Source organism: Micromonospora sp. CPCC 206060 (assembly GCF_036906895.1).
In the GTDB taxonomy this organism is placed as follows: Bacteria; Actinomycetota; Actinomycetes; order Mycobacteriales; family Micromonosporaceae; genus Micromonospora.
Window position 1 is genome coordinate 56,872 of record NZ_JBAKHU010000010.1, and the last position, 56,896, is coordinate 113,767.

Below are 56,896 nucleotides of genomic sequence, written 5' to 3' on the forward strand. Positions count from 1 at the left end.
ACCACCTGGCGGTGCACACCGAGGACCACCCGCTGGAGTACCTGGACTTCACCGGTGAGATCCCGGCCGGCGAGTACGGCGGCGGCCGGATGACCATCCACGACCGGGGCACCTACACCTGCGAGAAATGGCGTGACGACGAGGTGGTCGTGACCCTGGCCGGGGAGCGGACCAGTGGCCGGTACGTGCTGTTCGCCACCGGGGAACGGGACTGGATGGTCCGCCGGCTGGACCCGGCCCCGCCCGGCTGGAGCAGCATGCCCGAGTTGGTCCGGCCGATGCACCCGGTGCCGGCGGCGGAACTGCCGGCCGACGACGACCGGTGGGGGTACGAGCTGCGCTGGGACGGGGTCCGCGCGGTCGCCTACCTCTCCGGCGGACGGTTGCGGCTGCTCGCCGACGACGATGAGGAGATCACCTCGGCGTACCCGCAGCTACGGGACCTGGCCGAGGAGCTGGCTCCGGCCGAGATGGTGCTGGACGGGGTGCTGGTCGACGTCGACGCCGCCGGCCGGGTGCACCCGGTGCGACCACCCGACGGCGGGCGGCGCCGGGGTACCCGCTCCGCCCGGCGGGGGCCGGACGACCCCGGCGTCCAGTACCTGATCTTCGACCTGCTCTGGCTGGAGGGGATCACCAGCCTGGACCTGACCTACGCGCAGCGCCGGGAACTGCTCGACGGGCTGGCGCTGGCGGGCCCGCACTGGCAGACCCCGCCGCACTTCACCGGCGGGGGTGGGTACGCCCTGGCGACCAGTCGGGAGCAGGGGCTGCCCGGCATCGTGGCGAAGCGGCTGGACAGCCGGTACTCACCGGGCGAACGCAGTCGACAGTGGCTGCGCATCGACGTGCACTGAACCGGCGGACGGCGGGGCCGCGGACGGCGCCGGCCCCGGGACCTGATGGTCCCGGGGCCGGCAGTCACCACGGAGCGTTACACGGTGGACGGATCGGTCAGGCGCCAGGCCGCGTTGATCAGTCCGATGTGGGACAACGCCTGGGGCATGTTGCCGAGTTGGGCACCGCTGTCCAGGTCGACCTGCTCGGCGAACAGGCCCACGTCGTTGGCCCGGGTGACCACCTTCTCGAACAACGCCCGACCACGCTCGTACTCGCCGGCCATCACCAGGCACTCGACCAGCCAGAACGAGCAGAGCACGAAGCCGGCCGGATCGGTGGACCAGCGCCGGACCAGTCCGTCGGTGGTGCCCAGTTCCCGTTCGATGACGCCGATGGTGGCACGCATCCGGGGGTCGTCCGCCGGCAGGAAGTGCACCACCGGGAGAAACAGCACCGACGCGTCCAGTTCGGGCGAGCCGAACGATCCGGTGTACGCGCCGACCCGCTCGTTCCAGCCCTGCTCCAGCACCGCGGCCCGGATCTCGTCCCGGACCCGCGCCCACCGGGCCGGGTCGGCCCGGTCGCCGAGCCGGGGCGCCAGCCGGACCGCCCGGTCCAGGGCCACCCAGCAGAGCACCTTGGACGACACGTAGTGCCGGTCGGCGTCCCGGGTCTCCCACATCCCCCGGTCCGGCAGGTGCCAGGTCGCCGCGACCTGCCCGGCCAGGTCGATCACCATCTCCCGCAGTTCGACGTCCAGCTCCGCACCGAGCAGGTGGTGCAGCTGCCAGACCGCCGAGATCACCTCTCCGGGTACGTCAAGCTGGCGCTGTCGCCAGGCGTCGTTGCCGACCCGGACCGGCCGGCTGCCCGCGTACCCGGCGAGGTGGTCGAGTTCGCGCTCGGAAAGGTCCCGCTCCCCCGCCAGGCCGAACAGCACCGGCACCGGGGCGTACCCGATCCGACCGATCGAGCGGGCCACCCAGGCGAAGAGCCGGGACGCCTCGTCCGGGCAGGCCGCCACCCAGAACGCGCGTAGGGTCATCGCGAAGTCCCGTAGCCACGAGTAGCGGTAGTCGTAGTTGCGGTCCCCGCCGATCAGTTCGGGTAACGAGGTGGTCGGCGCGGCCACCACGGCGCCGCTGGGGGCGTAGGTCAGCCCCTGCAGGACGGTCGCACTGTGCCGGACCAGTGGGGCGTACCGCCCGTCGTAGCGGTGCGTCTGCCGGAACGCCTGCCACGCCCGGACCGTCTCGGCCAGGGCGTCGACCGGCTCCAGCACGGCCGGCGGCTCCCCGTAGGCCGGGGCGTAGGACAGGTCGAAACCGATCACCTGACCGGCGGAGACCTGGAACGGGGTGACCACCCGGCTGTCCCCGGGGCACAACGGCACCCCGGCCGCCCGCAGGGTGAGGGTGACCGGTCCGGCGGCGGCCAGCACCGTGCCGCCCGGCCGCCCGTGCAGGTACGGGGTGAGCAGACCGTACTCGGGCCGGGGCACGAACTCGCTGCACATCGGTACCGTCCCGCGCAGCCCCTCGACGACCCGCAGCAGCACCGCCGGGGAGTTCATGCCCAGCTCGTGGCCCCGGGCACCGGGTTGCGCGGCGAGCGCGTCGGTCACCGCGACACTGCCCTGCGGAGTGTCGTGCACGGTCCGTAGCACCAGGGTGTCCGGGTGGTACTCCCGGCGGACCCGGTACCCGGGCCGGCCCACTCCGGCCGGAGCCAGCGACCAGTATCCGGCGGCGGGGTCGAGGATCCGCCCGAAGACCGAGGGGCTGTCGAACCGGGACGGGCACCACCAGTCGACGGAGCCGTCCGGGCCGACCAGTGCACCCGAACGGCAGTCCGACAGGAAGCCGTAGTCGGCGATCTGCGGACGCTGCGGCACGCCGTGGCGTACCCGTCCCGGCGTACCGCAAACCGACGCCTCAGGCGGTGGGCGGCTCGTCCTTGCCGGCCGCCTCCAGTTCGTCCGCCTCCTCCTTGCTCCGGTGCACCGCCTGGTCGGCGTGCTCCGGCGGCCCGTAGACGGTGTAGAGCACCAGCGGGTTCGGGCCGGTGTTCACGAAGTTGTGCCTGGTGCCGGCCGGTACGACCACCAGGTCGCCCTGGGCCACCGGCTTCTTCTCGCCGGCGACCCGCGCCTCGCCCACCCCGCTGACGAAGGTGAGGATCTGGTCGGTGCCCTCGTGGACCTCCTCGCCGATCTCACCGCCCGGTGGGATGGTCATGACGACGAGCTGGGTCTGCTTCCCGGTCCAGAGCACCCGCCGGAAGTCCGGGCTCTTCTCGGCGACGGTGGCGATAGTGAAATGCTCCATGGGGCCGTCTTACCCGGCGGAGCATCCGGTCACGCACCGACGGAACCTGCCTCACCACCAGGTTTGTCCCCGGTGTCAGCGGGAAGAGAGTTCGGGACCGGCAGGACGGTACCGGTCGAGCCAGGTCCCCGCCGGCGTACCGCCGCAAGGGCTGCGGTGGTGGGAGACGGCCAGAGCGCGGCGACGCGACGACTACGGTCGGGCGCCGCCGCGCGCTCGTGTCCGGACCCGGCCGACCGTCCGTTCCCCGTCCGCCGGCCGGAGGTGGGAAAGGGCCGGTCCCCGCCACGGCCCGACCAGGGGGACCGGCCACGACGGGGACCAGCGGGGCGGACCGTCAACGGGTGGCTGTCACGAGGCGGCCACCATGTGGAAGGCGCGGTCGGCCAGGTTGCCGGCCCCGTCCCGGGTCTGCACGAAGGCGGCGTTCGGCACCCCGAACCGGCCGACCACGACCACCCGGCCGTCCGGCGGTGACCCGACGCTGCCGGTGAGCCCGGTGGTGGCGACGAAGGCCGAGCGGGTCATGTCGTGGCTGAAGGTGACCACGTAGGTGCCGACGGCGATGCGCGCGGCGGCGACGGCACCGAACCCGCGGACCAGGAGCCCGGTGGACTCGACCACCGCGAAGAAGACCTGTGCGGTGGGCGGCATGCCGGAGACGGTGGCGGGGACGAGTGCGGCGCCGGCCTCGCCGAGCTCGGCCTCGGTCGGTGGCGGCTGGTCGTGGATCTGATCGGTGGACTGCTGGGACTTGTCGGACATGGGGTGCTCCTTGCGTGGACGGGGTGGCGGGATCCGCGAGAGAAGGGTCCGCCCGGTACTGATCTGCCCAGGTTCTCCCTTTGAGCACGATCAATACTTATTTATGTCCATAGGTTATTCCGCCGGAGCACCGACCGGCCAGCGGCAAATTTGTACAATCTTGGACAGTAGGCCAGAAAAGCGAGCAAAGCTCAGCTATCATCCAGCAAGCTGCCTCAGTCGTCCGCGCCGATCACCGGTACGCCCCCGGAACAGACGATCCTGACCTCGGAGCGTCCACCCGGGCCGTCGAAGGTGACCTCCACGTCGTCGTCCGGGCCACGGTCCGCCTCCTCGACCCGGTAACCCTGCGCCGGCGCCCAGGACACCAGCCGGACCTCCCGCCCGGCACACTCGGCCACCACGCTGCCGCCCCGCGTCGCAAACGACCGCCGGGCACCCGAGTCCACCCCCGGGCCGGTCGGCCCGGCGGACGGGGATCCGGCATCCAGGGTCGGCTCCGGCGACCCGGCCAGCGCCCGTTCGACCTCGGCGGCATCGCGCACCCCGCCGGGCGTACCGGTGATGCTCTCCCCCACCAGCCGGATCGCGCCCAGCCCGATCCCGGTGGCGAGCACGGCGGCGGCCAACCAGCCCACGACGGCGAGGAGCGTACGGCGACCCATCCCCCGACTATGCCCGACCCTCAACTAAGACCCGGCCCGGTCACCCCTAACGGACGGTTAACGTCGTCGGCCGCCCCACCCGGACCGGCTAACCTGCGGAGGGTGGCCCGCCTGCTGCTGATCGAGGACGACCCGACCATCCGGATCCCCCTGCTCCGGGCACTCCGCGACCGTGGACACGCCGTCGCCGCCGCGACCGGCGCGATGGACGGCCTCCGCGACGCCCTCGACGACCGGCCCGACCTGGTCGTCCTCGACCTCGGTCTGCCCGACCTCGACGGCCGCGAACTGCTGCGGATGCTGCGCGCGGTGAGCCGGGTACCGGTCATCGTGGCCACCGCCCGTGACGACGAGACCGAGATCGTCCGGGTACTCGACGCGGGCGCCGACGACTACCTGGTCAAACCCTTCACCGCCGCGCAACTCGACGCCCGGATCCGGGCGGTGCTGCGCCGCTCCGCCCCCGCCGGGGGCACCGCAGAGCGCAACGTCGTCGTCGGCGGGCTGGTCATCGACCCCGGTGCCCGGGAGGTACGCCTCGACGGCGTCCCGGTCGGACTCACCCCCCGTGAGTTCGACCTGCTGCACCACCTCGCCACCCGGGCCGGTCAGGTGGTGACCAAACGGGAACTGCTCACCGAGGTGTGGCAGATCCCGTACGGCGGAGCGGACAAGACCGTCGACGTCCACCTGTCCTGGCTGCGCCGCAAGCTCGGGGAAACCGCACAGCAGCCGCGCTACCTGCACACCGTGCGCGGGGTCGGGGTACGCCTGGACGCACCGGAGCCGGGCCGGTGAGGCGGCGGCTGGCGCTGCTCGTCGCGGCCACCACCTGCCTGACCGTGATCGCCTTCCTGGTCCCGTTGGCGCTGCTGGTGCGTACCGTCGCCGAGGACCGGGCCACCGTCCGGGCGACCGCCGACGTGCAGGGCCTCGTCCCGGTGGTGGGTACCGCCGACCCGGAGACCGTCCGGCTCACCGTCGAGCAGCTCATCGCCGAGTCGGGGCGCCCGGTCAGCATCTTCCTGCCCGACGGGTCGGTGCTGGGCGCCCCGGCCGGCCGTACCCCGGCGGTGGCCCTCGCCGCGCGGGGACAGAGCCTGACCGCCCGGACCGACGACGGACGCGAGGTGGTCATCGCGGTACAGGGCCGGCCCGGCGGCACCACCGTGATCCGCACCGTGGTCGACGAGACCGAACTGACCAGCGGCGTCGCCCGGTCCTGGCTGGTACTGGCGGCGCTCGGCGTACTGCTGCTCCTGCTCGGCCTGCTGGTCGCCGACCGGCTGGCCCGCAGCCTGGTCCGGCCGATCGTGGCCCTCTCCGGGGTCTCCCACCGGCTCGCCAACGCCGAGCTGACCGCCCGGGCGACCCCGGCCGGCCCGACGGAGCTGCGGGAGGTGGCCGGCGCGCTGAACCACCTCGCCGACCGCATCCAGGTGCTGCTCCGCGAGGAACGCGAGCAGGTGGCCGACCTGTCCCACCGGCTGCGGACCCCGCTGACCGCGCTCCGGCTGGAGGCCGAGTCGTTGCGCGATCCCGACGACGTGGCCCGGATCACCGCCGGGGTCGACGCACTGGAGCGTACGGTCACCGGCCTGATCCGGCAGGCCCGTTGGCGGGCCGCACCGCCGACCACAGCCACCTGCGACGCCGCGACCGTGGTCGGCGAGCGGGTGGCGTTCTGGTCGGTACTCGCCGAGGACACCGGTCGCACGGTGACCCTGGACCTGGCCGGCGGCCCGCTGCCGGTGGGGGTGGCCGCCGACGACCTGGCCGCCGGAGTGGACGCGCTGCTCGCCAACGTCTTCGCACACACCCCGGACGGGACCGGTTTCCAGGTCCGGCTCGCCCCACAGGACGGTCGGGTGGTGCTGACCGTGGCCGACGAGGGACCGGGAATACCACCGGGACTGGTCCGGCGGGGGGTCAGCGGGAACGACTCCACCGGGCTCGGCCTGGACATCGCCCGACGGGCGGCGCAGACCAGCGGCGGCCGGCTGGAGCTGGGTACCGGGACCACCGGCGGTGCCGTCGTACGGCTGCACCTCGGACCGCCCCGCTGACCGGGTACGGGAACCTTAACCGGGCGTTAGGGTCCACACAGCGCACCGCTATCCGCCGACCGGGAATGCTCCAGAGGTAGTCACGGAGACCATCGGAGGTAACGATGAAGCGCACGTCCCTGATCGTGGCGGCCACCGGCGCCGCCGCCGTCCTCGCGGTGACCGGTACCGCCCTCGGCGTCACCACGGCCGGACGTGAGGGTGGACGGCCCGCGCTCGCCGCCGCGACGGTCGCCCCCACGCCGGACGGCCAGCCGTCGGTCGCCCCGTCGGCGACCGGTCCCACGCCCGGCGGCCCTGCCTCCACCGCTCCCGTGCCGACCGGCACCGCCCCGGCCACCGGTGACCCGGCGGCCGGTGACCAGGTCAGTCCGCAGCGGGCCGGTGAGATCGCCCTGGCCCGGGCCGGTGGCGGGCAGATCACCGAGATCGAGGCGGAGCGGGAGCACGACCGCGACGTGTGGAGTGTGGAGATCCTCAACGGCACGACCGAACACGAGATCGAGGTGGACCGGCACGACGGCTCGATCGTCAAGGCGGAGCAGGAGCCGGCCGACGACGACCGGGACGACACCGACGATGACGATGACGACCGGGACGACGACTGAGGGCGGACGTCCGACCGGCGCGGGGGCGCTCCCGATACCATCGGGGGCGCCCCGCCTCGTCAGCGCACCGAGCAGGTCAGCCCGCCGGGGGCGGTCAGCGGCCCCGGTGCAGCCAGTCCAGCAGGTCCGCCGGCACCGACCCGGCCACCCGGGCCCGGTACCGGGCCAGCTCGTCGGCGCTGAGCAGCTCCCGCCCGGCGCCGGAGCCGCCCCGGCGGAAGAAGGCGTCGCGGTCCTTGAACACGCCGAACGGGTCCGGCACGACCTGGTCGGCCCGGCGGCGCATCCGGTCGAAGGTCGCCGCCTCGACGAGCTGCGGCCAGACCGGTGCCGGAACCTCGATGCCGAGCCGGTCCGCCAGGTGGCGCATCTGGCCGGCCAGGTCCGCCGACAGGTCGTCGTAGTGCATCAGCACCACGTTCGGCTCGGCACGCCGGGCCCAGGCGTCCCGGTAGTGCAGGAGCACCCCGGGCAGGGAGTCCAGTTCCTCGCGCGGATCCACGTCCCGGTCGATCCAGGAGAGCAGCCACTCATGGGGATCCCGGCGACGCGGCGGTGGCCCGGCCGTCGCGGCCTGACCGGTCAGTTCGGCCAGGCGGGCCCGGTCGATGTTGGCACCCTGGTGGTAGAGGGAGACGGCCATGTCGAGCGGGTGCCGGGCGACCACCAGGTAGGTCACCCGGGGATCCTGCGGTAGCCCGTCCAACGGGGTGTGGGTCTTGATGAACCGGCGGTGCCGCTGGGCGGCGAGCCGGGCGTACACCTCGTCGCGCGGCTCCACCAGCCAGTCCAGCCACGGCGACAGCGTGGTCAGCGACGCCGGCAGCTCCGAGGTCTGCAGGACCAGCAGCGCGCAGATCATCTGTGCCCAGGTGGTACCACTCTTCGACCGGGTACTGATGACGATGTCCCCGTCCCGGAAGGGGAACCCGCTCCACCGGGCGCTGTCCTCGTCAGGGGATCGGTATCGGAAGGGTGCCTCGGGCATCGGTCGATGCTACGACCTGCCAGCAGGTCGGTCGCGCGAATTCCGGCCCGTCCCGCAACGCATCCACTCTGTGACATTCGCCGATGGATGGCTAGATTTAGGTATGGGGCCCGGCCACACCGACCGGACGGAACCGCTCTACCGTCCGATACTCCAGGGTGGACGCGGCGAGCTGGACGCGTTGGGCCACCTGGACGGCAGCAGCGTACCGCTGCTCACCCCGCTACTGGAGATCCCCGCCGGCCGGACCGCGCCGGACATCGCCGCCGACCTGCGCGCCCGGCTCCCCGGTGGACTCGTCGTCGGGGTCGATCCCGGCGGGGTACCGGATCCCGACCTGGCCCGCTGGGGCGTACCCCTGTTGCCGGTGATCGGGCTCGCGGAGAGCGACCAGCGGCTGGCCCGGCACGGCGAGGCGAGTCGGGCCTGGTTCCGTCGGGCCGTGGTGCGGTTACGGGCCCGGTCCGACCGGGGCGGGCCGGACGCCGCCACCGGATCGGTGGAACGCATCTGGCGGCTTACCGGCCTGGTACCCGAGCAGTGCGACCTGGTCATCGACCTGGCCGACGTCTGCTGCGCGGCGGATGTGCGGACCGCCGAGCCCCGGGCCCGCCGGCTGGTCGGCTGGGCCCACCGGCACGCGTGGCGCTCGGTGACCGTGACCGCTGGGGCGATGCCGCCCACCCTCGGCATGCTGCCGACCGACGAGGCGGCCCGGTTGCCCCGCTGGGACTGGCTGCTCTGGCAGCGCCTGGCCGATCTCCGGGTGGACTTCGGCGACTACGGCGTACGGTCCGCGCTGCCGACGTTCGACGTACCCGCCGACCGGCTGCCCACCATGGCCTACACCGCCGAGGAGACCTGGTGGATCTACCGGTGGTCGCGCCGCGGTGGCCGGGGTGACCACCGGTTCACCGATCTGTGCCGGACCCTGGTGTCCGCGCCGTACTGGCCGCCGGCCGGCGCCGGGTTCTCCTGGGGCGACCACGAGATCCTGCGCCGGGCCCGGCATGCGGCGGGCCCGGGGTCGACGAGCAACTGGACCGCGTGGAGCACCTCGCACCACCTGGCCCAGGTGCTGACCGACCTACGGCGGCCGGCGACACCGGGTCGGCAGCCGGGGCCCGGCTCCGAGTCGCCCGGCGTACGGCGGTCCGGCGACGGACGTCCGGGCCGGCAGGCAACCCGCGGCGGCCGGTTTAGCTGGCCACCCCGGGGCGGGGAGGACCGGCGGGCCGGTTGACGCCACCGGTCCTCCCGGCCGCGCCGGCCGGGTCGTCCCGATCCTGCTGGCTGATGTCGTCCCGATCCTGCTGGCTGATACGGCTCAGGCCTTCTCGGTGAAACCGAACTGGATGACGCCCTCGTCGTCGACCTCGGCGTCCATCGAGGTGCCGTTGAGCAGCTCCGCCGCGCCGGAGTCGAGGAACACCCGGGCCCCGTTGCTGTCGACCACCTGGTCGCCCTGGGCCGGCTGCGGTACCAGCTCGATGGAGAGCGACCCGGCGCCGGGATCGGAGGCGATCCGGAGCCCACCCACCTCGGGTACCGACTGCTGGGCGGTCAGGTCACGGATCACGAGCACGGCGTTGTCGGTCATGGTGAGCATCTCGGACTCCTCGTGGTATCTCGGTTTCGCGGTCGTCGGTGCAGGCTTGGCTCAGCCCGCTCACGAGCACACGGCGGGAGACGACGGTCGCCGCAGGTCGTACGCGGTCGACGGGACGGGCAGCGAACGGGCCCTCGACCCCCACGTTGCCCGCTGCCGGCCGATCCGTCAAACGGAACGGGCTCTTCTCACCCGGCCTGCCCGGGGGCGGCCCGGCCATCCACCGGAGTTCCCGCACCACCTGCAAATCACACCTATCATGGCGTAATGGACGATTCACGCCGTTATGCCGCCGAATTCCTCGGCGCGCTGCTGCTGGTCTTCTTCGGCGTGGGCAGTGCGGTGGCGGCTCGGCAGGAGGGCGGCGTGGTGGTGGTCGCCCTGGCGTTCGGCTTCATCATGTTGGCGCTGGTCTATACGATCGGCCCGCTCTCCGGCAGCCACGTCAACCCGGCGGTGACCCTGGGCGTACTGCTGTCCGGCAAGATCTCGCCGGTCGGGGCGGTGGCCTACTGGATCGCCCAGTTTCTCGGCGCGGCCGCCGCCGGGTTCATCCTGTGGGGCCTGACCCGCTGGGGCGCCGTGGTCGACCAGACCGGTGTGCTCGGCACCAACGGCTACGGCAAGCACATCAACCTCGGTGGGACGATGGTGCTGGAGGGCGTCCTGACCTTCCTCTTCGTCCTGGTCGTGCTGGTGGTGAACAGCCGGGTCGAGCACGCCGGTTTCGCCGGACTGGCCATCGGCCTCGCCCTGGCCGTCGTCCACCTGGTCGGGATCACCCTCGACGGCACCTCTGTCAATCCGGCCCGGTCGCTCGGACCGGCACTCTTCGAGGGCGGTACGGCACTGCGCCAACTCTGGGTGTTCGTCGTCTTCCCACTCCTCGGCGGTGCGCTCGCCGCAGCCGTCGCCCCCGTGATCCTGAGCGTGGGGCGGGGTTACCGGGGCGAGCCGGAGGAGCCACCGCAGCAGCCCCGCTCCGCCTGATCCCGGCCACCACCGTCTTGGAAAAAACCTTCGCGTCATGTTATGCGTTGGCAGATACCTTCATGGCAGCATCTGCCCATGCATCGTCGCCTCTTCGTCCGTACCCTCGCCCTGGTTGCGCTGGTCGGATCCGCCGCGACCGCCGGCGCACCGACGGCCACCGCCGAGGCCCCACCCCCGGCCCTGGTCCAGCTCACCTCGACTCTGGACAACCTGCTGGCGGACGCCCGGCTGACCGGCGCCCAGGCGGGGGTGGTGGTGGCCGACGCCGCCACCGGCCGCACCCTCTACAGCCGCAACGGTGACCGCCGCCTGGTCCCGGCATCCAACACCAAACTGCTCACCGCAGCCGCCGCCCTGGAACTGCTCGGCCCGGACCACCGCTTCACCACCGACGTGCACCTGGCCGGAGCCCACCGGGCCGGCCTGGTCAACGGTGACCTCTACCTACGGGGCGGCGGCGACCCGACAATGCTCGCCGCGGACTACGACCGGCTGGCCGCCGACGTGGCCGGCTCCGGCGTCCGCGTGGTCACCGGCAACCTCGTCGCCGACGACACCCGCTACGACCCCACCCGGCTCGGTCCGGACTGGACCTGGGACGACGAGTCGTACTACTACGCCGCGCAGGTCTCCGCGCTGACCGTGGCCCCGGACACCGACTACGACGCCGGCACCGTCATCGTCAACGCCGCCCCGGCCGGTACCGCCGGCGCGCCCCCGGTGGTGACGCTGACCCCGGCCACCGGGTACGTCCGGATCGACAACCGGGCGACCACCGTGCCGACCGGACCGACGACCGTGTCGTTCGAGCGGACCCACGGCACCAACACCATCGTGGTCACCGGGCAGATCGCGCTCGGCGCGGCACCGGAGAGCGACTGGATGACCGTCTGGGAGCCGACCGGGTACGCCGCCGACGTGTTCCGCTCGGCACTGCGCCGGCACGGCGTACAGGTACTCGGGCGGACCGTGCTCGGCCGGGCCACGCCGGAGAACGCCCGGCCGGTGGCCCGGCACGACTCGATGCCGCTGGCCGAGCTGATGGTGCCGTTCATGAAGCTCTCCAACAACGGCCACGCCGAGGTACTGACCAAGGAGATCGGTCGGGTCGTCTCCGGCTCGGGCACCTGGCCAGCCGGGATCGCCGCGATCAGCGGGTACGTCGCCCGCGCCGGGATGGACACCGCGACGCTGCGCCAACGGGACGGTTCCGGGCTCTCCCGACGCAACCTGGTCCCGCCCGCCGAATTCGTCGACCTGCTGGTCGCCGTCCGCGCCGAACCCTGGTTCGACACCTGGTACCGCGCCCTGCCGGTCGCCGGCAACCCGGAACGCTTCGTCGGCGGTACGCTGCGCAGCCGGATGCGGGGCACCGCCGCGGCGGACAACGTGCACGCCAAGACCGGCAGCCTGACCGGGGTATCCGGGCTGTCCGGCTATGTGACCGACGCCGACGGCCGGCTGCTGGCCTTCTCCATCGTGCTGAACAACTACCTCGCCTCGTCGGTGAAGAGCATCGAGGACCAGATCGCGGTGACGCTCGCCGGGTACACCGAACGCTCCGGCGCAGCGGCCCCGGGCGGTACCGGCGCCCGCCGCGTACCGGACCGCGCGCCCGACAACGCCACGCCCCCGTCCGCCGACATCGAATGCTCCTGGGTGAAACCCTCCGCCTGCTGAGATGTAAGGAAGGGCCCCTTCTTATCGCTTTCGGTATAGGAAGGGGCCCTTGTTAACCGTCCTCATTGCCCCGGCAGACGCCAGCGTGCTCGTGGCGCAGTCCGCAGCGCCGTAGGTCATCCAGCGGCCGGTCGCAGAAAACCTGATGACGGACCATCAACCGGTCCTTGTCGGAGAGCGTGGCCGCACCGAAGTCGATCACATCCACATGCCCCAGGCAGTCCCGAATCCGCTCGACCAGGGACATCGCCGCGTCCAGACTGGTCACCGTGGTGGGCAGGTGGACCACCCAGCGACGTACGTTGCCCCGGGGGGCGGAACCGGCTTCCTCCGGACGGGCTGCTCCGGACGGCGCGTCCGGCAACCGGGGTACCTCGGTCACCGCGTCCGCCGGCTGGCCCGGGCCGGGCACGGCCACCACGGGCCGGCGTGGTCCGGGGGTACGCGGATGAGCCTCGGCCGTCATGCGACCGGCCGTCCGGCCGGACCCACCACGGCGGCCGGGTCGCCGTGTTCGATCAGCGCTTCGATCTCGGCGGGACGCAGCCCGCGCAGCGCGAGGACCCGCCGCCCCCAACGGTTCAGCCGGCACGGGTACGGAGCAGCGTCGTTGCGGCAGACCGTACCGCCGGACCAGCGACGGGGGGCATGCACGACCACCGCCCGGACGGCGAACTGGGCGTCCTCGCCGGTCACGTACGGCGGGAGGGGGATCTCGCCGAGCACCTCCCCCGGCTGTTCGCTGGTGTCGCCCTGGCCGGCGTACCGGACGGTGCGGGTGGAGCTGCTGATCATCTGGGGACCCTCCATCGGGGACTACGGATCGGTCAGCAGAAAGTTACGACAGCATCCACGCAGCGCGACGGACAAACTGTCCCAGCCGCGCCCACAGACCGGACGGGGCGCGTCACCAGACCGGACGCAGTGGCGGCGGCCGGTCGCCCGACCGGTCGCGGATCAGCCGGGCGAGCACCTCCCGGAGCCGGGCGAGGTCGGCGGCGCCGAGCCGGTCGGCCAGTTCACTCTCCAGTCCGTGCAGCACCTGACCGGCGACGGCCAGGTGCCGGACCGCCGCGTCGGTGAGGAGGACGAGCCGGCGGCGCCCACCGTCCGGGTGCGGCTCGCGACGGACGTACCCACGTCGCTCCAGGTCGTCGACGATCTGCCCGGCGGCCTGCTTGGTCACCCCGAGCCGCTCGGCCAGCTCGCTGCTGGTCGCCCCGCAGCCCTTGAGCACCTGGAACACCATGCCGTGCACCGGCCGCAGATCGGCGTACCCTGCGGCGGCCACCCGCTCGACGAACTCGCCGAGCACGAGCTGGAAGCCCATCCCCAGCAGGAAGGTGAGTTCGGCGTCGGCAAGCGGGTCGGCGTCGGGCATGGGGACATCTTGACACACGCGAGTCAAGCCGCTTTACTCAGCCGGGCCAGCGAGTAAAGACGCTTGACTCAGGAGTGACGATGAACATTGTCGACGAGACCGAGGCCCGGACGACCACCTCCCCGGGCGGGACGATCAGCGGGCTCGCGGCCCCGAGCCAGGGCAGCCACGAACTGAGTACCTGGCGGGTACGGATGCCAACCGGCGCCACCGGCCCGGTGCACACGATCGACCGGGAACAGGTGTGGATGCCGGTCAGCGGTGCGCTCACCGTCACCGTGGCCGACCGCACCGAGGTCGTACGCGCCGGCCAGGCACTGATCCTGCCGGCCGGCGCGGTCCGGCAGATCAGGGTCACCGACACCCCGACGGAGGTCCTGGTCTGCATGGCGGCCGGCGGCACCGCCACGTTGCCCGGCAGCGACGACCGGTACCCGCTGCCCTGGGCCTGCTGACCTGGTCGCCCCTGGGATGCGCGGCTCGGCGGGGACCTCTCCGGTCCCCGCCGAGCCCCGGACCGACCGGACGGGGTGCCACGGCCGGCCCGCCCCCGTTCACCGACCGCACCCCCGGCGCCGTCGGCGCGTACGGCGCGGGCGGGCGACCATCGCGATCACCATTCCCCACACCTGAGCAGGTGAACCGGCGCCGTGAGCCGGGAGGGCCGGTCGCACGGCTGTCGTCATACCGCCCAGCCTGCCGGCGACGGCGCATGCCCGGCTCCCGCCATCGAGGGGAACACCTCCCTCGCACGGGGGAGCCGGGTCAGATCACCCGCGTTCCAGCAGCACGACGGGAATGTCCCGGTCGGTCCTCGCCTGGTACCCGTCGTACGCCGGCCAGATCGCCGTCATGACCGGCCAGAGTCGGGCCTTTTCCGCCGGGTCGGCGGTTCGGGCCACGGCGCGGAAGGTCTCCGCACCCACCTGCACCTCCACCTGCGGATCGTCCAGCAGGTTCAGGTACCAGGCGGGATGCCGGGGATCACCACCCTGGGAGGCGACGACCGCGTACCGGTCGCCGTCACGACCGTAGATCAGGGCCGTGCGGCGCAGTTTGCCGGAACGCCGGCCCCGGGTGGTCAGCAACAGGGTGAAGACCCCCGGTCGCCACTCGTGCCCCTCGGCGCCGCCAGTGGCGACGTACCGGTTGATGTGTTCGGCGACCCAGCCCTCCGGGCTGTCCAGCACCTGCTCACCCGCTGTCATGGCGTCCCCTTCCCGCCCCCGTGCCCACGCTACTCCCGTCCCGGCCCGCCGGCGGGGTGATCGGCAGCGGCCGGGACGGGAGGCAACGCGACCGGCAACGGCCGGTCAGCAGGCAACGCGATCGGCCGCTGCCGGTCCAGCCGCTCCAGTCGCGTGACCGGCAGCGCCGGGAGGGCCGCCTCCCAGCGGCGCAACATCCCGGGCACCGGCCACCGCACGTCGGCGTGCCGCCAGATGGCGTCCCGGCAGCGGGAGTACCAGCTCAGCCGGCTGTTCGGCAGGTTGGACCGGAAGATCCCGTCCCGCAGGTCGAACAGCACCCGCAGCGAGTGCCGGAAGGCGAGCAGGCTCCGGCGGTGCTGCGGTTGCCGGTCGATCCAGCTCAGGTCCCGACCGTCGCAGGTCTCGCAGTCACACGTCCACAGTCCCGCCTCCGGGAACAGGGCCTGGGTGCGGGCGATGACATCGGTCCGCCGGTACGCCAGGCACCGCCCCACGATGGCGGACGGCCGGCCGACCCGGGGCGCCGGGCCGGACACCGGCGGCACCGGGTAGAGGTGGCGCAGCGCGGGGACGGTGCCCACGGCCGCCGCCGTCGCTCCGCAGCAGAGCGCACCGAGCGCCGAGATGTCGCAGCGCAGCAGCAGTACCGGTACCCCGCAGTCGAGGACCTCCAGCAGGCCCTCGACGGCACCCGGCTCCGCGAACGGGTCCGCCGGATGTTCCAGGACCAGTGCCACCGGAACCCCGGCGAGCGCGACGTAACGGGTGAGGGTCCGCCGGGCATCCGTACGGGTCAGCCAGGAGATGTGCAGGGGCAGCAGGGCGATGGCGTCGCCCAGCCGCGCCGTGGCCTGGAGCAGGTGCCACAGGCCGGCGGCGTCACCGGCGGCGACGTACCCCGAGTCGGTGAGCACGGGCAGCCCCAGCTCCCGCTGGCTGTCGATCCACCAGTCACTGAACGGGGTACGGGCGTCGCAGCGCCTTACACCCGTGTACCGACCGGCGTCGAGTAGGAGGGGGCGCGGGAACCGGCCGCTCCGGACCAGGCGACGGGCCTGGTCGAGGCAGGTCCGCCGGCGGTCGGCCGCAGCCGTGATGACGAGGCCGCTGCCCGGCTGGTCGGCGACGGTCGCGGCCTCGGCGATCTGACTGGGACCGCAGTGCACCAGCAGGGACCGGTCGAAGCAGTCCGCCGGGCCCGTCGGCCCTGGCCGGGGACCGGCCGACCCATCCGCCACCGACACTCCCACCGATCGCGCACCGTCCCCGCATGGTAACGCTGCGGAATCGAGGTGCGCGAATTTCCTGCCGGGTTCCTGGCAGATCCGGCCCGACCGGCGGCCCCGTCCCGGCGGTGAGGCCCGCGTTGACAGCCACGGTCAGGGCCGACGGTCGGGGCGCGCCCTCCCGCCACCACGGCTCTCGTGCCGGGTGGCGAGTACGCTCCAGCCGATCGACACGGCGATGGTGAGCACGATGAATCCGAGGGTCACCGGCACGGGGAGCTTGCCGACCGGCGTCTCGGCCAGGATCAGCTTGACCCCGGCGAAGGCGAGCAGCACGGCGAGCCCGTAGTGCAGGTGGGCGAAGCGACGCAGCAGCTCGGCGAGACAGAAGTAGAGGCTGCGCAGGCCGAGGATGGCGAATGCGTTCGCGGTCCAGACGATGAACGTGTTGGTGGTGATGGCCAGGATCGCGGCGACCGAGTCGACCGCGAAGACCAGGTCGGTGGCCTCCACCGCGACGAGTACGACGAGGAGCAGGGTGGCCCGTCGACGGCCGTCGACCCGCACCAGGAACCGGTCACCGTGGAAGCGGGGATCGATGGATATCAGCCGCCGGACCAGCCGTACGAACAGGTTGCGCTCGGGCTCGATGTCCTCCTGGCGCTTGAAGGCCATCTTCCAGCCGGTCCAGATCAGGAAGACCCCGAGGACGTACGCCGTCCAGAAGAACCTCTCCAGCAGTTCCGACCCGGCGAAGATGAAGCCCAGCCGGAAGATCAGCGCGCCGATAACCCCCCAGAAGAGCACCTTGTGCTGGTACTGCGGGGCCACCTTGAAGTAGGTGAAGATCAACGCGAAGACGAAGACGTTGTCGATGGAGAGCGCCTTCTCGATCAGGTACCCGGCGTAGTACACGCCGGCAGCCTCCGGATGCCAGGCGAAGAGCAGCAGGCCGAAGGAGATGCCGGCGACGATCCAGACGGCTGACCAGAGCAGCGCCTCCCGGACGCCGATGACGTGGTTGTCCCGGTGCAGCAGGATGTCGACGGTGAGCATGGCCGCGAGGAGAACGGACACGGCGAACCACGCCCACAGGGGCACCACCAGGGTGGCAACGTCCGGCACCGGTCAGGTCCGCAGCACTTCTGGGCAGCGCGGGGGGCCGGTCAGCAGGCGGACTCGCCGCAGCCGCCGGTACCGGTACGCTCCCCCCGCCCGCTGGGTCATAACGGCACGATACGGGCAGCGGGACCGGCTACGGAGTAGGTCGACGGAACAGCGCCGTCAGCCGGTGGTAACCGGCTGGTCGTCGCGCACACCCTGCTCGACGGCCGCAACGCGTCCGTCGACGTCCCGACCGCCTAGTGCCGCTTACGCCGGGTCAGCCCCCGGCCCGGGTGCCAGCTCTCGATGACCAGGTGGTCCGACGGCTCCCCCACCCGGGTCAGCACCACCTCGGTCAACTCGATCCGGAACCGGTGCGACCCGTCCTCGGCGGCCGGCTCCTCGTGCGCCCGACCGGCGATCTTGGCGTCCCCGCCCCACGAGCCCGGATCGTCCTCCGGCGTGTCCTCGGTCGGGCAGTGCAGCGCCACCCGGGGATCGCGGAGCAGGTCGCGTGCCTTCAACGAGCCCGGCATGCTGCCCAGCCGCAGCTCACCGTCGTCGTCGAACTGGAACTCGGTACCGCTGATCCGGGGCGAACCGTCGCGGCGCAACGTCGCCATGGTGCCGTGCTTGCGGACGGAGAACCGGGCCCGCACCCGCTCGGCGAACTCCGGCTCTTCCTTGACCAGATCTGACCACCACGCCATGTCGGACAGCATCCCATCCGGAATGGATGATCGCCTCCCCACCGCGCGGAGCCACCGCCGGTCAGCGGATCTCGAAGCCGAGCGACCGGGCGATCACCAACGCCTGATCCGGGTCGATCACCGCCCCGCCGACCTCCACCGCCGTCGGATCGAGCGCGGTGAGGTCACTGCCCCGCAGGTCGCACCCGGTGAGCCGCGCGGCGTGCAACTGGGCGGCGGACAGGTCCACCCCGGTGAACGCGGCGTCGGCGCAGTTCGCCCCGGTCAGGTCGGCCTCCCGCATCCGGACCCCGGAGAAGGCCACGCCCCGCAGGTCCGCCCCGGGGAGCACCACGTACGACCAGTCCCCGCCGGTCACCCGCAACGGCCGCAGGTCGCACTGCACGAAACTGCTGCCGACCAGCTTGCACCCGGTGAACTCGGCCTCGAAGAAGTTGCACCGCTTGAACTCGCAGCGTAGGAAGGCCGAGTCGGTGTGCCGGGACGCGTTGAACTGCACATTGCCAAAGACACACTCGGTGAAGACCGCACCCCGCGTGACCGCCTCGGTCAGGTCGACGTGGAGGAACCGGCATCGGGAGAAGTGCCGCTCGACGAACTCCTCCGCGTACCAGTCGTCGTCGCGGAAGGTCACGTCCTCGGTCAGCTCCACCACCAGGTCGAGGCTAGTGTGTCGCACCGACACTTTTCCCCGCCCCGACCAGACGTTAGGTTCGGGCGATGAGCGTGGCACGGACCGTCGACCCGGATCAGGTCGGCTTCGACCCGGCGCGGTTGGCGCGCATCGACCGGCACTTCGAGCGGTACGTCGATGACGGCCGGCTCGCCGGCTGGCAGATCGTGGTGACCCGCCGGGGTGAGATCGCCCATGCCTCGACGTACGGGCTGCGGGACCGGGAGGCCGGCCTGCCGGTCGAGCCGGACACCCTCTGGCGGATCTACTCGATGACCAAACCGGTCACCTCGGTCGCGGCCATGATGCTCTGGGAGGAGGGCTGCTTCGAGCTGACCGACGAGATCAGCCGGTGGCTGCCCGAGTTCGCCGACGTTCGGGTCTACCAGAAAGGCTCGGCACTCAAGCCGTACACCGTGCCGGCGACCGAGCCGATCCGGATCTGGCACCTGCTTACCCACACCGCCGGTCTGACCTACGGTTTCATGCAGACCTCGGTGGTCGACGGCCTCTACCGGGCCGCCGGCTACGACCTGCTACCACCGGCCGACGTCGACCTCGCCACCGCCTGCACAGCCTTCGGCGAGTTGCCGCTGCTGTTCCAGCCCGGTACCGCCTGGGGCTACTCGGTCGCCACGGACGTGCTGGGTCGCCTGATCGAGGTGGTCTCCGGGCAGTCGCTGGACACCTTCCTCGCCGAGCGGATCTTCGCACCGCTGGGCATGACCGACACCCGGTGGTGGGCCGACGACGCCGACGCGAAGCGGCTCGCCGCGCTCTACGTACCCGATCCGGGCAGCGGCCGGGCCGTCCGCTACGACCGGATCGGCACCCTGGCGCACCAACCGCCCCGGCTTCTCTCCGGCGGCGGCGGCCTGCTCTCCACCGCCGCCGACTACCACCGGTTCACCCAGATGCTGCTCCGCGAGGGCGAGTGGAACGGGGTACGCCTGCTCGCTCCCCGGACCGTGCGTTTCATGACCCGCAACCACCTGCCCGGCGGCCGGGACCTGGGTGAGCTGTCGGTCGGCGGCTTCGCCGAGACGGTCTTCGACGGCATCGGCTTCGGGCTCGGCTTCGCTGTGGTCCTGGACCCGCTGCCGAGCCGGAGCGCCAGCAGCGTCGGCGAGTACTACTGGGGCGGAGTGGCCAGCACCGCGTTCTGGGTAGACCCGGCCGAGGAGGTCACCGCGTTGCTCTTCACCCAGCTGATGCCGTCGAGCACCCATCCGCTCCGCTCCCAGCTACGGCAACTGGTCTACTCGGCCCTGGTCGAGTAGACCACCCCCGTACAGGTCGGGGCCGCCGCAGCGCGCACGGCCCCGACCCGTACCGGTCAGTTCAGCGTCTGGGCCGGCTGCGCCTGGACGGTCGCGGTACCACCGGCGTTCAAACCCGAGATCAGGTACGCGGTGGCGGTGCCGTCCGGCGTGACGGTCCAGAGGTCCGGCACCCCGTCACCGTTGATGTCGGTTGCCTGGAGGGCGGTCAGCGACTCGCCCGTCCGCCAGTTCGCGGCGATCTCGAACTGGGTGCGGGTGACCGTGCCGGTACCGTCGCCGTTGTCGGCGACGGTCACCCCCTGCCAGAGGTACAGCGCACCCGTCGCCTGGTTACGCAGGAACAGGGCCACCCCGGAGGCGACCCGGGTGCTGGCGATCGCCCAGTTCTGCCAGTCGGTGCCGCCGGTCGGGGTGGTCACGGTGAGCCGGTAGTTGCCGTAGTAGACACCGTTCAGCGGCATACTCGGGTGATAGGTCAGTCCGTAGCCGTTCACCGGGTCACCGGTGACGCTGATCAGATCGGGAGCGAGGGGCTCCACTCCGTCCGCATCGTACCCGTTCGCCAACCGCAGCGGACTGTTGCCGTACGGATCCTGGAGACCCTGCGGGTCGATCCTGTTCGTGTTGGCGCTCAACTGGGTCTGCAACACCGACCCGTCCCCTTCACCGGAGATGACGGTGCCGGCACCGGCATTGACTCCGTCCGGGTAGTAGACCAGCACGTCCTCCCAGCCGGACCAGTGGAACTTGCCGGTGATCACCTGCGCACCGTCGAAGGCAGCCGGCACGTTGTTGCCCCGCCCCTTGATCCCGATGTTCACCTCATGGGGTTCTCCCTACGCGTGTCACGCTCGGACACGCCTCGATCACGGTAGCGACATGAATCGACGCCTACCGACCCGGTAGCTCGAACGGGACGTCCGCCAAGTGTTCCGTTCCGGCCACGTGGGTACGGGCGGCTTCGTAGCCTGGGAGGCGGGCGGCCTGCCCGGGCAGCTCAGCCGGCGTACGGGAGGCGGTCAGGTGGGCAACATCGTGGTGTTCGGCGCCGGCGGCACCCTGGGCTCCCGGGTCTGCGCCGAGGCCGTGCGGCGGGGCCACCGGGTGACCGCGGCGGTACGCCGACCGGAGGCGGTGACCTATCTGCCGCCGGAGGTCACCGTGGTCCCCGGTGACGCCACCTCGGCCCGGTCGGTGCGGGAGCTCGCCCCGCTGGCCGATGCACTGGTCGTGGCGATCGGCGGCCCCGGCCGTACGCCCTGGCGGGAGGCCGCCGAGACGCTGGTGACCACGCTGCGGGACGTGCCGGCGGCGCCCCGGATCATCCACCTGGGTGGCGGGGCGACCCTGCTGGCCCCGGACGGTACCCGGTTCCTCGACGCTCCCGACTTTCCCGACCAGTACCGGGAAGCCGCGACCGGTCAGGCCGACGCGCTCGACTACTACCGGTCGTCGACCGGCGTCACCTGGACCTACCTCTCCCCGCCGCCGCTGGAGTTCCATCCCGGCGAACGCACCGGACGGTACCGGACCGGCGGCGACCGCCCGGTGACCGACGAGCACGGCCGCTCGGTGCTCAGCTACGAGGACTTCGCGGTCGCCGTGGTCGACGAGATCGAGCACCCGCGGTTCGCGGACGCCCGGTTCACCGCCGCATACTGACGTCAGTCGGCGAGCCGGGCCGGGAAGCCGCCGGTGGCGACCGGTCCCCAGGTGTCGATGGTGACCCGGATCAGGCACTTGCCCTGCCGTTGCATGGCGTCGCGGTACCCGTCCCAGTCCGGGTGTTCGCCGGAGATCCGGCGAAAGTACTCCACGAGTGGCTCCAGCGCCTCCGGCAGGTCCAGCACCTCGGCCGTGCCGTCCACCTGCACCCACGGGCCGTTCCAGTCGTCGGAGAGCACGCAGAGCGAGACCCGGGGGTCGCGGCGCAGGTTGCGCACCTTGGCCCGTTCCGGGTACGTCGAGATCACGATCCGTCCCCCGGTGTCCACCCCGCAGGTCACCGGGGACGACTGGGGCCGGCCGTCCCGGCGGAACGTCATGATGACCGCCCGGTGCCGGGGGGTGAGGAACCCGATCAGGGCGTCCCGGTCGACCTGCTGGTTGGTCGCGATGTTCGGTGTCACCGGTCTGTTGTACTACGCCCGGGGCGGACCCGCCGGGAAAGAGTCGGCCACGTCCGGCGGTGGTCAGCGGGCGATGGACTGGGCCGGTACCCGGGGCCGGCCGGCCGGACGCCAGGCCCGGCCGTTGGCGTAGATCACCCGGAACCCGAGGTACGACGCGAGCGGCGCCCAGTGCGCCGAATCCATCCGCAGCTCCGCCGCGTTGTGCCGGTGCCCGTTGGCCAGCACGTCGAGCAGCACCGTCTCGAAGGCGGCCGACTCCACCCAGTCGACCTTGCGGGTGTACCCGCAGACCAGCGCCGCCCCGGTGACCGCGAGGAAGTCCTTCAGGGTGGCGTCGGAGGCCCGCAGCACCGAACAACTGCCGAAGTAGAGCCGTTTACCCTCGCAACGGCCGGCCATCCGGTCGGCCACGTCGTCGAGGTCCACGGAGTGCCAGTCGGTGAGGCAGAGCCGGGTCGGCTCGCCGTGCATGGCGAAGAACCCGACCCGGTAGTCGGCGTACTGCTTGAGCAGCCAGCGGTCGAGGAAGAAGTTCAACTCGTCGGGGGTGGCGGCGTCCTTGTGGATGAAGCGGATCTTGCCGAGCCGCTCCAGCAGCTCCAGCGTCGGCAGGACGGAACCGCGGTCGTTGAGATCACGGTGCCACTGCCCCTCCAGGCAGAACACCCCGCCACGCGCCACGCCGACTCCCTCCACCGGGCCCGGCCAGTGACGTTACCGCCTCACCCGGCGGCCACGCCGCCGGCCCGCAGGGCCACCAGCCGGCCGTGCGCACCACGGCGACAGCAACCTGATTCGGCGTACGCCGTTGAGCCGGGTGCCGGGCCGCACCGGAAGGACGTGGCCGGACCTGCCGCACCCACCGAAACAATCGAACTGCGTTAATTTGTATCCCTGGCGTCGTCAGGATGCTGGCGGCGGCACCCCCATGGCAGCCCGCGAGCGAGAGGGGTCGACGATGACCTCCGGACAACCGGCACCCGACGGCAACAGGGGCCTGTTCCGCCGCAAGCCGATCGACAAGGTCACCGACGAAACCGACACCGCCGGAGGCGGTGCCGGGCTGGCCCGGTCACTGGGCCTGTGGCAGCTCACCGCGATCGGGGTCGGCGGCATCATCGGGGCGGGGATCTTCGCCCTGGCCGGGGCGGTGGCAAACCAGACCGCCGGACCGGCCGTCCTCTTCTCGTTCCTGATCGCCGGGGTGGCCAGCGCGGCGGCCGCCCTGTCGTACGCCGAGTTCGCCGGCATGATCCCCCGGGCCGGCTCGGCGTACACCTACAGCTATGTCGTCCTCGGCGAGCTGGTGGCCTGGTTCATCGGCTGGGACCTGCTGCTGGAGTACACCGCGATCGTCGCGGTGGTGGCGATCGGCATCTCCGGCTACTTCGGCTTCCTCGTCGGCCAGATCGGCATCGATCTGCCGGCCTGGATGCTGGGTGCGCCCGGCACCGGAGAGGGCCGGGTGGTGGACCTCTTCGCGGTGCTGCTCTGCCTGCTCATCGCGTTCCTGCTCAACCTGGGCATCCGGTCGGCCGCCCGGTTCGAGACCGTCGTGGTCGCCCTCAAGGTCGCCGTGGTGCTGATGGTGATCCTGGTCGGCTTCCTCTACATCAACACCGCGAACTACTCGCCGTTCTTCCCGTTCGGGCTCTCCGGGGCGCTCACCGGCGCGGCGACCGTCTTCTTCGCCGTGTTCGGCTACGACGCGATGAGCACGGCGGCCGAGGAGTCCCGCGACGCCACCCGGCACATGCCCCGGGCCATCCTCTACTCGCTGGGCATCTCGATGGCGCTCTACGTGCTCGCCACCCTGGTGCTGACCGGCATGCAGCACTACACCGAGATCGACCCGGAGAGTGGTTTCTCCTCGGCCTTCGCCTCGGTCGGACTCTCCGGGCTGGCCAGCATCATCGCGGTGGGTGCAATCGTCGGCATCCTCACCGTGATGTTCACCTTCATGCTCGGGGTGACCCGGGTCTGGTTCTCGATGAGCCGGGACGGGCTGCTGCCCGCGTGGTTCGCCAAGGTGCACCCGGTGCGCCGGGTGCCGAGCCGGGTCACCTGGATCGTCGGCGTGGCATCCGCAGTGATCGCCGGTTTCCTGCCGATCCGGGAGGCCGCCGAGTTGACCAACATCGGGATCCTGCTCGCCTTCGTCGTGGTCTGCATCGCGGTGATCGTGCTGCGGTACAACCGCCCCGACGCGCCCCGGACCTTCCGACTGCCGGGCATGCCGCTGGTCCCGGCGATCGGCGTGATCTTCTCGGTCTGGTTGATCACCTTCCTCGCCCCGGAGACCTGGCTGCGGTTCGCGGCCTGGTTCCTGCTGGGCCTGGTCATCTACTTCGGTTACAGCCGGCGCCGCTCCCTGCTGGCCCGCCGGGCCGGCCGCTAAGCCAGCAGCCCACAGCCGGCCGGCAGGGGCCTGAGCGGCGCCCACCGGCCGGCCGGAACCGCCACCCGGACCCCTTTACGCCCCGGAAACCGGCTGCCATCTTCACTGCAATACTTGCAAATATTTACAGATATCGTGCTCTGATCTTGCAGGGCATCGTGCTCTGATCTTGCAGGGCATCGTGCTCTGATCTTGCAGGGCGCGGCACCGACCGGCACCCGGCCAACCGGGTGCCGGGGAACGTTCAGGTACGGCGGCGACGCCCGGCGTCGCCGCCGGCGGTCCGTCCGGGAGACCCGTCATGCCCAGCGTCAGAGTACGTCCGCACCGCGCCGGCATCCTCGCCACCGCCCTCTGCACGGCGCTGGCCGCCCTCGGCGTCGTCCTGCCCGCCGCCGCCCCGGCCACCGCCTCGATCGACGCCCGCAGACTGGGCGCCCGGTACGACGCCACCGGCACGACCATCACCTTCCGGGTCCACTCCGTGGCAGCCACCCGGATCGCGGTCTACCTCTACGCCAGCCCCACCGGCGCAGCGGAACGGATCAGCTACGTGCTGACCGAGGAGACCACCGACGTGTTCAGCCGGACGGTGAGCGTGGCGACGCTCCGCGACACGTACGGCATCACCGGCACCGTCTGGTACGGCTACCGCGCCTGGGGCCCGAACTGGCCGTACAGCACATCCTGGACACCGGGTTCGTCGGCCGGGTTCATCAGCGACGTCGATGCCGCCGGCAACCGGTTCAACCCCAACAAGCTCCTCGTCGACCCGTACGCCCGGGAGATCAGCCACGACCCGCTGCGCCCCGGGATGACCGACCGCACCCTCTACGCCTCCGGTACGACGTACCGCAACCGGGACAGCGGCCCGCACGCGCCGAAGGGTGCGGTGCTCGCCGCACCCACCGCGGACGTCGGCACCCGCCCGACCCGCGCGCTCAAGGACGACATCGTGTACGAGGTACACGTCCGTGGCCTCACCATGAACGACCCGGCGGTGCCCGCCGCCTACCGGGGCACCTATCGGGGTGCCGCGCTGAAGGCCGGCTACCTGGCCTCGCTCGGGGTGACCGCGGTGGAGTTCCTGCCGGTGCAGGAGACCCAGAACGACACCAACGACGTCGACCCGACCGGCACCGCCGGAGACAACTACTGGGGCTACATGACCCTGAACTGGTTCGCCCCCGACCGCCGGTACGCCTACGACCGCTCCCCCGGCGGACCGACCCGCGAGTTCCAGCAGATGGTGAAGGCGTTCCACGGCGCGGGCATCAAGGTCCTGCTCGACGTGGTCTACAACCACACCGGGGAGGACGGCGAGTACGACAGCGGCCGGTACGACATCTGGTCCTGGCGTGGACTGGACAACCCGACCTACTACTCGCTGACCGCCGACCGGCAACGATCCTGGGACAACACCGGGGTGGGCGGCAACTACAACAGCTACCACCCGGTCGCCCAGGACCTGATCATCGACTCGCTGGCGTACTGGAAGAACACCCTCGGCGTCGACGGCTTCCGGCACGACCTGGCCTCGGTGCTCGGCAACACCTGCCAGCACGGCTGCTTCAGCTTCAGCCGGACCGACCCGGGCACCGCGTTGAACCGGATCACCCGGGAGATGCCGCCCCGACCGGCCGGCGGTGGCACCGGGGTCGACTGGATCGCCGAACCGTGGGCCCTCGGTAGCGGCACCTACCAGGTCGGCAACTTCCCGGCCGGCTGGTCCGAGTGGAACGGCCAGTACCGGGACACGCTGCGCCGCGACCAGAACAGGCTCGGCGTCGACGCCGTCACCCCGGGGCAGCTCGCCACCCGGTTCGCCGGCTCCTCCGACCTGTACGGCGACGACGGGCGCCGGCCGTGGAACTCGGTCAACTTCGTGGTCGCCCACGACGGGTTCACCCTGCGTGACCTGTACGCCTGCAACGGCAAGAACAACACCCAGCCGTGGCCGTACGGGCCGAGCGACGGCGGCAGCGACGACAACATCTCCTGGGACCAGGGCGGGGTCGCGGCCGACCAGCGCCGGGCGGCGCGCACCGGGCAGGCGCTCCTGCTGCTCTCCGCCGGCACCCCGATGATCACCGGGGGCGACGAGTACCTGCGCGGCGTGCGCTGCAACAACAACCCGTACAACCTGGACTCGTCGGCGAACTGGCTGGGCTGGACTCCCGACACCGACCAGCAGAACTTCCACACCTTCACCGCCCGGCTGGCGGCGTTCCGCCGCGCCCACCCGGCCCTGCGTCCGGTCGACTTCTACCGCGACACCGACGGCAACGGCAACGGGCTGCCCCAGATGTCCTGGTACACCCCGGCCGGTACCGCCCCGGACGCCGGGTACTGGGCAACGCCGGCAACCACGCCCTGGCCTGGCGGATCGACGGCACCGAGTTCGGCGACCCGGCCGCCGCCATCTACGTCGGCTACAACGGTTGGTCCGGTGACGTGAACTTCGTGCTGCCCGCGCCGCCAGCCGGGAAACAGTGGTACCGGGTCACCGACACCTCGAACTGGGCCGAGGGCGCCAACCAGGTCGCCGCCCCGGGCAGCGAGGCGCTGATCGGCGGCCAGGGCACCAACTACCTGCTCCGCGCCCGCGCCGTCCTCCTCCTCATCGCCCACTAGCTTGTAAGGAAGGGCCCCCCATTAACGCTTTCGGTAGAGGAAGGGCCCCTTATTAACACCTGCCACCGGACACGACCACGGCAGCGACGAGCAGGGCAACGGCGGTGGAACAGCCGGCGGCGGCCCACCACCGGAGCTGGCCGCCCGGCAGCGACCGGTCGGGCCAGCGCGCCCTGCGCCTCGACCTGCGCCTGTTTTGCGGCCGGGGGCGGCTCGGCGGTGTGCCGTGCGGTCAGCGCCGCCATCTGGGCTTCGAGCGCGGCGAGGCGCTCCTCCAGGTTGCCACCGAGCACGATAGTACGCAATTGCGTCATTTTGGACAGGCCGCCCGGGAGCGGTCGGGTCGTACCAGGCGTCGCGGATCGCCCGGACCTGCCGTGATGATGGCCCATTCCACAGGTACGAGAACCGGTCGACGGGGTACGACACCCGGGTGGGCACGGACGGACGCGCGGGATCGCGACCGGGACCGGGACGCCCGACAACGAGGAAGAGGAGTGCAATGGCCGGCAACGCGATTCCCGACATCCCGCTCAACGACGGCAACACCATTCCACAGCTCGGCTTCGGGGTGTACCAGGTCGAACCGAAGGACACCGTCGCCGCGGTACGCAGGGCGCTGGAAGTCGGTTACCGGCACATCGACACCGCCCAGATGTACGGCAACGAGGCCGAGGTCGGCGAAGCGGTCCGGACGTCCGGCCTGGACCGGTCCGAGGTCTTCATCACCAGCAAGCTCAACAACGGGTTCCACCGGCCGGAGGACGCCCGTCGTGCCTTCGAGTCGACCCTGTCGGCACTGCGGTCCGACTACGTCGACCTGTTCCTGATCCATTGGCCGCTACCCACCCGGTACGACGGTGACTTCGTCGCCACCTGGCGCGCTCTGGAGGGTTTCCAGCGGGACGGGCGGGCTCGGTCGGTGGGGGTGTCGAACTTCCAGGTGGCGCATCTGGAACGGCTGGCCGCCGAGGCGGAGACGGTGCCGGCGGTCAACCAGATCGAGGTGCACCCGTACTTCGGCAACGAGGAGGTCCGGGCGTACGGCCACAAGCACGGCATCCAGACCGAGGCCTGGTCGCCGATCGCCCAGGGCCGGGTACTCGGCGATCCCACCATCGTGGACATCGCCGAGCAGTCGGGACGGACCCAGGCGCAGGTCGTACTCCGCTGGCACATCCAGCGTGGTGACATCGTCTTCCCGAAGTCGAACACGCCGGAACGGATCGAGGAGAACTTCCGGATCTTCGACTTCGAACTGGACGACACGGCGATGGAGCGGATCACCAGCCTGGACCAGGGCGACGCCGGGCGGCAGGGGCCCAACCCGGACACCTTCGACTACCTCCCCGACTGAGGCGCTGCCCCCGCCTCAGCCGGAGTCGGCGGTTGAGGCGTTAAGAAGGGGCCCTTCCTATACCGAATGCGTTAAGCGGGGGCCCTTCCTTACGGTCAGGCTCAGCCTGGGGTCAGGTCGATGCGCCAGTCGTTGGCGCGCATCAGCCGCCCCTTCGGGAACTCGAAGTCGGTCTCGCCGACCAGTTCGAAGCCGGCCCGGCGGCAGACCGCGTTCGACGCCGGGTTGTCCACCGAAGGAAAGGCGTGGGCCCACCGGTGGGTCCGCCGGGCGCGGGCCGCGTCGAGAGCCGCCCGCACCGCTGCGGTGGCCAGCCCGCTGCCCTGGTACGGCGGGAGGATCGCCCAGCCCAGCTCGTAGATCGTCTCGTCGTGCCAGACCTTCTCGAAATAGCCGACGCTGCCCACCTTCTCCCCGTGGCCGGCCCCGGCGAGTGAGGTCGGCCCGGGTAGCAGGACGACCCGGTACATGCAGCCCTGGCCGGTGGCCGGGAAGCCGACGTACCGCTCGTGCCGGGCGAGCACCTGCGCGGCGGTCTCCGGCCCGCCGAGGTGCCGCTTCATCTCGGGAATGTTGATCCGGCGCAGCAGGTCGAGGTCGTCGGCGCTCCACGGGTCGATCCGGACCGGCGGCCGGACGATGCTGCCACCGTCGGCACTGTCCCGGTCGATGCGAACTGACCCGCTGTCCATGGGCCGACCCTAGCCAGCCGACCGGGGCGATGGCGATGGCGGTGGCGATGGCGGCCATTTGTAGCTAACTTTCCTTGACCGGACACCCGCATGTAGCTAACTTTCAGAAGGTCGGATCAGGGCTGACCCGGGAGGCATCCCCTTGGAACGCAGAACCTTCCTCACCGGCGCCGGGGCGGTCACCGCCGGCGCGCTCGCCACCACCACCGTCGGTTCGCCCGCCCTCGCCTCGCCCGGCAGCGACCCCGGCCCGGAGCCGGGCATCCGCCGGGTCGAGACCGGCCTGGACGCGCTGGTCCGCACCGACTTCGCCGAACTGCGCGGGCAACGGGTCGGGGTGATCTCCAACCCGACCGGCGTCGACTCCGCATACCGGCACCTGGTCGACCTGATGCACAGCGCCGGCAAGGTGGAGGTGGTCGCCGCCTTCGGCCCGGAGCACGGCTTCCGGGGCTCGGCGCAGGCCGGCGGCAGCGAGGGCACCGGCATCGACGCCCGCACCGGCATCACCGTGTACGACGCGTACGGCGCCACCCAGGCGAAATGGGAGTCGATGTTCACCCGGTCCGGGGTGGAGACCGTGGTCTTCGACATCCAGGACGTGGGTGCCCGGTTCTACACCTACATCTGGACGATGTACACCTCGATGGTCGCCGCCGCCCGGGTCGGCCTGCGGTACGTCGTCCTCGACCGGCCCAACCCGGTCGGCGGCCGGGCGTACGGGCCGATGATGACCCCGGACTACACCTCGGGTGTCGGGCTGAAGGAAATCGTCCAGCAGCACGGGATGACCGTCGGTGAGCTGGCCCGGTTCTTCAACGCCGAGTTCCTGCCCACCGACGTGGGCGGCCCGGTCGAGCTGCACGTGGTGCAGTGCCGGCACTGGAAACGCGACCTGCTGGCCGCCGACACCGACCTGCCCTGGGTGCTGCCCAGCCCCAACATGCCCACCCCGGACACCGCCCTGGTCTACCCGGGCACCTGCCTCTTCGAGGGGGTCGCGTCGATCACCGAGGGGCGGGGCACCTGCCGCCCGTTCGAGCTGATCGGCGGGCTGGCCACCGACTTCGACTACCACTGGGGTGACCGGCTCAACGCCCGCGACCTGCCGGGCGTGGAGTTCCGCGAGGCGTACTTCTCGCCGATCGCCGCCGGGCAGAAACCGGCGCTGCTCAACAAGCTCTGCGCGGGCGTCGAGGTGAAGATCGTCGACCGGGCCGCCTTCGACCCGATCCGGACGGCGGTCGCCATGCTGGTGGAGGCACGGAAGTACCCGGCGTTCGCCTGGCGGCAGGACAGCTGGGACGCGGTCCGACCGTACTGGATCGACAAGCTCACCGGGTCGCCCCGACTGCGCACGATGATCGACGCGGGGGCGGACGTGGTCGACGTGGTCGGCGCCTGGGCCGACGAGCTGGCCGCGTTCGACCGGCAACGCCAGCCGTACCTGCTCTACTGACCTGGAGTCGGGCCGGTCCGGCTCACCGGGCGGGTGGGCGGCACCCTCGTGGCGCCGCCTACCACGTCAGTACGGTCAGAACCGGATGAATTCGAGGATCAGCTCTTTCACGCCGGTGCCCCGGGTGACCGCCACCCAGTCGTCGCCCGCCCCCGCGAGCCAACTGGGGAACCTGCCGAGCTGCTGTCCACTGTCGACGTCGTAGACCAGCACGAACGGGCGGTCACCGCTGGCACCGCTGACCGCGACCAGCCCGCCGGTCACCGCCGACGCCCAGCTCGCCGAACCACCGGGCAGCCCGGTGTCGGGTACTGTCCAGCGCTCCTGACCGGAGTCGAAGTCGAGCAGGCTGAACGGCCCCTGGTCGGCGTACTGCCGGACCAGCAGCGCGGACCCGTACCCGTCGATCGGGGCCCCCGGCTTGTCGGCGGCCCAGACGGTGTCCCCGGTGGCGAGGTCGACCACCTGCGGCCGACCGCCCTCGGTGGCCGCGGCCACCCGGGAGCCGGTACCGATGAAGGCCGCCCCGCTCTCCCGGTCGGCCAGCGTCTTGTGACACTCGCTGTCCGAGCGCTGACCACTGTAGATGGCACCGGACCAGCGGGCGGCACCGTTGGCGGCGGCCACGCTGGTGACCGTGACCGTGCAGCGCCGGTCACCCCGGGGCGGGTCATGATCGGTCGAGACGAGCACGTCGTCGACCACGAACGCGTACCAGCCATTCAGGCCGATGCGCCCCTTGAGCGGTCGTCCCGTCCCGGTGTCGACCGCGCCGAACGGCCGGGCGCGGTCGCCGATACCGGCAAGCAGGTACCGCCCGGAGGCCGGCGCGACCGGTACCCGGGAACCGATCTGGTCGTCCCGGACGCCGCTGACCGTGGCCGGCACCCTCCACCGGGTCGCCCCGTCCGCCAGCTCACGCGACTCGATCACGCAACCAGCCTGTTTCGCCCTGGGCCGGGTCGCGCAGTCGTCGGCGTACACCGCCTCCTGCCGGATGACGTGCCGCCAGCCGGGCCGGTCGTCCCGCCACCGGGTGGACCCGGTGGCCGGGTCGACCACCTCCAGCGGGCCGTCCTTGGTCTGCTGGGCGACCAGACCACCGGCCACGCTGATCGAGTACTCCCCGGCGACGTCCCGCCGCCACCGCTGCCGGCCGGTGGCCAGGTCGAGGCCGAGCAGCGCCCGCTCGTCGGTGACCACCACCACGTCACCCAGCACGGCGACCTGGTGCCCGCCGATGGCCACCCGGACGGTCCAGGCGGCGGCCGGCCCCTCCCGGGACGCCCCGGCCAGCCACGGGTCCTGGTCGGGCGGGGCCAGGCTGTCGCAGGCGCCGACCCCGGCGAGCAGGGTCAGCCCGGTGACCATCGTGATCAACCGGTGCCGCCGGAGTACCACCGTCATGAACACGTCCCTCCGCTACCGGCATACCTCTCAGGCGACCGGTCGTTCCTGCGCTATCGGCGCCATCCAACCACCTGCCGGCAAACGGGGCAGAACCGTCAGCGTCGGACGTACGCCTTCGCGAGCCGGCGGTGTGCCAGATCGCCGGCCATCTCAGGTTCCCTGCAAGGGAATGGACATCAACTTTCCCAAGATCGACTGGTTGGCTTCCCAGCCGTCGGGGAACTTGATCGGCACATCGAGGTGGACCGGCTCGGTCGACGGGTGGGCGTCCAGCAGTTCGGCGATCCCGGCCCGCGCCACCACGATGCAGGCGTGCCGGTGCCGGCTGGTCAACACGCACAACCGCCCCGTCTCCAGGTGGAACGCGGTCGCGTCCCGCCGCCCCGACAGCGGGTGCAGCACGATCGTCACGTCGTACTCGCGGCCCTGGAGCCGGTTGGCGGTGTCCACGGTGACGCCCGCTGCGGCCTCGCCGAGCTGCGCACGGATGGCCGCGACCTGGTCGCGGTGCGCGGCCCCGACGGCGATCCTCGCCCCGTCGACCGGGGACGTGACGCCGGACGAGTACGCCATTGCACCCCGCTCCAGGATGCGCCGGGCCAGCGCGGCGCACGCCGACACCGCCTCGATGTCGGTACGCGGAGTGTGCCGGGCCGGCAGCTCGTACAGTGCCCAGCCGGTGGACGCGGCCAGCTCGACGGTCGCATCGAGCCGGTCCCCCGGCCCCGGTCCGGTCAGCGTCAGGATCCGCTCGTCCGGCCCGGTACCGGCGCGGAACGGGGTGAACGGGTAAAAGGCCGCCGCCACCACCGGCGCCGCCGACGCGGGCAGCCGCCACGACACCGGCAGCCGGTGCACCGGCAGATCCGGGTTGTGCCGCAGCAGCACCGCCACCGCCGACTGCATCGGATCCCAGGTCAGACCGGTCCAACGCGCGGTCTCGACGGTGGAGAACGGGTCGAGCTGGCCGGGGTCACCGACGAACAGGGCCCGTTCGAACCTGCCGGCCACCCGCAACAGGGCGTCGGACCGCATCTGGTACGCCTCGTCCACGATCGCCCAGGGCCAGGTGCTCTCGGTCACCGTGGCCCACTTGGCGGCCGTACCGATGATGACGGCTGGTTGGTCGAGTTGGGCGACCTTGGCTCCGACCTTGACCGTCGGGTGCCGGGTGATCCGCTCGGTCGGCTGGTACTCGGTGGCCGAGAGCCGGCCGATACGCAGCTCGGGTGCCTTCTGGGCGAGGCGGTCGATCAGGTCGTCGACCTGCTCGTTGGTCTGGGCAACGACGATCAGCGGTTCGCCGGCCCCGGCCAGCTCGGTGGCGGCGCGTACCACCAGCGTCGACTTGCCGGCCCCGGGCGGTGAGTCGACCACCACGCCCCGGTGTTCGCCGGAGCGTAGGTCGGCGAGCACGGCGGTGACCACCCGCTCGGCCTCGACCGCCGGCGGCAGTTCCAGCTCGGTACGCACCGTCACCCCACCTCCGCACCGACGGTTCTCCGGCACCCTACCGGCTGCGACCCCGTCCGCAGCCAACGACAGGTGGGCGACCCGTCCGGAAAGCCGTGGGCCCGTACCGGAGATCCGGTACGGGCCCACGGGTGGAGCGGATGGTGCTTGGATCAGCCGTTGTTGCCGGAGTTCGTCACCCGGAACGTGTAGTCCGCGTCGAGGAACGACAGGTCACCGCTGGGCAGGTTGGAGATGACGACCGCGAAGTCGTCCTGGTTGCCGCTGGCGCACCTGGTGTTGAGTCCGCTGGCGGTGAACCCGTCCCCGGTGAACCGGTAGACGTGGTTGCCGGCACCGTCGGTGGTCTCACCGGCGGAGGTCGTACCCGGGGTCAGGTCGCAACCGGCGACCACCTGGACGGTCCAGTTGTTGTTCTGGGCCCCGGTGGTGCTGAACCACTGACCGGCCGCCGAGGAGACCGTGGCGTCGGCACCGTTGACCCGGACGTCGTCGATGAACCAGCCGGTGTCCAGGTAGGCGGCGTCGGTGGAGTAGCGGAACCGCACGTCGGTGGCGCCGGCCGGGATCTGGGCGGTGAGGTGCACGTAGACCGGGTCGTCGACGAAGTACTCGCCGCCCGAGGTGCCGGTCAGGCCGTTGCCCTCGGGGTTGTTGCCGTGCGGGTCGGTGTCCGTGGTGACCACCGTGCCGCTGTCGTTGACCAGCGGTACGCTCTTCCACTCGCCGTTGACCAGCACCTCGACGAAGCCGTAGTCCCAGCCTTCCTCGATGAAGTTCCAGGTCCAGAAGTCGACCGAGGTGACGTTGGCGGGTGCGGCGACGTCCAGGATGTTGTCGGCCTGGCTCTCGTAACCGGCGTACCAGTGGTTGTCACCGGTGTGCGGCGCGATCACCGTCTCGTCGTCGCCGTCGAAGGCCAGCGAGACCGTCGGGCCCGGGTTGCGGAACCGCTCGACCGACATGCCGAACGGCACGGCGGTGGTGTCCGGACGGTTCTTCAGCCGCGCCCACTTGGCGTCCGGCGTGGCGCCCTGGTAGCTGCCCCGCCCCTCCCAGAAGACCCCGTCGGCGATGTCCATCGTCCACGAGGTGTCCGCCGGGTCGCCGAAGTTGAACGCCTTGATGTCGTAGATCGGCGAGCCCTCGTCGTCCAGGTAGACCGCCACCGACCAGTCGCGGAACAGGTCCTCGGCGCTACGCAGGTTACCGCCGGTCGCCGCGTTGAAGGTGTCGATGGCCTTCTGCACGCCGACCATGCCGTCGGCCTGCTCCTCGAAGATCGTCTTGATCAGCAGGTCACCGGCCGTGCCGTCGTACTGCTTGTCCGGGGTGAAGGTGCCGTCACCGTTGCCGCCGGCCTGCTCCCAGAGGTACTGGAAGTAGGTGAACGAGGCACCGTAGTTGGCCAGCGTGCCGCCCCAGCGGGTCAGCGAGGTCTCCTCGTAGAAGACCTGGTGGTTCGACAGGTGCGAACCACCGGCGTCCAGGCCGTTGAGGAAGATGGCGAAGTCCGCCAGTCCCTCGTCGACCCAGGAGAGTTCACCGGGGTCGCTGTAGTTGTGCAGCAGGTGCTCCAGCTCGTGGGCGACGGTGCCCTCGTACAGCTCGGGGCGGTCGTTGGCCGGGTCGGCGTCGCGCCACGGCGCATCGTTCGGGCCGATCCGGTTCGCCCAGTCCAGGGCGTCGACCACGATGGTGTTCATGCCCTGGCTCTCGATGAAGTCCGGGGCGAAGTAACCGGCGGTGTACGACGTGGTCGCGCAGTCGTAGTACGCCTCGTCCTGCACGTTGTAGACCACCATGACCAGCGAGTCGCTGGCCGGGTGGTCCGGGTCGGCCGCGTCCATCGGGCCGAAGTGCTCCTCGTCCACGGCCACGATCTGGTTGGCGAGCTTGTCGCCGACATAGTTGATCTGCGCCTGGGTGAGGGTGAACTGGGCCGAGGTCGCCGTCGCACACGGCGTGAAGTCGTCGGCCGGGTTGTGGTCGAACTGGGGGTCCAGGCTGGCCACACCGGACGGCGCGGAACCGTTCAGCGGCGTACCGGCCGGTACGTAGATGTAGACCGGGGTGCCGTCCGGGGTGGTGTTCGCGTACACCCGGGTGAAGTCCTGGTTGTAGGTGCCGCCGGCCGCACTGTCGTTGATCGGCAGGGTGATCGTCGCCTCGCCCGGCAGGTTCTCGTGATCCGTCGCACTGGCCGGGACCGAGGCGGTGAAGGCCAGCGCGGTGGCGCCGGCCAGAGTTGCCGCGATCCGACTCGATCGGGTCATCCGCACGCAGTTACCTCCTTGCTGTGGGCCACGGAGACCGTTCGGTGACGTGCTCCACGGCCCCGGTTACCACCTGGCGGTTTTCCGGACAGAACGCCTATGCGGCCTGTCCGACCAGGGGAGATGTCCACAGCAGATCACCGATCAAGGCGGTTGCGAAGGTTTCCACCGGTCACAGATGGATCACGAAGACTTTTCGCCATCCGCGGACCGCCCAGCCACCTGCCGGGCTGAGCGCGCTCTACCCTTGCCCGGTGACCGACCTCCCCCGGGGCAGCTACGAACATCTGATCACGCACGAACTCGCCGAACGGCTCCGGCATATCGACCCTGACCTGGTCGACCGGGCCGACCTGGACCCGGCCGACGCCCACGAGCCCCTGGCCCGGCACATCGCCGACCTGGCCCGTCGGGCACTGCGGTCGGTCGGCGGCCCCGAGGACGAGCGGGCCGCCCGGCAGGTGGAGCTGGCCAACCGGATGGCCGACGCGATCGCCGCCATCGACCCACGCGCGGCAGGCGCCGCCGACCGGATCGCAGACACCCGCCGGCTGCTCACCGCGATCGCGGCCCCGCCGGCTCCGCCCGCCGCCGTCGCTTTCCCGGTACGCCCCAGCGTGCCGCTCGCCACCGGCGCGTTGCTGGTCAACGGCCGCAACCAGCCGCGCATCGGGCACGAGGTGGCTGCCGAGATGGCCTCCGCCGACGAGGTGGACCTGCTCTGCGCGTTCATCAAGTGGCACGGGTTGCGGCTGGTGGAAGGCCCGATCCGGGAGCTGATCGGGCGGGGCGGCCGGCTCCGCGTCATCACCACGACCTACCTGGGGGCGACCGACCAACGGGCCGTCGACCGGCTGGCCGACCTGGGCGCCGAGGTGAAGATCTCCTACGAGGCCCGGACCACCCGACTGCACGCCAAGGCATGGCTGTTCCGCCGGCGCAGCGGAGCCAGCACGGCGTACGTCGGCTCGTCGAACCTGTCGAAGGCAGCGCTGGTCGACGGGGTGGAGTGGAACATCCGGGTGTCCAACCTGGAGCAGCCGTACGTCATCGACACGTTCGCAGCCACGTTCCACGACTACTGGACCGATCCGGCATTCGAGACGTACGACCCCGGCCGGGACCGGGAGAGGCTGGGCCGGGCGCTGGGCGGGGAGCGGTCCGGTGGTGACGAGCGGATCGAGATCACCGGCCTGGACGTCCGCCCGTACGGCTACCAGCAGGAGATTCTGGCCGAACTGGACGCGGAACGGCTGGTGCACGGCCGGTACCGGAGCCTGGTGGTGATGGCGACCGGCACCGGGAAGACCGTGGTGGCCGCCCTGGACTACCGGCGCCTGCGGCAGGCCGAAACAGTCCGGTCGCTGCTCTTCGTCGCCCACCAGGAGCAGATCCTCCGACAGAGCCGATCGGTGTTCCGGCACGTCATGCGGGACGGCAGCTTCGGCGAGATCCTGGTGGGCGGCGAGCGACCGGCAACCTGGACGCACGTCTTCGCCTCGATCCAGTCGCTGCACCGGATGGAACTCGACCCGACCGCCTTCGACATGGTGATCATCGACGAGTTCCATCATGCCGAGGCGCCGACGTACGCGAAACTGCTGGACCGGCTGCACCCACGCGTGCTGCTCGGCCTGACCGCCACCCCGGACCGGGCGGACGGCGGGGACGTCCGACGGCACTTCGACGGACGGGTCGCGGTGGAGCTGCACCTGTGGGAGGCGTTGGAGCGGCAACTCCTGGCCCCGTTCCAGTACTTCGGGCTGCACGACGACGTGGACCTGTCCGGGGTGCGTTGGCGACGCGGGCAGGGGTATGTCCCGGGAGAACTGGACCGGCTCTACACCGGCAACCACGCGCGGGCCAGGATGATCCTCCAAGCGGTACGGGACAAGGTCGACGTGGACCGGATGCGGGCGCTGGGGTTCTGTGTGAGCATCGCGCACGCCCAGTTCATGGCGGACTGGTTCACCCGGGCCGGGGTACCGTCCGCCGCAGTGACCTCGGCCGCCGGCACCGCCGCCCGCGCCGAGTCGATCCGCGCATTCCGGGACGGCGAGTTGCGGGTGCTCTTCACGGTCGACCTGTTCAACGAGGGTGTCGACCTACCGATGGTGGACACCCTGTTGATGTTGCGACCCACCGAGAGCGCCACGGTGTTTCTCCAGCAGCTCGGCCGGGGACTGCGCCTGGACGACGGTAAGCCCTGCCTGACCGTGTTGGACTTCATCGGCGGACAGCACGCGAACTTCCGGTTCGATCTGCGGTGGCGGGCGTTGACCGGGGTGAGTCGCCGCGCCGTCCGGGAGGCCGTCGCAGCGGACTTCCCGTACCTGCCCAGCGGCTGTCACATCGAGCTGGACCGGGTGGCAAAGGAGATCGTCCTCGACAATCTGAGGAAGGCGGTCCCGTCGTCGAGGAACGGGCTGGTCGGGGAGCTGCGGCAGCTCGGGGACGTACCGCTGGCCGAGTTCCTGACCGAGGCGGGGCTGGAGGTCGAGGACCTTTACCGCTCGCCAAGCGTCGGTGGGTGGGCCGGGTTGCGCCGGCTGGCCGGCTTCGACCGGTCGACGCCCGGACCGGACGACCGGGAACTGGGCCGGGCGTTCGGCCGGATGCTGCACACCGACGATCCGGACCGGTTGGACCTGCTGGCCCGGGTCGCCGCCGGAGAGGGTGTGCCGGACGGTCGCCTGGTGGACATGCTGCACTTCTCGCTCTGGGGCGGCTCGGCACCGCTGGCGGATCGCGGCGCCGTACTCGGCCGGTTGAGGGCCGACCCGGCGCGGTGCGCCGAGTTGGGTCAGCTCGCCGGGGTGCTGCGGAATCGGATCCACCGGGTCACCGGCGAGCCGGTGTCGGCCGCCGTACCGCTGCGGGTACACGCCCGGTACAGCCGCAACGAGGCATGTGCCGGGTTCGGCATGCCCAACCCGGGGCAGCTACGGGAGGGGGTGAAATGGCTACCGGACGAGCAGGCCGACCTGTTCTTCGTGACCCTGGTCAAGTCGGAACAGCACTACTCCCCCAGCACCCGGTACGCCGACCGGGCGATCAGCGCCGAGGTGTTCCAGTGGGAGTCGCAGAGCACCACGTCCACCCGGTCGGCCACCGGCCAGCGGTACGTGCAGCACGCCGCACGCGGTTCGACGGTGCACCTCTTCGTCCGGGAGACGAAGGTCGCCGACGGCATCCTCGGGGTCCCGCCGTACCTGTACGCGGGACCGATGACGTACCTCTCGCACACCGGTGACCGGCCGATGCGGATCCGTTGGCGGCTGGCCCATCCGCTGCCGGCTGACGTGCTGGCCGTCGCCCGGTCGGTCGCCGCGTGAGTCGGGAAGCGCGGTTCGCCTTCGACAGTCCGGACAGTCTCGACATCGGGTTGGCGCTGTACGACCTGCACGGCCGGGTACTACGCCCCCGTCCTGGCACCCCGGCACCTGCACCTGCACACGTTGACTGGCACCGCCGGGAGGTCTTCAAGGGCCGACCGCTCGCCGCCCAGTCACGTCTCGGGACCGACCCGGGGTAGCCGGTTGGGCAACCGGGTGCGAGCCTGATACCGCTGAGGCATATTGATACCCCAGCGGTATCAGGCTCACCGTGGTCCGGCCAGGTGGGCGCGCGACCTACGCCTGGCTGATCGCGTTGGCGTGGATCGCTGCGCTCACGTACGCCGTCATCCCCGGCTTGATCTTCTCGTAGTACGCCGTGAAGCGCGGGTCGGCGAGGTACATGTCGGCCAGCCCGGTGTGCACCTCGTACGAGCACTCGTAGAACCAGCGGCAGATGAGCTGGCGGTGCTCCTCGGCCAGCGCCATCGCCTCCGGGCTCTCCGGCGCGATCCCGGAGTCCATCAGCGCGGCCAGCCGGGCGCCCCACTCCTCGTTCTCGGCCTTCTGACGCAGCCAGTCCTCCTTGCGGTACCGGGCGACCCGCTCCTGGGACTGCCGGTACGCCTCGCTCTCCCCCCAGCGTCGATCGGCCTCCTCGACGTGGTCGTCCGGGTTGAAGTCACCGAAGACCTCGAACCGCTCCTCCGGGGTCAGTTGGATCCCCATCTTCTTCGCCTCCATCGCGAGCTCGATCGCCTCGACCATCTCCCGGAGCCGCCTGATCCGCGCCGTCAGCAGCTCGTGCTGACGGCGCAGGTGTACCCGCGGACTCGCCCCGGGGTCGTCGAGGATCGTGGCGATCTCCTCCAGCGAGAACCCCAGCTCCCGGTAGAACAGGATCTGCTGTAACCGTTCCAGGTCGGCGTCGTCGTACGACCGGTAGCCGGCGCTGGTCCGTCCGCTCGGTGACAGCAGCCCGATCTCGTCGTAGTGGTGCAGGGTGCGCACCGTCACCCCGGCGAGCTGCGCGACCCTGCCGACCGGATGGCCCATGGTTCTCTCCCTTCCGCCGACCAGGGTGGCGCCTGCCGTTACGGGAGGGTCAAGTCGCTTGGGCAGGCGGGTCCGGGTGGGCGGCAGCCTCCCCCGCTTCCTCGGTGACCTTGAGGATCCGGTCGTCCATTGGCACACGGTACGACGACCACGGCCCCCCTTCCCCGCGTTGCCGGGGAAGGGGGGCCGTCGGCTGGAGGGTCAGGCGGTCCGGGCCGGCTCCGGGGCACCGAAGGTCTCGCTCTTCGGGGTGCGGAAGCCGTGCACCAGGCCGGCGATCGACAGCAGCAGGAGCAGGGCCGCACCGAGGTACATGGCCAGGGCACCCTGGCTGGCCTTGACCCCGAACTCGCTGAAGCCGTACGAGGTGAGCAGCAGGCCACGCAGCGTCTCGCCCTTGAAGACGGTCTCCCGCTGGCCGTTGATCGCGGCGAGTTCCTTCTGCAGGTCGGCCAGGGCCGGGTCGTTGGTCTGCTCGGCCTGTGCGACCTTGGCCTTCAGCTCGCTCTGCGGCGCACCGAGGTCGGCGTAGGTCTTGCCACCGGCCATCGACTTGAGGTGCAGGCCGATGTACTCGTTGGCGTAGCACTCGGCCTGCTTGCCGGTGGTGAGCGGCTTGCCGGCGTACTCGACCAGACACGCCGACTTCTTCTCCTCGTCGGAGAGCTTGTCGGCCGGTGTGAACGAGATGTGCTGCTCGCTGAGCTGGTCACGGACGTAGTTGTTGGCGAAGTTGGCGTTCTGGGTCAGGACCAGACCGACCACCAGCAGGAGTCCCGCCAGCGCCAACCCGCCCAGGCTGAACAGAAGATCCAGGGTCCGACGCTGCATGACTCGACTCCTAATTATCGGGGTAACGCGGCGATTCGTTGTTACAGACAATGATGCCGTCGCGTGGCTTCGCCCGGCAGAGACGAAGATCCTCCGGTCCCGGGACCTTCGGCCCCCGGTCGGCGTGACCGACGGACCGCTGCTCAGCGGGCCTGCATCGCCCGGCGCAGCTCGGCCAGGCTGCCCGGTCGGCCGTACCGGTAGCCCTGCCCGCGCGGGCAACCGACGGCGGCCACCGCCGCGTGCTGACGGTCGGTCTCCACTCCTTCGGCGACGACGACCAGGTCGAACGCTGCCGCCAGCCGGCTGACCATCTCCACGGTGGCGTACGCCTGTGGGTTTGCGTCATCGAGGCGGGCCACGAAGGACCGGTCGATCTTCAGATCGGTGGCCGGGATCCGGTGCAGGTAGCTCAGCGAGGAGTACCCGGTACCGAAGTCGTCGATGGCGATGCGTACCCCGAGGTCGCGCAGCTCGCGCAACCGGTCCAGCACCACGTCGGTGCCGTCGATCAGCGCCGTCTCGGTCAGTTCCAGGGTGAGGGCGTGCGGGGCGAGACCGGCCGAGGTGGCCGCCTCGGCGACGGTGGCGGTGAGGTCGGCGCGGCGCAGGTGGGCCGGGGCGATGTTGACCGCCACACTGGCGCCCGGGGCGATGTCCTGCCAGTCGGCGGCGGCCCGGCACGCCTGCCGCATCACCCAGCGGTCCATCGCGACGACCAGTCCGGTCTCCTCGGCCAGTGGCAGGAACACCGCCGGGGAGAGCAGCCCGCGCACCGGGTGTCGCCAGCGCACCAGTGCCTCGGCACCGCGTACCCGCCCGGTCGACAGGTCGACGATCGGCTGGAACGCCAACTCCAACTGCCCGCCCTCGTCGATCGCCCGCCGCAGGTCGGCGATCAGCTCGGCCCGGGTCACCGCCTCGTCGCGCAGTGCGGGGGTGCAGATCCGGTACGCCGACTTACCGGCCGCCTTGGCCGCGTACATCGCGATGTCCGCGTCGCGCAGCAGGTCGGCCTGACCGGCGTGCTGCGGGCCGTACTCGGCGATGCCGATGCTGGCCGACGGGTGTACCCCCACCTCCTCCTCGTCGGCTGACGGGTGCAACGCGGTGAGCAGCCGCTGGGCGATCTGCTCGGGCGGGTTGGCCTCGTGCCCGCAGACGATGACGGCGAACTCGTCACCACCGACCCGGGCGATCATCGCGTTCGTACCGACCGCGGCGAGCATCCGGGCGGCGATGCTGGTCAGCAGGGCGTCCCCGGAGGCGTGCCCGAACCTGTCGTTGACCTGTTTGAATCCGTCCAGGTCGAGCAGGAGCACGGCGACCCGGTGCCGGTCGCGGATCGCCCGCTGGAGCATCAGGTTGAACATCAGCCGGTTGGGCAGGCCGGTGAGCTGGTCGACGTAGGCCAGTTCGCGCAGTCGACCGGCGAGGCGGCTGTTCTCGTACGCGGCGAGGCCCTGCCGGACGGCCAGCGTGCCGAGCAGCGCCATCCCGGTCACCGAGATCAGGGTGGGGACGTACCCGGCGGGCTGGCGGGCCACCATGATCGCCACGATCGCGGCCCCGACCGGCAGGTACGGCAGGGTGAGGCGCCACCAGGGTACGACGGTCTGCGCGCACGGGTCGTTGACGCCGGTGACCGGTACCGGTGGCGGGTACCGGGTGGCGAGGACGACCAGCAGGTAGCTCAGCGTCCAGTAGAGGTCGGTGGGGTGTCCGTGCACGTAGGCGTCCCGGGCGACCAGCCAGAGGTGGCTGGTGTCGGCCAGCACGCAGAAGCCGAGACTCGCCCCGATGAGGGTGAGTGGCCGCCACATCGGCCGGTACGCCCCGGCGATCGAGACGAGCACGGTGAGCTGGATCAGGTCCAGCATGGGGTAGATGAGCCCGACGGCGGGCATCGGCTGCTCCCGGCCCGGCCCGGACACGTCGCGCAGGACCACGATCCAGGCGACCGGGACCAGGGCCAGTCCGACGATCGCCCCGTCCAGCACGGCCCGGACCCGGCCCACTGCGGTGCGCGGCGCTCCGTGGCAACTGAGCAGGGCGGCCGTACCGGTCAGCATGGCGCCGAGGGAGAGCGTGCCGACCAGCAGGGAAACGGACACCCGGTCCGGGCCACCGACGAGCCGGACCAGTGCCCAGCTGCTCTGACCGACGGCGGAGAGCGCCAGACTCACCGCCGTCAGCCGCCAGAACCGACGTAGCTCGACCGGGTGCCGCCGGGACACCCCGGCGCAGCAGACCGCGGCGAGTCCGGCGGCGAGTCCACCGGCGATGTCACTGACGGTCCCCCGGCCGGCCGGCACGAGGAACAGCCAGAGGGCCTCGAACAGCAGCAGGACCACGCCGCCGGCGATCGCCGCCCGGTGCCAGAGGGGCGCACGCGCGGTGGGCCGGGGCGGCGCGGCGGGGATGGTGCCCGGCCGGCACTCGGACGTGCCGGTGCGGTCGGCAACGACGCGCGGAGGAGACGCGATCGCTGGGCCCTCCTTCCGCCCCTGACGCAGCAGCGGCCGGGCCATCGACGACGATGACCCGTGCGGACGGCAAGCTAACACAGAACCATCCGGTACCGGCACACGACGGACCGGCCGGAAACGTGTGATGACACACCCGGTCTCAGTCCGGGTGGTCGGCCGGTGGGCCACCGTGGGTCCACGGGGTCTCCTCGGGCGCCGGAAACGCCCCGGCGGGCAGGAACGCGTCGGAGAGGGTGGTGTAGGTCAGCCGCTCCCCCACCTCGGGCACACTGCCCGGCGGCGGCGTCATGCTCCGGCCCATCCCGCCGGAAAGCTCCAGCACCACCTCGGTCCGCCCGGCGTCCTGCCGGGTCACGAAGACCACCCGGGCCTTCTGCGCCGGCCGGGCCGGCGAGTAGAGCGCGGTACCCGGGGAGACCAGCACCGGATCCGTGGTCGCCACCATGATCCGGGGTCGCAGCACCGGCCGCCGCCCGGTGTCGTCGATCCGGGTCGGATCGGCCAGGGTCACCTCACCGGCGAACGCCTCCCCGGTCAGCCGGTGATCGGCCAGCACCAGCGGATCGTCGTAGGCGCGCTGCACCGCGTAGGAGGTCAGCGCCCGTTCCAGCCGGTGCAACCGCTGCGCGGCGGCCACCGCCGAGTCGCGGCGCGGCTGCGGCTGGCCACCCGCGTCGATGTGTTCGGCGTACCCGGTGAAGGCGTCCCGGTCGGCGGCCCACCGCCCGGCCACCCGCGCCCCCGGTGGCAGCGCCCGTAGCAGCGCCACACCACGCCACATCAGTGCCCAGGTCGGCGCGAGCTGCCCGTGCAGCGCGCCCTCCAGTTCCGCGTACGCCGCCCGGCGCGCCACCGGATCGTCCTGAGCCGCCTGCCAGGCGTCGATCGCCGGCCCGAGTACCGCGTTGTCGAACCCCGGGTCGGTGGTCGGACCGGCCGGTGGATGGTGTGCGGGGTCCTCGGCCCGGGCCGCCGCCTGCCCGCCGGTCGTCCCGGACGGAGGCGCGATCCAGCCGAGCAGCGCTGGCAGGTGCTGGTCCTCCAGCGGGCTCTGCCCGGTGGCCCAGTGCAGGCTCAACGCCTCCGTCATGGCCGGCAGCATCGACGACCCCGGGTGTTCGGCCCGCTCGGCGAGGAAGGTCAGCCAGCGGCCGAGCAGCGGCACGGACGGGTGCACGGGGTACTCGCCGTCGGTCCGGCGGAACCGGGTGGACCGGCCGAGCAGCCGGACGAAGTCGACCCCGCCCGGGTTCGGCACCAGCACCTGAGGGGCGTCGACGTACCGGTGGCGCACCTCGCGACCCCGGTCGGCCGGGACCGCCTCGACGACCCCACGGTGGCCGTCCAGATAGGGCAGTACGACTGCGGCGAGATCGGCGGCGAAGCCGAAGCGTTGGTCCCGGTTGCGCGGTTGCGGCACCACCAGCAGCGTGGGACGGTCCGGTTCGTCGCCGACCAGTACGGCGAGCGGGGCGTTCGCCTCGCCGGCCAGGATCAGGGGCACCAGGACCAGCGGGCGCTCCGACAGGTGCAGGTGCCGGACGGTCGCGACCGGCTGGGCCACCCCGGCGGCCACCGCCTTGGCCCGGGCCAGCGCCCGCAGCGTACTCACGTTCCGCCCCCGGCACCGGTCGCCGCCGGCGCCCCTGCGGTGACCAGGGCCGCCGACGCCCCTGCGGTGACCAGGGCCGGGGACGCGGCGGCCGGCTGCGGCACCACCGGCAGGCCGGCCGGATACAGCGCGGCAGCCGGCGTACCGGTCAGGGTCAACGCCTCGGTCCGCAGCCGGGCGGCGGCGCGCAGCAGCGCGGCGGCCTCCGCCTGCTCCGGTGCCGGGGTCACCTCGTCCCGGGCCAGGGCCAGCGCCTCGGGTACGCTCGCCACCCCGCCGAGGGCCTCCCGGACCGGCCGGCCCAGCGCGGCGGACTGGTCACGCGCCTCGTGCCGGCAGAAGAAGGCCAGCTCGCAGGCGGCCAGACAGTCCGGGGCGTAGTGGGCGGGCACCCGGCCCAGTGCGGCGGCGAGGTCGGCCGGCTCGGCCGCCGGGTCGGCGGTGAAGTCCTCCGGCACGGTGGCCAGCAGTTCCGTCACCCGGGCCATCCTGCCGAGCTGCCGGCGCAGCACCAGCAACTGCCGGCGTACGTCGAGCACGCTGGCGACCGGCTGGTTGGCGAAGTCCCTCGGGCAGATCAGCACCACGTCCGACGAGACCAGGTCCGGGTCCGACCCGGCGGCGGCCAGCAGTTCCCGCAGGGCCAGCACGTAGACGGCGGACTGGATGGCGGCGGCGGCCACCTTGGCCGGCTCGGCCTGGCCGTCGATCACCGCGAACGACTTGATCTCCACGACGTGGAACCGTCCGCCGAGCCGGGCGGCCACCAGGTCCGGCTCCAGGTAGACCCGCTGGCCGGCCACGTCGAGGCTGAGCAACGGGTGGTCGAAGAGGGCACCGGTACCGTCCGCGCCGTCCGGGGCGGCGGCGGCCAGCAGATCCCGGGAGCGCTCGTGTCGGCTGGCGTTGCCGTCGTCGGGTGCACCGGCGCCCAGGTCGGTGTAGGTCGCCTCCGGCACCGGCAGCCCGAGCCGCTCGGCGACCAGACGCAGCAACTCGGCACCCCCGTCCGCCTTGACCTGCGCCTCGAATGCGTTGCCCCGGGTGATGGCGAAGCGGGACTGGCCGAAGCGGGACTGGAAGCCGATCCGCTTCGCCAGCGCCGACTTGTCCACCCCGGCGCTGTCCAGCACGGCCCGCCGGGTGCAGCCCGGGTTGCCGGTGAGCGCGGCGATCGTCCGGGCGTTGTGCCGCCGGACGGGCACCGGGCCCCGGATCCGGTCGAGCCGCTGCGCGGTACTGGTCATGGGAGGCCACGATAGTCCCGACCCGGGACAACCGGCGCCATCCGGGCCGCCGGTGGCCCGGACCGGTCAGGGCGGGCCACCGTCCATCGGTACGCCGGGCGGCCCGGACCGGTCAGTGCCCGGCGAGGCGGGTCGCCTCGTCCTTCGGCAGGTCGTACGCGGCGCCGCAGAACGAACACTGCATGCCGTACCGGGTCCGCACCGGGAACAGCGGCACGAAGAACAGGCTGAACCGGGTCACCCGTCGGGTGATGACCTGGGCTGCGGCGTTACCGCAGTTGCGGCAGACCAGATGGACCACGCCGAGCCGGTGCACACCGGTACGGAGCCCGAAGATGAAGAACATCGTCCGGACATACCCAGCCCGGCCCGTCCTGCACCTCCCGGTCCACCGGCGCCGCTTTCGGCCCGGGTAACACTTTCGGCCCTATTGACGCCGTCTGGTCGGGAGTACCCAGTTACCGAAGCCGAGGAGTGTTCGTGGCCGAGATCCGCACCGTCCGGACCGTCACCGGGATCTGCGTCGCCGCTGTCGCCGCGCTGACCGTGACCGCCTGCGGTGGCAACAGCGGCACAGCCCCCGGCAACCGTTGGGTCAGTCCCTCCGTCACCACCGTGGCGGCGGCCGGCACCCCGGTCCGCCTCACCCGGATCACCTCGGCCTGCGCACTGCTGCCCGCCGAGACCGTGGTCAGGGTGCTCGGTGCCAGCGGGGGTACCCGACTGACCGCGCAGGAGGAACCGGTGCAGGACCCGGGGACCAGCCCGAAGCACAGCTGCATCTACGGCAGCGGCGGCCGGGAGGCCCTCTCCCTGGTCACCTCCACGCTGGCCGGCCAGGCGGACACGGTGACCGCGACGCTGGACCGGATCGGCGACAACAGCGGCGTCACCACCAGGCCGGTCCGGGGGGTCGGCGCCGGAGCCGTCACCTACGTCACCGACGGGGTCCGGGTCCTCGCCGTCACCGTCCCACACGGGGACGACCTGCGGCTGTTCATCCTCAGCGGCCCGTCGGTCATCCCGCCGGCCAAGCTCACCGAACTGGCCCGGCACGTCGCGCCGCAGCTCTGAGCACGACCGCCGCCCGGACCGGTCACGCGGTCCAGTCGGGACGCAGCGGGAAACCGGCGTCCCCGTCCGGGCCGGTCCGGGTGGCCAGCACCTGGTGCAACTGGATGGCGTTGCGCTCGAACGACAACCGGGAACCGGCCATGTAGAGCCCCCACACGCGGGCGGTACCCGGGCCGACCTCCGCGATGCAGGCGTCCCAGTGCCGGACCAGGTTGTCGCACCAGGCGGCAAGGGTGTACGCGTAGTGCCGGCGCAGGTTCTCCTCGTGCTGCACCTCCAGCCCGGCGTCGTGCACCTCGCTGACCACCCGCCCCGGCCCGGCCAGTTCCCCGTCCGGGAAGACGTACCGTTCGATGAAGTGCCCCGGCCGGTTCGGCATCCGGTTGTCGGCCCGGGTGATGCAGTGGTTGAGCAGCCGCCCGCCGGGACGCAGCCGGTCCCGCAGCGCGGCGAAGTACGCCGGGTAGTTGGCCACCCCGATGTGCTCGGTCAGCCCGATCGAGCTGACCGCGTCGAAGTGCCGGGCCGGGGCGTCCCGGTAGTCCATGTGCCGCACCTCGGCCAGCTCACCGAGCCCCTCGCGCTCGATGGCGGCCTGCGCCCACTCGGCCTGGGCCCGGGACAGGGTCACCCCGAGGGCCTTGACGCCGTACTCCCGGGCCGCGTGCCGGACCATGCCGCCCCAGCCGCAACCGACGTCCAGCAGCCGCATCCCGGCGGTGAGGCCCAGCTTGCCGGCGACCAGGTCGTACTTGGCCGCCTGGGCCTGCTCCAGGGTGTCCCCCGGATCCCGGTAGACCGCACAGGTGTAGGTCATCGACGGACCGAGGACCAGTTCGTAGAAGGCGTTGGAGACGTCGTAGTGGTGGTGGATCGCGGTGCGGTCCCGGGCCCGCGAGTGGGTCAGCCCGGACACCGCCCGCCGCCAGCGCGGCACCGCCTCCTGCGGCGGGGGCGGCGGTGGCCGCAGCCGCTCCCAACCGAGCCCCCGGGCCATGGCCAGGGCCTCGCCGACCGCCGGCATCCGCAGCCGCAGCCCGTCCTTGAGCACCCGCAACGCCTCGTACGGGTCGCCGGGGTGCACCCCCCGCAGGACCAGGTCGCCACTGACGTAGGCCCGGGCCATGCCCAGGTCACCGGGGGCGGTGAGCAGGTAGGAGAGCCCCCGCGCGGTGGCGACGTGCAGGCCGATCCCGGCGTCGGCCGGGCCGATCGCACTGCCGTCGTACGCGGTGACCCGCACCGGCAGGGCACCGTCGGTCACCACCCGGAAGACGTCCGCCACGGTGGGGCCACCCCGCCGACCGGCAGGTGGGCGGGCCGCCTGCTGCGGCTCCCGGTCCGTCACACTCATTGTCGTCCTACCGCCTTCTCGTAGAGTCCGGTCAGCCGGTGGTCGGGGTCGTAACGTTCCTTGACGGCCCGGTAGGTCGCGCCGCCGTAGAGACGGTCGAAGGTCGTCCGGTCGTAGTAGGCGTCCGAGTAGAGCGACTTGTGGCCGCCCGCCTCGGACACCGCCCACTCGACGGCCCGGTTGACGTCGCCGTCGGCGGCGCCCGCCGCGATCGGCACGGTGCCCCAGAACCCGACGTTGACGTACGACTCGTCGGGGCGCAGCGGGTAGAGCGGCCAGACCGTCGCGGAGCCCGGTCCGGTCGGTTCGCGCAGCCGGAGCGGGCAGAGCCAGACCGGGGTCATCGGCACGTTCCGGGCGAACCACCGGAGGAACCCGGCGGTACCGTCGAGCGGGATCTCCACGTCCTGCACCACCCGTTCCCGGGGTGGGAGACCACGCCAGCGGTCCACCCGGGCCGCCACCCCGTACCGGTGCTCCAGGTTGACCAGCCGATGGTAGACGTCGCTGCGCCGGTAGCGGGCCGGCCAGAGCCGGCGGACCACCGGGTGCTGGGCGCCGAAGGCGCGGGAGCACCAGAACCAGTCGGTGTCCCAGCGCCACAGGTAGTGGTACGCGGTGAGGGCGTCCTCGGTGCGCTCGCGCACCGACCGGTAGTAGATGGCCTGGCCGGTGTAGTCACTGACCCGGGACGCGGTGTCGGTGAAGGTGCCGAGCATCAGGTAGCTCTCGTCGGTACCGAACATGACGGCGTCCATCGCGTCGACCCGGCGGCCGGCGTACTCCCCGGTGGTCATCACCTCGCCGATCGCCGCGACCAGGGCGTCCAGGTCGGTGAACCGGATGTTGCGCAGGGCCACGTACCGGCCGACCGGCTGGAGTTCGATGCGCAGCCGGGTGGCGTACCCGAGGCTGCCCAGCGAGTTGGGGAACGCGGTGAACAGGTCGGCGTGCCCGCCGTCCCGGCGGGCGGTGACGATCCGCCCGTCGCCGGTGAGCACGTCCATCTCGATGACCGACTCGTGCGGCAGACCGTTGTGGAACGACGTCGACTCGATGCCCAGCCCGGTGACCGCCCCGCCCAGCGTGATGGTGCGCAGCTGCGGCACGACCAGCGGCATCAGCCCGTGCGGCAGGGTCGCGTCGACCAGTCGCTCGTACGTGCACATGCCCTGGACCTCGGCGGTCCGGGTGGTCGGGTCCACCCCGAGCACCCCGTCGAGCCCACTGACATCGAGTCCGGGGGACCCGGTGGCGGCCCGGGGCCGGAACAGGTTGGAGGTGCGCTTCGCCAGGCGTACCGGCACACCCGGCGGAACCGCGGCGTAGGACTCCTGTAGCACAGCGACCGCGCGGTCGTGGTCACGCGGCTGCTCGACCCGCAACGAGCTCACTGGATCACTTTAGGCGACCAGCGGGTCACAGGTCAGCCCTGACACGTTCTTCGCTCAGGATCAGCTCGGGGTACGAAGGTCCGGATCAGCTCGGGGTACGGAGGTCCGGATCAGGTCGGCGTACGAAGGTCAGGATCGGGTCGGCGCGCGGAGCACCCGCATGAACGGGGCGAGCAGCCACGGCCGGGGTCCCCGGATGCCGACCCGGCCGGAGAGCGCGGCCCGTGCCCGGCTCAACCGGCCGAAGAGCATCAGGCTCAGCGCCGGGGGTTCGAAGGTGACCCGGACGTCGACGCGCTCGCCCGGGTCACCGACCGTCACCACACCGCCCTCCAGGACGAAGGTCACCGGCTCGGTGTACGCCGACTGGAAGCGGACGACGATCCGGCGTGCCGGTGGCGGTCGCTCGGCGTCCATCAGCCGCCCGTACCCGCGCCGGACCATTCCGACGATGAACAGCTCGAAGAAGAGCGCGGAGTGCTCCGGCGGGATCACCCAGGGCACCCGGCGGGCCCGGCCGATGTCCCACCCGTGCAGCAGCAGCTCGTTGAGCAGGTGGGCGAGCACCCCGGCGAGCGGGAGCCGGGCGTCACCGAGCCACGGCCACGGCTCGGCCGGATCCCGCTCGGCGCTGGCGTCGAGGACCTGCCCGATGTCGTCGGACAGCCGGGCCACCAGCGCGGCGGGATCCCGGTCGGTCAGATGCCGCAGGACCAGCTCGTTGACGTCGGCGATGGTGTCCACGGTCGTGCTCAGCAGACGGTCGTCGAGGGCGGGTACCGGCAGCGGCGCCAGTTCGGGGCGGAGCCGGTGCGCGTACAGCCAGCCGACCGAGCCGACGTGCGCGGCCACCTCGGCGACCGTCCAGTGCCGGGTCGCCATGGCGTCCGCGGGTACCGACAGCACCAGCTCGCCGAAGCGGTCCCCGGTGTCCTTCAGGGCCGTCCGCACCGCACTCCACTGGGCAGGGGTGATGGTCGCCGCCACGTCTGTCCTCCAGGGGGCGGGCGCTGGCCGGGTCACCGGGCCGCGCCGGACATAGACCGACGCGACTGACGGTACCTGGTACCCGGGGCGGTTCGGAATACGCTGGCAGGATGCCGAAAGCCATCTGGAACGACCTGGTGATCGCCGAGAGCAGTGACACGGTGGTGGTGGAGGGCAACCACTACTTCCCCCGCTCGGCACTGCGCTCCGACGTGATCCGCGAGTCGGACACCCACACCGTGTGCCCGTGGAAGGGCACCGCCTCCTACTACAGCCTGGAGCACGACGGCCGGCACAGCGCCGACGCCGTCTGGTACTACCCGGACCCGAAGCCGGCGGCTGCGGAGATCCGGGACCGGGTCGCCTTCTGGAAGGACGTCCGGGTGGTCGACTGATCCCCGGCGCACCGGGCCGGGATCGGATCCGACCGGCCGTTTGCGGACCGAGGGCGGCCCCGACCGGCCGTCGCGGACCCGGGACCGGCCCCGGGACCCGACCCCGACTGGCCATCGCGGGCCGGCTTCGGTCAGGATGCCGGCATGACGAGCGAGGGGTCAGGACCCGACCGGACCGGCGGCACCGTCTACGGCGCCTCCGGTCCGTCCCGGGTACGCGCACGGCTACCACAGGACCGGCTACTGGCCGGCGCGCTCGGGGTGGGCGCGCTCGGCGTACTCCTGGGGGTGCTCTTCGCCACCGGCGTCTTCGCCGGTGGGGGCACACCGGCCAGGACCATCCCGGCGGCCGCCCCGTCGTCGACGGCGGGTGACGCCCCCACGGAGGCGGCCACCCCGGCGGAACCGACCGCCGAAGCGGAGCCGACCGCCACCGAGCCCTCCCCGTCGACCCCACCGACGAGCGCCGCTCCACCGGCCGGCCCCCGACCGGTGCGGTCCGTCGCCACCTCGCTCTGCCTCGACGTACTCGCGGACACCGACCCGGAGGGCGCGGACGCGCTGGTGGTCCCCTGCACCGGGGCGCCCGCCCAGCAGTGGCTACCCACCCCGATCGGGCCGGACGTGTTCACCGTGGTCAACGCGGCCAGCGGCAGGTGTCTCGACGTGGACGGGATGCGCACCGACGACGGCGCGGACGTGCAGCAGTGGTCCTGCAACGGCGGGCCGAACCAGCAGTGGCGGCTCGCCCCGGCCGGTGCCGGGGCGGTACTGCTGGTCGCCGTGCACAGCGGCCGGTGTGTCCGGCCCGCCGACGGTCGCACCGAGCCGGGTACCGAGCTGGTCCAGGGCGGCTGTGACGGCGCACCCGACCAGCAGTGGACGCTCGGCTGACACACACCCCGCCCCGTCATCCCGCCCCGTCCACCGGCCCGCCCGTCCACCCGCCCGTCCACCGGCCCGCCCGTCCACCGGCCCGTCCACCGGCCCGTCGATCATGGACTTGTGGTGGGGAATAGGCACCGGTACGCGGCTTTTGTCACCCACCACAACTCCATGATCGACAAGAGTGGCGGGCGTGGCGGGCGTGACGGGTTGGTGGGTGGGTCGGCCTCAGCCGGTACGCAGGGCACGCAACTGCGCCAGGTGCCGGGGCAGGTGCACCCGGCCGTGCAGGTCCAGGGTGCGCCCCCAGGGCAGCGGCTCGTCGACCATCAGGCCGACCCCTTCCCGCAGGTGCGTGTCGACCAGCACCCCGGAGCGGGGACCGAGGCGCTCGGTCAGCGCGCAGAGCTTCTGACTGGTGGCCCGGAGCAGGGTGGCCAGCCCGTCGAGGCCGCCGCACTCGGCGACGAGTGCGTCGAGTGCGGGGCGGTGGATCGCGTCGAGGTCGTAGTAGGCGAAGTCCGACCCGGCGAGCACCGCCTCGGTCGCGGCACTCATCAGTTCGTCGTTCGCCGCCAGATGGGCGACCACCTGCTCGACGGTCAGTTCGCCGGGCGGCGGCTCGCCGAACCCGCCCGCGTCGACCTCGGCCAGCAGGGCGTCGTACACCCGGCGCAGTTCCTCGGTCTCCACCGGCCCAGGCTAGCCCCGACCGCAGCCCCGGCGGAGCGATTCGCCGCCCACCGTCGGTCGCGACCGCGTCCCGACGGGAGAACCACCAGCGGAGCCATTCGCCGGCTCGGCGGCAGGCCAGGCTGTCAACGCGGGCCGGGGCTGTTAATAAGGGGCCCTTCCTCTACCAGAAGCGTTAAGAAGGGGCCCTTCCTTACCGCTTGCCGCGGCGGGCCCGCAGGTAGTCGGAGACCACGAACTCGCCCAGGTCGTCGGGGTCGGCGGTGAACATCCGGCCGCGCGAGCGCTGGATCACCGCCTTGACGAAGCGGTGCAGCCGTGGATCGTCGCCGAGCATGAAGATGTTCAGGGTGGCCCCGGTGCGGGTCAGCCGGTCGACCTCGTGGATGGTCGCCTCGATCGTCTCCGACAGCGGCGGCCAGCAGAACACCCCGGTCCCGGTCTCCGGGTCCAGGTGGGCGGTCGGCTCGCCGTCGGTGACCACCAGCACCACCGGCTCGGCGCCGGGGTGGCGGCGCAGGTGCCGGCCGGCGAGCCGCAGCGCGTGCTGGAGGTTGGTGCCCTGCACCAGTTCGGGCTCGGTCGCCACCAGCTCCTGCTGGCTCAGGGGCAACGCCTCCCGACCGAAGCCGATGATCTGCAACGCGTCCTGCGGGAACTGGGTGGCCATCAGGTGCGACAGGGCCAGCGCGGTCTGCTTCATCGGGCCCCACCGCCCCTCGGAGATCATCGAGTAGGAGAGGTCCACGCAGAGCGCCACCGCGGCCGAGGCCCGCCGCTCGGTCTCCACCACCTCGAAGTCCTCGACGGCGAGGGTGACCGGTACGCCCTGCCCGCCCCGGCGTACCGCCCGGCTGATCGTCCGGATCACGTCGAAGGGCTGCTCGTCGCCGTACTCCCAGGGTCGGGAGGCCCCGGTCACCTCGCCGGCCGCGCCGGCCGAGCGCAGGTCGTGCTGGCCGCGCGGCCCGGCGGTCAGCTCGGCGAAGACCCGGCGCAGGGCGGTACCACCGAGCCGGCGTAGTGCCTTGGGGCTGAGCGTCAGTCCGGACGCGCCCCGGCTCAGCCAGCCCTGCCGGCGCAGTTCCCGCTCCAGCTCCCGCAACCGGCGTACGTCGTCTGCGGCCTCCCGGCCCAGGGTGCGCCGGACCGCCTCGGCGTCGATGTCGTCCAGGGTCGCCCCGGGGTGCTCCTGGCCGAGCTGGTCGAGCAGGTCGTCCAGCTCGCCGATCTCGGCCAGCGCCCCGGCCGCCTCGCCGTAGCCGAGCGGGCGGTCGCCGCGTACCCGCTCCCGCCGTTTCCAGTCGAGATCGGGGCGGAGGGTACGCAGGTGGGCGTCCAGTTGGGCCAGCTCGGCGGCGAGCGGGCCACCGAGGGACTGGGCCATCAGTCCGGACAGTTCCTCGCGCTGCCGGTCGGAGAGCGACTGCATCAGCCGTTCCCCGGCCGCCGACCGCCGGGCCAGCACGTCCACCAGTTCGTCGACGGTACCGGGCCGCTCCGGGAAGAACTCGCCGTGCCGGCGCATGAACTCGGCGAACGGGTCGGTGCAGTCCTCCCCCCGGGCGTACCGGCCGAGCAGGTCGTTGAGGTCGCGCATCAGCTCGGCGAGCCGGGCCTGCGTCCCCGGGTCGTCGGCGGAGGCGCGCAGCGCGTCACGCAGTCCGGCGAAACGCTGCTCCAGCACGTCCCGGCGCAGCCCGTCGAGGATCCGCCGGTACGTCGTCCGGGCCTCGTCGCTGCGCCAGTCGTACCCGGCGAGTTCCTCCACCGCCCGTGCGGTGGACGGGGGAAGGTTGTCCAGGGTGGCCTCGGCGAACCGGGCGTCGTCGTCACCGGCGTCGCGCAGCGCGTCGCGTTCGGCGGCGAGTGCCTGGTCGAGCAGGGCCCGGGACCGGGTGACCGTCCCGTCCAGGTCACCCCGGCGCAGTGCCTCGCGGCGCAGGCGCCGGGCCCGGGCGAGCAGGTCGTCCAGTCCGCGCTGACCGGCCGGGCCACGGCGGAGCAGGTCCCGCAGCGCGTCGCGCAGGCTACCTCCGGCCAGCACCTCCGCGCCGACGGCGTCGACGGCGGCGCGGACGTCGTACGGGGGTGCGAGGGGGTCCGGACCGTCCCGCCACGGGCCGTACCGGAACCGGTTCCCGCCGGGCACGTCAGCCCTCGATCCGGTAGCGGTTCCGGCCGTCGTCGGTGGTCTCCTTGCCCAGCCGGCGGAGCAGGTAGAGCGATTCGAGCACGAACTCGATGCCGGCCGCCGCCTCACCGGGCGTCGGCGCGTCGGAGATGCCGAGCCGGCTGAGTACCTTGGCCAGGCCGGGTACCGGGCCGACCTGCTGGAGCAGTTCGGTGGCGCCGACCAGTTCGCCGGTGGTGACCGCCCGGCCGTCGGCGACCAGCGCGGTGAAGCCGGAGAGGTCCAGCCCGGCCAGCCGGGCCCGGTACGTGTCGGCGATCGCGGTCCGCAGCAGGTGGTCGAGGATCTCCGCCTCCCGGCCCTCCTCGCCGCTCTCGAACTCGACCTTGCCACGCAGGGTGTTCACCGCCAGCGCGGTGTCCCCGACCCGGGCCACCGGCGGGTCGGTGTCGGCCCCGCCGAGCAGACCGGACCGGCGCAGCGCGGCGGCGGCGACCGTCTCGGCGGCGGCGATGGCGAAGCGGGCCGACACACCGGACCGGGGGTCGACGTTCGGTGATTCGCGTACCCCGCGGGCGAACCGGGCGAGCACCTCCAGGACGTGCTCCGGGAGGTCCGCGACGAGCCGTGCCTCCTGCCGGATCAGGGCCAGTTCGAGTTCCAGGTCGAACGGGTAGTGGGTGTGGACCTCCGCACCGAACCGGTCCTTGAGCGGGGTGATGATCCGGCCCCGGTTGGTGTAGTCCTCCGGGTTGGCGCTGGCCACCAGGACCAGGTCCAGCGGCAGGCGGAGCTGGTAGCCGCGTACCTGGATGTCCCGCTCCTCCAGCACGTTGAGCAGCGAGACCTGGATCCGTTCGGCCAGGTCGGGCAGCTCGTTGACGGCGAAGATGCCCCGGTTGGCGCGGGGTACCAGTCCGAAGTGGATGGTCTCCGGGTCGCCGAGGGTGCGGCCCTGGGCGACCCGGATCGGGTCGATGTCACCGATCAGGTCACCGACGCTGGTGTCCGGGGTGGCGAGCTTCTCGCCGTACCGCAGCGAGCGGTGCAACCAGCCGATCGGCAGTTCGTCACCGGCTTCGGCGACCAGTGCCCGGGACGCCGGCAGGACCGGCCGCATCGGGTGCTCGTTGAGCGGCGAGCCGGGGATCACCGGGGTCCACTCGTCGAGCAGGTCGGTCAGTGACCGGATGAGCCGGGTCTTGCCCTGGCCGCGCTCACCGAGCAGCACCATGTCGTGTCCGGCGAGCAGGGCCCGTTCCACCTCGGGCAGCACCGTGTCGTCGTAGCCGACGATGCCGGGGAAGCGTGGCTGCCCGGTGCGTAGCCGGTCGAGCAGGTTCTCCCGGAGTTCGTCCTTGACCGTGCGGTAGCGGTGGCCGGCCGCCCGTAGCGCGCCGAGGGTGCCCGGCAGGTCGGACGGCGGTACGTGCTGGGTCTCGTCCACGGG

At 71.9% G+C, this 56,896-nt stretch carries 53 protein-coding genes (1 of these 53 cut by a window edge); 20 read left to right on the plus strand and 33 right to left on the minus strand.

Annotated elements, in window-relative coordinates; translation table 11 throughout:
• Positions 1-857: the 3' portion of a DNA polymerase ligase N-terminal domain-containing protein gene (locus tag V6U90_RS10365; protein ID WP_334433917.1), read on the plus strand. It extends 217 nt beyond the left edge of the window; only the last 857 of its 1,074 coding nucleotides appear in the window; its start codon lies beyond the left edge, outside the window; the stop codon is at positions 855-857.
• A gap of 77 nt (positions 858-934) precedes the next feature.
• Here the strand turns inward: V6U90_RS10365 and V6U90_RS10370 are convergent, their stop codons facing one another.
• The 4 genes from V6U90_RS10370 to V6U90_RS10385 form a co-directional block, all read right to left on the minus strand.
• On the minus strand, positions 935-2,734 hold the full coding sequence (locus V6U90_RS10370) for a glycoside hydrolase family 15 protein (protein WP_334433918.1): 1,800 nt from the start codon (positions 2,732-2,734) through the stop codon (positions 935-937).
• A gap of 40 nt (positions 2,735-2,774) precedes the next feature.
• Positions 2,775-3,167: a cupin domain-containing protein gene (locus V6U90_RS10375; protein WP_334433920.1), complete on the minus strand. Its 393-nt coding sequence runs from the start codon at positions 3,165-3,167 to the stop codon at positions 2,775-2,777.
• A 351-nt stretch (positions 3,168-3,518) separates the two neighbouring features.
• Entirely contained in the window at positions 3,519-3,932 is a 414-nt protein-coding gene (locus V6U90_RS10380; RefSeq protein ID WP_334433922.1) for a hypothetical protein, read from the minus strand.
• A 215-nt stretch (positions 3,933-4,147) separates the two neighbouring features.
• The gene (locus V6U90_RS10385) at positions 4,148-4,597 is read right to left on the minus strand and encodes a septum formation initiator (protein ID WP_334433924.1); all 450 of its coding nucleotides are present in this window, start codon (positions 4,595-4,597) and stop codon (positions 4,148-4,150) included.
• Between the two features lie 102 nt (positions 4,598-4,699).
• Between V6U90_RS10385 and V6U90_RS10390 the strand changes: the two genes are divergently transcribed.
• The 3 genes from V6U90_RS10390 (at position 4,700) to V6U90_RS10400 (ending at position 7,271) form a co-directional block, all read left to right on the plus strand.
• Positions 4,700-5,395, plus strand: coding sequence for a response regulator transcription factor (locus V6U90_RS10390; RefSeq protein ID WP_334433926.1), 696 nt, complete (start codon positions 4,700-4,702; stop codon positions 5,393-5,395).
• Positions 5,392-6,663: a sensor histidine kinase gene (locus V6U90_RS10395; protein WP_334433928.1), complete on the plus strand. Its 1,272-nt coding sequence runs from the start codon at positions 5,392-5,394 to the stop codon at positions 6,661-6,663. The genes V6U90_RS10390 and V6U90_RS10395 overlap by 4 nt, the downstream gene beginning before the upstream one ends.
• A gap of 104 nt (positions 6,664-6,767) precedes the next feature.
• Positions 6,768-7,271 (plus strand): PepSY domain-containing protein, encoded by a 504-nt coding sequence (locus V6U90_RS10400; RefSeq protein WP_334433930.1) that lies wholly within the window; start codon positions 6,768-6,770, stop codon positions 7,269-7,271.
• Between the two features lie 94 nt (positions 7,272-7,365).
• Here the strand turns inward: V6U90_RS10400 and V6U90_RS10405 are convergent, their stop codons facing one another.
• Positions 7,366-8,259, minus strand: coding sequence for a sulfotransferase domain-containing protein (locus V6U90_RS10405; RefSeq protein WP_334433932.1), 894 nt, complete (start codon positions 8,257-8,259; stop codon positions 7,366-7,368).
• A 103-nt stretch (positions 8,260-8,362) separates the two neighbouring features.
• On the opposite strand from V6U90_RS10405, the gene V6U90_RS10410 reads away from it, so the two are divergent.
• Positions 8,363-9,502 (plus strand): beta family protein, encoded by a 1,140-nt coding sequence (locus V6U90_RS10410; RefSeq protein ID WP_334433934.1) that lies wholly within the window; start codon positions 8,363-8,365, stop codon positions 9,500-9,502.
• Positions 9,503-9,586: 84 nt separating this feature from the next.
• Here V6U90_RS10410 and V6U90_RS10415 read toward each other — a convergent pair whose 3' ends face one another.
• Complete coding sequence (locus V6U90_RS10415; RefSeq protein WP_334433936.1) at positions 9,587-9,868, minus strand: HesB/IscA family protein; 282 nt, start codon at positions 9,866-9,868, stop codon at positions 9,587-9,589.
• A 267-nt stretch (positions 9,869-10,135) separates the two neighbouring features.
• On the opposite strand from V6U90_RS10415, the gene V6U90_RS10420 reads away from it, so the two are divergent.
• Positions 10,136-10,858, plus strand: coding sequence for an MIP/aquaporin family protein (locus V6U90_RS10420; RefSeq protein WP_334433938.1), 723 nt, complete (start codon positions 10,136-10,138; stop codon positions 10,856-10,858).
• A 78-nt stretch (positions 10,859-10,936) separates the two neighbouring features.
• Entirely contained in the window at positions 10,937-12,541 is a 1,605-nt protein-coding gene (dacB, locus tag V6U90_RS10425) for a D-alanyl-D-alanine carboxypeptidase/D-alanyl-D-alanine endopeptidase (RefSeq protein WP_334433940.1), read from the plus strand.
• 52 nt (positions 12,542-12,593) lie between these two features.
• On the opposite strand, the gene V6U90_RS10430 is transcribed toward dacB, so the two are convergent.
• From V6U90_RS10430 to V6U90_RS10440, 3 genes are all read right to left on the minus strand, one after another.
• Positions 12,594-13,007, minus strand: a complete 414-nt coding sequence (locus V6U90_RS10430) for a hypothetical protein (protein ID WP_334433942.1) — start codon at positions 13,005-13,007, stop codon at positions 12,594-12,596.
• Positions 13,004-13,336 carry a hypothetical protein gene (locus V6U90_RS10435; protein WP_334433944.1) on the minus strand — a complete coding sequence of 111 codons (333 nt, stop codon included), beginning with the start codon at positions 13,334-13,336 and terminating at the stop codon, positions 13,004-13,006. Before V6U90_RS10435 ends, V6U90_RS10430 begins: the two co-directional genes overlap by 4 nt.
• Before the next feature lie 112 nt (positions 13,337-13,448).
• Positions 13,449-13,922 (minus strand): MarR family winged helix-turn-helix transcriptional regulator, encoded by a 474-nt coding sequence (locus V6U90_RS10440; RefSeq protein WP_334433946.1) that lies wholly within the window; start codon positions 13,920-13,922, stop codon positions 13,449-13,451.
• 80 nt (positions 13,923-14,002) lie between these two features.
• On the opposite strand from V6U90_RS10440, the gene V6U90_RS10445 reads away from it, so the two are divergent.
• Positions 14,003-14,377 carry a cupin domain-containing protein gene (locus tag V6U90_RS10445; RefSeq protein WP_334433948.1) on the plus strand — a complete coding sequence of 125 codons (375 nt, stop codon included), beginning with the start codon at positions 14,003-14,005 and terminating at the stop codon, positions 14,375-14,377.
• Between the two features lie 315 nt (positions 14,378-14,692).
• Here the strand turns inward: V6U90_RS10445 and V6U90_RS10450 are convergent, their stop codons facing one another.
• The 5 genes from V6U90_RS10450 to V6U90_RS10470 all read right to left on the minus strand — a co-directional run bounded on the left by V6U90_RS10450 (position 14,693) and on the right by V6U90_RS10470 (position 18,828).
• Positions 14,693-15,130 (minus strand): nitroreductase family deazaflavin-dependent oxidoreductase, encoded by a 438-nt coding sequence (locus V6U90_RS10450; RefSeq protein ID WP_334433950.1) that lies wholly within the window; start codon positions 15,128-15,130, stop codon positions 14,693-14,695.
• A 29-nt stretch (positions 15,131-15,159) separates the two neighbouring features.
• On the minus strand, positions 15,160-16,371 hold the full coding sequence (locus V6U90_RS10455; protein ID WP_334433952.1) for a hypothetical protein: 1,212 nt from the start codon (positions 16,369-16,371) through the stop codon (positions 15,160-15,162).
• 141 nt (positions 16,372-16,512) lie between these two features.
• Positions 16,513-17,466: a TerC family protein gene (locus V6U90_RS10460; protein ID WP_334434046.1), complete on the minus strand. Its 954-nt coding sequence runs from the start codon at positions 17,464-17,466 to the stop codon at positions 16,513-16,515.
• Between the two features lie 254 nt (positions 17,467-17,720).
• A complete protein-coding gene (locus tag V6U90_RS10465) occupies positions 17,721-18,173 on the minus strand; it encodes a pyridoxamine 5'-phosphate oxidase family protein (RefSeq protein WP_334433954.1) in 453 nt (150 codons plus the stop codon).
• Positions 18,174-18,234: 61 nt separating this feature from the next.
• Complete coding sequence (locus V6U90_RS10470) at positions 18,235-18,828, minus strand: pentapeptide repeat-containing protein (protein ID WP_334434048.1); 594 nt, start codon at positions 18,826-18,828, stop codon at positions 18,235-18,237.
• A gap of 65 nt (positions 18,829-18,893) precedes the next feature.
• On the opposite strand from V6U90_RS10470, the gene V6U90_RS10475 reads away from it, so the two are divergent.
• A complete protein-coding gene (locus V6U90_RS10475; protein WP_334433956.1) occupies positions 18,894-20,126 on the plus strand; it encodes a serine hydrolase domain-containing protein in 1,233 nt (410 codons plus the stop codon).
• 56 nt (positions 20,127-20,182) lie between these two features.
• Here the strand turns inward: V6U90_RS10475 and V6U90_RS10480 are convergent, their stop codons facing one another.
• A complete protein-coding gene (locus tag V6U90_RS10480; RefSeq protein WP_334433958.1) occupies positions 20,183-20,950 on the minus strand; it encodes a hypothetical protein in 768 nt (255 codons plus the stop codon).
• A 202-nt stretch (positions 20,951-21,152) separates the two neighbouring features.
• Between V6U90_RS10480 and V6U90_RS10485 the strand changes: the two genes are divergently transcribed.
• Positions 21,153-21,791 (plus strand): NAD(P)-dependent oxidoreductase, encoded by a 639-nt coding sequence (locus V6U90_RS10485; protein ID WP_334434050.1) that lies wholly within the window; start codon positions 21,153-21,155, stop codon positions 21,789-21,791.
• 2 nt (positions 21,792-21,793) lie between these two features.
• Here V6U90_RS10485 and V6U90_RS10490 read toward each other — a convergent pair whose 3' ends face one another.
• The gene (locus tag V6U90_RS10490) at positions 21,794-22,258 is read right to left on the minus strand and encodes a PPOX class F420-dependent oxidoreductase (protein ID WP_334433960.1); all 465 of its coding nucleotides are present in this window, start codon (positions 22,256-22,258) and stop codon (positions 21,794-21,796) included.
• A 63-nt stretch (positions 22,259-22,321) separates the two neighbouring features.
• Positions 22,322-22,942, minus strand: coding sequence for a DUF6642 family protein (locus tag V6U90_RS10495; RefSeq protein ID WP_334433962.1), 621 nt, complete (start codon positions 22,940-22,942; stop codon positions 22,322-22,324).
• Between the two features lie 277 nt (positions 22,943-23,219).
• Between V6U90_RS10495 and V6U90_RS10500 the strand changes: the two genes are divergently transcribed.
• From V6U90_RS10500 to V6U90_RS10515, 4 genes are all read left to right on the plus strand, one after another.
• On the plus strand, positions 23,220-24,659 hold the full coding sequence (locus V6U90_RS10500) for an amino acid permease (protein ID WP_334433964.1): 1,440 nt from the start codon (positions 23,220-23,222) through the stop codon (positions 24,657-24,659).
• Between the two features lie 301 nt (positions 24,660-24,960).
• A complete protein-coding gene (locus V6U90_RS10505) occupies positions 24,961-27,117 on the plus strand; it encodes an isoamylase (RefSeq protein WP_334433966.1) in 2,157 nt (718 codons plus the stop codon).
• Entirely contained in the window at positions 27,045-27,293 is a 249-nt protein-coding gene (locus tag V6U90_RS10510; protein WP_334434052.1) for a hypothetical protein, read from the plus strand. Before V6U90_RS10505 ends, V6U90_RS10510 begins: the two co-directional genes overlap by 73 nt.
• Before the next feature lie 502 nt (positions 27,294-27,795).
• Positions 27,796-28,650 carry an aldo/keto reductase gene (locus tag V6U90_RS10515; RefSeq protein ID WP_334433967.1) on the plus strand — a complete coding sequence of 285 codons (855 nt, stop codon included), beginning with the start codon at positions 27,796-27,798 and terminating at the stop codon, positions 28,648-28,650.
• Between the two features lie 101 nt (positions 28,651-28,751).
• On the opposite strand, the gene V6U90_RS10520 is transcribed toward V6U90_RS10515, so the two are convergent.
• On the minus strand, positions 28,752-29,342 hold the full coding sequence (locus tag V6U90_RS10520) for a GNAT family N-acetyltransferase (protein WP_334433968.1): 591 nt from the start codon (positions 29,340-29,342) through the stop codon (positions 28,752-28,754).
• Between the two features lie 142 nt (positions 29,343-29,484).
• Here V6U90_RS10520 and V6U90_RS10525 point away from each other — a divergent pair, with 142 nt between their 5' ends.
• A complete protein-coding gene (locus V6U90_RS10525) occupies positions 29,485-30,801 on the plus strand; it encodes an exo-beta-N-acetylmuramidase NamZ family protein (RefSeq protein WP_334433969.1) in 1,317 nt (438 codons plus the stop codon).
• 75 nt (positions 30,802-30,876) lie between these two features.
• Here the strand turns inward: V6U90_RS10525 and V6U90_RS10530 are convergent, their stop codons facing one another.
• From V6U90_RS10530 to V6U90_RS10540, 3 genes are all read right to left on the minus strand, one after another.
• Entirely contained in the window at positions 30,877-32,208 is a 1,332-nt protein-coding gene (locus tag V6U90_RS10530; RefSeq protein ID WP_334433970.1) for an outer membrane protein assembly factor BamB family protein, read from the minus strand.
• Between the two features lie 153 nt (positions 32,209-32,361).
• Positions 32,362-33,684, minus strand: coding sequence for an AAA domain-containing protein (locus V6U90_RS10535; RefSeq protein WP_334433972.1), 1,323 nt, complete (start codon positions 33,682-33,684; stop codon positions 32,362-32,364).
• Between the two features lie 152 nt (positions 33,685-33,836).
• Entirely contained in the window at positions 33,837-35,960 is a 2,124-nt protein-coding gene (locus V6U90_RS10540) for a hypothetical protein (protein WP_334433974.1), read from the minus strand.
• A 254-nt stretch (positions 35,961-36,214) separates the two neighbouring features.
• On the opposite strand from V6U90_RS10540, the gene V6U90_RS10545 reads away from it, so the two are divergent.
• Entirely contained in the window at positions 36,215-39,295 is a 3,081-nt protein-coding gene (locus V6U90_RS10545; protein ID WP_334433976.1) for a DUF3427 domain-containing protein, read from the plus strand.
• Positions 39,292-39,495, plus strand: a complete 204-nt coding sequence (locus V6U90_RS10550; RefSeq protein ID WP_334433978.1) for a hypothetical protein — start codon at positions 39,292-39,294, stop codon at positions 39,493-39,495. The genes V6U90_RS10545 and V6U90_RS10550 overlap by 4 nt, the downstream gene beginning before the upstream one ends.
• A 97-nt stretch (positions 39,496-39,592) precedes the next feature.
• Here V6U90_RS10550 and V6U90_RS10555 read toward each other — a convergent pair whose 3' ends face one another.
• From V6U90_RS10555 to V6U90_RS10580, 6 genes are all read right to left on the minus strand, one after another.
• Positions 39,593-40,351: a MerR family transcriptional regulator gene (locus V6U90_RS10555; protein ID WP_334433980.1), complete on the minus strand. Its 759-nt coding sequence runs from the start codon at positions 40,349-40,351 to the stop codon at positions 39,593-39,595.
• A gap of 201 nt (positions 40,352-40,552) precedes the next feature.
• Positions 40,553-41,182, minus strand: a complete 630-nt coding sequence (locus tag V6U90_RS10560) for a hypothetical protein (RefSeq protein WP_334433982.1) — start codon at positions 41,180-41,182, stop codon at positions 40,553-40,555.
• A gap of 143 nt (positions 41,183-41,325) precedes the next feature.
• Positions 41,326-43,713: a putative bifunctional diguanylate cyclase/phosphodiesterase gene (locus tag V6U90_RS10565; protein WP_334433984.1), complete on the minus strand. Its 2,388-nt coding sequence runs from the start codon at positions 43,711-43,713 to the stop codon at positions 41,326-41,328.
• A 97-nt stretch (positions 43,714-43,810) separates the two neighbouring features.
• Positions 43,811-45,283, minus strand: coding sequence for a hypothetical protein (locus V6U90_RS10570; protein ID WP_334433986.1), 1,473 nt, complete (start codon positions 45,281-45,283; stop codon positions 43,811-43,813).
• Positions 45,280-46,530, minus strand: a complete 1,251-nt coding sequence (locus V6U90_RS10575; RefSeq protein ID WP_334433987.1) for a hypothetical protein — start codon at positions 46,528-46,530, stop codon at positions 45,280-45,282. The genes V6U90_RS10570 and V6U90_RS10575 overlap by 4 nt, the downstream gene beginning before the upstream one ends.
• 112 nt (positions 46,531-46,642) lie before the next feature.
• Positions 46,643-46,876, minus strand: a complete 234-nt coding sequence (locus V6U90_RS10580; RefSeq protein ID WP_334433989.1) for a zinc-ribbon domain-containing protein — start codon at positions 46,874-46,876, stop codon at positions 46,643-46,645.
• A 134-nt stretch (positions 46,877-47,010) separates the two neighbouring features.
• On the opposite strand from V6U90_RS10580, the gene V6U90_RS10585 reads away from it, so the two are divergent.
• Positions 47,011-47,604 (plus strand): hypothetical protein, encoded by a 594-nt coding sequence (locus V6U90_RS10585; protein WP_334433991.1) that lies wholly within the window; start codon positions 47,011-47,013, stop codon positions 47,602-47,604.
• 22 nt (positions 47,605-47,626) lie between these two features.
• Here V6U90_RS10585 and V6U90_RS10590 read toward each other — a convergent pair whose 3' ends face one another.
• From V6U90_RS10590 to V6U90_RS10600, 3 genes are all read right to left on the minus strand, one after another.
• Positions 47,627-48,958, minus strand: coding sequence for a class I SAM-dependent methyltransferase (locus V6U90_RS10590; RefSeq protein WP_334433993.1), 1,332 nt, complete (start codon positions 48,956-48,958; stop codon positions 47,627-47,629).
• Complete coding sequence (locus tag V6U90_RS10595; RefSeq protein WP_442933560.1) at positions 48,955-50,343, minus strand: FAD-binding oxidoreductase; 1,389 nt, start codon at positions 50,341-50,343, stop codon at positions 48,955-48,957. Before V6U90_RS10595 ends, V6U90_RS10590 begins: the two co-directional genes overlap by 4 nt.
• Positions 50,344-50,481: 138 nt before the next feature.
• Entirely contained in the window at positions 50,482-51,339 is an 858-nt protein-coding gene (locus V6U90_RS10600) for a maleylpyruvate isomerase family mycothiol-dependent enzyme (protein WP_334433997.1), read from the minus strand.
• Positions 51,340-51,449: 110 nt separating this feature from the next.
• On the opposite strand from V6U90_RS10600, the gene V6U90_RS10605 reads away from it, so the two are divergent.
• Both V6U90_RS10605 and V6U90_RS10610 read left to right on the plus strand, forming a co-directional pair.
• Positions 51,450-51,734, plus strand: coding sequence for a DUF427 domain-containing protein (locus V6U90_RS10605; RefSeq protein ID WP_334433999.1), 285 nt, complete (start codon positions 51,450-51,452; stop codon positions 51,732-51,734).
• 144 nt (positions 51,735-51,878) lie between these two features.
• Positions 51,879-52,628 (plus strand): RICIN domain-containing protein, encoded by a 750-nt coding sequence (locus V6U90_RS10610; RefSeq protein ID WP_334434001.1) that lies wholly within the window; start codon positions 51,879-51,881, stop codon positions 52,626-52,628.
• A 219-nt stretch (positions 52,629-52,847) separates the two neighbouring features.
• Here V6U90_RS10610 and V6U90_RS10615 read toward each other — a convergent pair whose 3' ends face one another.
• The 3 genes from V6U90_RS10615 to V6U90_RS10625 all read right to left on the minus strand — a co-directional run bounded on the left by V6U90_RS10615 (position 52,848) and on the right by V6U90_RS10625 (position 56,893).
• Positions 52,848-53,312 carry a hypothetical protein gene (locus tag V6U90_RS10615; RefSeq protein ID WP_334434003.1) on the minus strand — a complete coding sequence of 155 codons (465 nt, stop codon included), beginning with the start codon at positions 53,310-53,312 and terminating at the stop codon, positions 52,848-52,850.
• A 193-nt stretch (positions 53,313-53,505) separates the two neighbouring features.
• Complete coding sequence (locus V6U90_RS10620; protein ID WP_334434005.1) at positions 53,506-55,464, minus strand: vWA domain-containing protein; 1,959 nt, start codon at positions 55,462-55,464, stop codon at positions 53,506-53,508.
• 1 nt (position 55,465) lies between these two features.
• Entirely contained in the window at positions 55,466-56,893 is a 1,428-nt protein-coding gene (locus V6U90_RS10625; protein ID WP_334434007.1) for a sigma 54-interacting transcriptional regulator, read from the minus strand.
• Positions 56,894-56,896: the final 3 nt, after the last annotated feature.

Bases quoted from the DNA above. Each gene is read 5' to 3' on its own strand.
- V6U90_RS10375 (WP_334433920.1), bottom strand. From the start codon at position 3,167: ATGGAGCATTTCACTATCGCCACCGTCGCCGAGAAGAGCCCGGACTTC.
- V6U90_RS10380 (WP_334433922.1), bottom strand. From the start codon at position 3,932: ATGTCCGACAAGTCCCAGCAGTCCACCGATCAGATCCACGACCAGCCG.
- V6U90_RS10385 (WP_334433924.1), bottom strand. From the start codon at position 4,597: ATGGGTCGCCGTACGCTCCTCGCCGTCGTGGGCTGGTTGGCCGCCGCC.
- V6U90_RS10400 (WP_334433930.1), top strand. From the start codon at position 6,768: ATGAAGCGCACGTCCCTGATCGTGGCGGCCACCGGCGCCGCCGCCGTC.
- V6U90_RS10405 (WP_334433932.1), bottom strand. From the start codon at position 8,259: ATGCCCGAGGCACCCTTCCGATACCGATCCCCTGACGAGGACAGCGCC.
- V6U90_RS10410 (WP_334433934.1), top strand. From the start codon at position 8,363: ATGGGGCCCGGCCACACCGACCGGACGGAACCGCTCTACCGTCCGATA.
- V6U90_RS10415 (WP_334433936.1), bottom strand. From the start codon at position 9,868: ATGCTCACCATGACCGACAACGCCGTGCTCGTGATCCGTGACCTGACC.
- V6U90_RS10420 (WP_334433938.1), top strand. From the start codon at position 10,136: ATGGACGATTCACGCCGTTATGCCGCCGAATTCCTCGGCGCGCTGCTG.
- dacB (WP_334433940.1), top strand. From the start codon at position 10,937: ATGCATCGTCGCCTCTTCGTCCGTACCCTCGCCCTGGTTGCGCTGGTC.
- V6U90_RS10430 (WP_334433942.1), bottom strand. From the start codon at position 13,007: ATGACGGCCGAGGCTCATCCGCGTACCCCCGGACCACGCCGGCCCGTG.
- V6U90_RS10435 (WP_334433944.1), bottom strand. From the start codon at position 13,336: ATGATCAGCAGCTCCACCCGCACCGTCCGGTACGCCGGCCAGGGCGAC.
- V6U90_RS10440 (WP_334433946.1), bottom strand. From the start codon at position 13,922: ATGCCCGACGCCGACCCGCTTGCCGACGCCGAACTCACCTTCCTGCTG.
- V6U90_RS10445 (WP_334433948.1), top strand. From the start codon at position 14,003: ATGAACATTGTCGACGAGACCGAGGCCCGGACGACCACCTCCCCGGGC.
- V6U90_RS10450 (WP_334433950.1), bottom strand. From the start codon at position 15,130: ATGACAGCGGGTGAGCAGGTGCTGGACAGCCCGGAGGGCTGGGTCGCC.
- V6U90_RS10465 (WP_334433954.1), bottom strand. From the start codon at position 18,173: ATGGCGTGGTGGTCAGATCTGGTCAAGGAAGAGCCGGAGTTCGCCGAG.
- V6U90_RS10475 (WP_334433956.1), top strand. From the start codon at position 18,894: ATGAGCGTGGCACGGACCGTCGACCCGGATCAGGTCGGCTTCGACCCG.
- V6U90_RS10500 (WP_334433964.1), top strand. From the start codon at position 23,220: ATGACCTCCGGACAACCGGCACCCGACGGCAACAGGGGCCTGTTCCGC.
- V6U90_RS10505 (WP_334433966.1), top strand. From the start codon at position 24,961: ATGCCCAGCGTCAGAGTACGTCCGCACCGCGCCGGCATCCTCGCCACC.
- V6U90_RS10515 (WP_334433967.1), top strand. From the start codon at position 27,796: ATGGCCGGCAACGCGATTCCCGACATCCCGCTCAACGACGGCAACACC.
- V6U90_RS10520 (WP_334433968.1), bottom strand. From the start codon at position 29,342: ATGGACAGCGGGTCAGTTCGCATCGACCGGGACAGTGCCGACGGTGGC.
- V6U90_RS10530 (WP_334433970.1), bottom strand. From the start codon at position 32,208: ATGACGGTGGTACTCCGGCGGCACCGGTTGATCACGATGGTCACCGGG.
- V6U90_RS10540 (WP_334433974.1), bottom strand. From the start codon at position 35,960: ATGACCCGATCGAGTCGGATCGCGGCAACTCTGGCCGGCGCCACCGCG.
- V6U90_RS10555 (WP_334433980.1), bottom strand. From the start codon at position 40,351: ATGGGCCATCCGGTCGGCAGGGTCGCGCAGCTCGCCGGGGTGACGGTG.
- V6U90_RS10560 (WP_334433982.1), bottom strand. From the start codon at position 41,182: ATGCAGCGTCGGACCCTGGATCTTCTGTTCAGCCTGGGCGGGTTGGCG.
- V6U90_RS10565 (WP_334433984.1), bottom strand. From the start codon at position 43,713: ATGGCCCGGCCGCTGCTGCGTCAGGGGCGGAAGGAGGGCCCAGCGATC.
- V6U90_RS10575 (WP_334433987.1), bottom strand. From the start codon at position 46,530: ATGACCAGTACCGCGCAGCGGCTCGACCGGATCCGGGGCCCGGTGCCC.
- V6U90_RS10580 (WP_334433989.1), bottom strand. From the start codon at position 46,876: ATGTTCTTCATCTTCGGGCTCCGTACCGGTGTGCACCGGCTCGGCGTG.
- V6U90_RS10590 (WP_334433993.1), bottom strand. From the start codon at position 48,958: ATGAGTGTGACGGACCGGGAGCCGCAGCAGGCGGCCCGCCCACCTGCC.
- V6U90_RS10605 (WP_334433999.1), top strand. From the start codon at position 51,450: ATGCCGAAAGCCATCTGGAACGACCTGGTGATCGCCGAGAGCAGTGAC.
- V6U90_RS10610 (WP_334434001.1), top strand. From the start codon at position 51,879: ATGACGAGCGAGGGGTCAGGACCCGACCGGACCGGCGGCACCGTCTAC.